The organism is Rhodococcus sp. 05-2255-3B1, from assembly GCF_002258545.1.
GTDB lineage: Bacteria > Actinomycetota > Actinomycetes > Mycobacteriales > Mycobacteriaceae > Rhodococcoides.
On the sequence record NZ_NOZC01000038.1, the window covers coordinates 1 to 56,943 of the forward strand.

The following is a 56,943-nucleotide window of genomic DNA, read 5'->3' on the forward strand; positions in this document are numbered from 1 at the left end:
TTCGGCTGCTGCAGGATCGGGACGCGCACCGTCGCTCGCAGCGGCAGGGCTCGTGCTGTCCTTGCCGCCGGTCTCGTCGTGGATGATCGATGTCGGGTCGGCGGGGTTGTTCACTCCCGGTTTCGCGGCTTTGGAGAACAAGGCTTCGAGGTAGGCGCGTAGCTCGGGGTCCACGCAGAATTTTCCTTCGGACATTCCGTCGGCACCCTGCTCACCGAGGTAGAAGAACGCATCCCGCCGCTTCCGTGGCCTCGGCTTTCCGTCTTCGTCTTCGTCGTGGTCGCCGTCGGGGTTGAGGATCGAGTCCAAATGCGCGACGACCGGCGCGAAGTCGTCGGGCCGGAACTTCTTCGCCTCTGTCACCAATTGCTGTTCGGCGAGATCGCGGGTCTGCGGATCGACACTCGAGGGGAGATGTCTGAAGAATTCGCGGATCATCTGCACATGCTTGGCATCGAGCAACCCCGCCCGCAGTGCTTCGGCAGTTCGCGGCAGCAACGGCGGCAGGACTTCCCCCGAGAACGCAGTCCGGTCACCCAACTCGGCAGCCAGACGCACCCGAGCTCCTGCTGCTCGTGGGGTGATCCGCAGCATCCACGCCACCGACGACGGCACCGATCCCGGATACACATCGAGGCCGTGCTGAGAGATCAGCTCGTTGAGCCAGGTGTACGAGTACGCGGTCAGGGATCTCGTCGCCGTTTCCATCCGTTGGATCACCGCGCGCCGGTCCGCGTTCGACCACGCTACCGACGACTGTTCCGCCAACTCCGCGACCGAGGACTCGACCCGGTCGACCAGTGCCGACAGTTCGGGATCGGACACCTCAGGGGCGGGCGGCACCGTCTCGATGCCGTCCACCCCTGATCCGCCGTCCCCCGAAAGCATGCACTAAATCTATCGCGACCCACCGACACACTTTCGAACACACGTTCTCATGGATTCGGGGCGGAGCGAGATGCAGACGTCAGCGACGCTTCCCGCTGCGTCGGGCGTTCGTCTTCGTCTTGGCAACGGGGCGAGCGGGTTTGGAGGGGTGCGCTTTCTTCTTCTTGACCGGTGCTTCGTCCGACGGTCCGCGTGAACTGCGGGTCGAGCGGCCGCGGACGATACCGATGAATTCCTCGATGCGGTCGTCCTCGCGTTCGGCGACCCAGGCCAGTGCAATCTGTGACTGCTCGACATCGGTCACCGGGCGGTAGACGAGGTCCTTGCGGGCATTGAATCGTGCGACCGAGTGCGGCACGATCGCCACCCCGAGCCCGGCGGCCACGTACTCGAACGTCTCGGCAACGGAATTCATCGGCGGCAGTTCCGGTCGACTCCCGGACACGAGTTCGGTTGCCACCGCTGCCCATTCGGGCACGGTCGCTGGTTCGGCGAGCAGATGCTCGTCGGCGAGATCGGTCGCGGTGACCGAATCGAATGCGGCGACCGCGTGGTCTTTCGGGACCACCACCACCTGCACTTCCTGGTACAGACCGATCGCGTTGAGCCCATCGCGATCGATCGGCGGACGAACGAAGCTCACATCGACCGTTCCGTCGCGCAGGGCCGACACCTGTGTCTGCGGCGTCGTCGCCACCACGGACAGCGTGACGTCGGGGAACCGATCCGCCCAGATGCGTGTCCACTTCGTCAGCGTCACGCCTTCGGCGTATCCGATGGTGAAGGTCGTCGGCTCTGCCGCAGCGACCTGCGCGAGTTCCGAGAGCCGATCGTCCTCGGCGATCTCCACCAGGGCTCGCTCGAGCAGATCGCGGCCTTCCGCGGTGAGCTCGGTGGGGGATGCCCCGGGCACGAACAGGTCGACGCCGAGCTGTTCCTCGAGTTCCACGATCGTCTTGCTCAAGCGGATCCGCGAAATTCCGAGCGACCGAGCAGCGCGCGCGAAATGCAGTTGCTGCGCCACCGCCGCGTACCAGCGCAGTGTCTGCACATCGATGTTCACGATGTCGAGCCTATGGGACGAGGAGGGCAGTGAGGGACGGTGGCGTCGAGAGCGCCGGCGGCCGGATAAGCTGGTCCGGTGAGCCCGGAGAACAAACAGCAGACCATGAAGCCATTGACCGCGGCGAACAAGCTCGGCATCTACCTTCCCGCAGCACCCGAAGAATTCCAGAACTCGATGATCAGCCGGTCCGACCTGGACGCACTGCGCAGCGATCCGCCGCAGTGGTTGACCGACCTGCAGACCAACGGCCCCTTCCCCCGCGACGTCATCGCCAAGAAGCTCGGCGTGTCCATCGCGGGGCTGGCCCGCGGCGGTGTCACCGAAGCGCTGACCACCGAGGCAATCGACGAACTCGTCGCCAGCCCGCCCCAGTGGCTCGTTCGCGAGCGTCGCACCCAGATTCAGGTGCGCAAGGATGCCGAACGCATCAAGGAAAAGCAGGAAGCGCGTCGCACCTCGGGCAACCGACCGACCAAGCTGCGCAACCTCTAACGCGAGACGATCCCGTCGAGGTAGCGCCACCGGCCGTCGATGCGGGCGAAGCGGCTGACCTCACTCATCGAGCCCGCCCCGTCGGGATGCTTGTACCGAGCTCGGAACTCGACCGTTCCCGCGTCGTCGAACATGCCACCGGCGTCGGTTGCGAGAATGTCGAGTCGATACCACCGCTGGTCGGGGTCCAATTCCAGCTCGGCCGGTGCGGTGTCGGGATGCCACGACGCGCGGAGATAGGCCACATCGCCGACGGCGAACGCGGTGAATCGCGATCGCATCAGCTTCTCCGCCGTCGGCGCGCTCGCATCCCCGCGCAGATACGGCTCGCAACAGGCATCGAACGTGTCACCACTCGAACACGGACACCGTCCGCTCACTCGTCGACAACTTCGACGGAATAGGTGCCCAGTTCGTGCTCGTCCCGTTTGCCGACGTCCTGGATCCAGGTGTTGGCCTCCAGAAGCGTGTCGAACAGTCCCAGTGGAATCGGATCGCCGCCGAGGGCATTCTTCATGATCACGCGATATTTTCTCACGGAGTCACCCGCCGGACGGTCGCCAGAAACGTTGCGGCGGCAAAGAACAGCCCGGCGAACGTGCGATTCATCGTCTTCTGTTGACGCTGGGATTTCATCAAGCGCAACACCCGCGACGCCAGCGAGGTGTACCCCGTCATCACGAGCATGTCGACCGCGACCATCGTGGCGGCGATCAGCAGGTACTGGACGACGAGAGGCCGTGTCGGATCGAGGAACTGGGGGAGCACCGCGACCATGAAGACGACAGCTTTCGGGTTGCTGGCGTTGACGAGGAAGCCTCGGGCGAGCATCGTCGTGCCACGGTCGGCTACTGCCGGGGCGTCGGCGACCTCGGTCGGGGCTGCCCGCCACTGTCGAACTCCGAGGTAGACCAGGTATGCGACGCCGAACCATTTGATGACGGAGAAGGCCAGCGTCGAGCTCGCCAAGACGGCTCCCAGTCCGACGGCGACGACGCCGATCTGAATCAGCAGACCGATCTGCAGCCCGAAGATGTTCCAGTATCCGCGGCGCAGGCCGTAGCGGAGCCCGGTGGACATCGACGCGATGGCACCGGCACCGGGGGAGAGACTGATGACGATGCTCGCGCCGAGAAAGGCGAGCCACACTGACCAGGACATGGGTTCATTGAACTACGGCCGTCAACTCCGATTCGGCCCGGTAGGTGTGTCGAACCGGGCGCTGTGGGGTAGACCGCGGACATGGCAGACATCAGAACCATCGACACAGGCCCGCAGCACGTCACCCGTCAGACCGAGGTGCGGGCACCGGCGTCCGAACTGTTCGACATGGTGGCCGATCCGAAGCGGCACGGCGAGCTCGACGGATCCGGCACCGTCAAGGACACTGTGCGCGGCCCCGATCGACTCAGCACCGGTGCGAAATTCTCCGTCGGCATGAAGCAGTACGGCGTGCCCTACAAGATCACCAGCACCGTCACCGAGTTCGTCGACGCCGATCGGCACAAGGTCGTCGAGTGGCAGCATCCGATGGGGCACAGCTGGCGCTGGGAGTTCGAGGAGAAGCAGCCGGGCCTGACCACGGTCACCGAGAGCTTCAAGTACGGCACCGCCAAGGTCCCGAAAATGCTCGAGCTGTTCAAGATGCCGCAGAAGAACGCGCAGGGCATCACGAGCACGCTGCACAACCTCGCTGCTCGCTACGCCTGACCCGAATCTATTCTGACCGGCATGCCGATCGATCCCGATACCAAGAACTGGACCTGGGTACTCGAGCGAGCGTGCCCGGACTGCGGGTTCGACTCGAGCGCCGTCGTGTACGACGACATCCCGGACCTCATCCGCGCCGACGTCGAGCGTTGGGAGGCGGTGCTGCAGCGCGACGACGCAGCACTGCGCCCCGACGACTCGACGTGGTCCGCACTCGAGTACGCCGCGCACGTACGTGACGCGCACCGCATCTTCCGCACCCGGCTGGCGTTGGTGTTGGCCGAAGACGATCCCGAGTTCGCCAACTGGGACCAGGACGCCACGGCGCTGGCCGAGAACTACAACGCCCAGGACCCAGCGAAGGTGGCATCCGAACTCGGTGACGCTGCGCGCGCCCTCGCGGACGATTTCGCTGCCGTTCCGCCGGAGAACCGGCAGCGGACCGGTCGACGAAGTGATGGATCGAACTTCTCGGTCGAGTCACTGGCCGCCTACTACATTCACGACCCCATCCATCATCTGTGGGACGTGCGGGGCTGATCCGAATTCGGTGGAACTATCCTGGGTGTTCGAACCACACTGTTTCGACCGAACCCCGGCACCGAACCGACTTCACGAAGGGGCCCACTATGCCTGCCCGCATCGAGCTCGCCCGCGTCGATCTACGCGGACGAACTCCATCCACCGCCGAACTACGCGGCGCACTTCCCCGAGGCGGAGTGGATGTCGATTCGGTGCTGCATCAGGTTCGCCCTGTCGTCGACGCCGTCCGAGAACGCGGCACCGAGGCTGCGCTCGAGTTCAGCGAGAAGTTCGACGGCGTCCGGCCGGATCGCGTTCGCGTTCCGCAGGAAGAGCTGGTCAAGGCCCTCGCCGAGCTCGATTCGGATGTTCGAGCCGCCCTCGAGGTCGCCATCGAACGAACCCGTCTGGTGCACTCCGATCAGCGCCGAACCGACCACACCACACAGGTGGTGCCCGGCGGCACGGTGACCGAACGCTGGATCCCTGTCGATCGCGTCGGGTTGTACGTGCCCGGCGGTAACGCCGTGTATCCGTCGTCGGTCGTGATGAACGTGGTGCCCGCGCAGATCGCAGGCGTCGGATCTCTGGTGGTGGCGTCGCCGCCGCAGAAGAACTTCGGCGGACTGCCGCACCCGACGATCTTGGCCGCGGCCCAGCTGCTCGGCGTCGACGAGGTCTGGGCGGTCGGCGGCGGCCAGGGTGTCGCGCTGCTCACCTACGGCGGCGTCGACACCGACGGCGGCGAGTTGGCACCGGTCGATCTCATCACCGGTCCCGGCAACATCTACGTCACCGCCGCCAAACGACTGTGCCGCTCGCTCGTCGGAATCGACTCCGAGGCAGGGCCGACCGAGATCGCGATCCTCGCCGACGCCACCGCGGACCCCGTTCACGTGGCAGCTGACCTCATCAGCCAGGCCGAACACGACGTCATGGCGGCCAGCGTGTTGGTCACCGACAGCATCGAACTGGCCGATGCCGTGGACCAGGCCGTCAACGCACAGATGGCATCGACGCGGCACGCCGAGCGGGTGGCCACCGCGCTGAACGGCAGCCAGTCCGGCATCGTGCTGGTCGACGACGTCACGCAGGGATTGGCCGTGGTCAACGCCTACGCCGCCGAGCACCTCGAGATCCAGACGAAGGACGCATCCGACGTCGCAGCCCGGGTGCGCAGCGCCGGTGCCGTGTTCGTCGGAGCGTGGTCGCCGGTGAGCCTCGGCGACTACTGCGCCGGTTCCAATCACGTACTGCCGACGGCAGGATGCGCGCGCCACTCGTCCGGCCTGAGTGTGCAGACGTTCCTTCGCGGTATCCACGTGGTCGACTACAGCGAAGCCGCCCTGAAAGACGTCGCGGCGCATGTCATTGCGCTCGCCAACGCCGAGGATCTACCGGCCCACGGCGAGGCGGTGCGGCTGCGGTTCGAAGGGTTGCGTACCGGTGATGCGTCATGAGTGATGCTTTGGGACGGTCGATCTCGCTGAACGACCTCCCGCTGCGCGAGGCGCTGATCGGCAAATCACCCTACGGCGCGCCGCAGCTCACCGTGCCGGTTCAGTTGAACACCAACGAAAATCCGCACCCGCCGACGCAGGCATTGATCGACGATGTAGCCGACTCCGTTCGACTCGCCGCCGGGCAGCTGCATCGCTACCCCGATCGCGATGCCGAAGCGCTGCGGGCCGACCTGGCTCGATACCTCACCGAGCAGACCGGCTTCGCCGTCGACACCGCCAACGTGTGGGCGGCCAACGGCTCCAACGAGATTCTGCAGCAGTTGCTCCAGGCCTTCGGGGGACCGGATCGCACCGCGCTCGGATTCGTGCCGTCGTACTCGATGCACCCGATCATCTCCTCCGGGACGCAGACCGAATGGATTCCGGCCAAGCGTCGGGCAGATTTCTCTCTGGACGTCGACTACGCCGTCGGTGCGATCGAAGAACGCAGGCCCGACGTCGTGTTCGTCACCAGCCCCAACAATCCGACGGGCCACAGCATCGACGAGGCGGATCTACGCCGAATCCTCGATGCCGCACCGGGAATCGTGGTGGTCGACGAGGCCTACGCGGAATTCTCCTCCGCTCCCAGCGCCATCGGGTTGATCGAGAGCTACCCCGGCAAGATCGTGGTCAGCCGAACCATGAGCAAGGCGTTCGCGTTCGCCGGTGGTCGGTTGGGATATCTGGTGGCTGCCCCGGCCGTCGTCGACGCAATGTTGTTGGTGCGCTTGCCCTATCACCTCTCGGTCGTCACGCAGGCGGCTGCACGAGCGGCGTTGCGGCACGCCTCGGACACTCTCGGGAGCGTGGCCGAGCTCTCCGCCGAACGAGATCGGGTGGCAGCGGCTCTGGGAGACCAGGGTTACGAGGTGGTGCCGTCCGACGCCAACTTCCTGCTCTTCGGCCGGTTCGCCGATGCGGCCGCGACCTGGCAGCGGTACCTGGACGACGGCGTGCTCATCCGGGACGTCGGGATTCCCGGCTATCTGCGCGTCACCATCGGATTGGCGCACGAGAACGACCGATTCCTCACCGTCAGCGCAGCACTCGCATCGACCGAAACAGCAGAGGCACCGAAGTGACCACACCCGCTCCCCGCATCGCCAAGATCGAGCGCACCACCAAGGAATCCGACATCTCGGTGGAGCTGAACCTCGACGGCACCGGCATCGTCGACATCTCCACCGGTGTGCCGTTCTACGACCACATGCTCACCGCGCTCGGAACCCACGCTCGGTTCGACCTGACCGTGCGGGCGAAGGGCGACATCGAGATCGAGGCGCACCACACCGTCGAGGACACCGCGATCGTGCTCGGCCAGGCTCTCGGCCAGGCCCTCGGTGACAAGGCCGGCATCACTCGGTTCGGCGATTCGTTCATCCCGATGGACGAAACACTGGTGCATGCGGCGGTCGACGTGTCCGGTCGTCCGTACTGCGTGCACACCGGTGAGCCCGATTACATGGTGCACTCCGTCATCGGCGGCTACCCGGGCGTTCCGTACTCCACGGTGATCAACAAGCACGTGTTCGAGACGCTGGCGTCGAACGCTCGGATCGCGCTGCACGTGCGGGTGATCTACGGCCGGGATCAGCATCACATCACCGAGGCCGAGTTCAAGGCCGTGGCTCGGGCATTGCGCCAGGCCACCGAGTACGACCCTCGCGTGACCGGTGTGCTGTCCACCAAGGGAAGTCTGTGACCGGTCGATCGGCGCTCGTGCGTTGAACGGCCTGAGCTCCGTCCGTGGTCTTCCGGCCGCGATGGCGATGGGCGCGGCATCGTTCGGCGGCTGGGGATTACTGCTCCCGGTGGTTCCCCTCGCGGTGTCCCAGTCCGGATCATCGGACGCGGTGGCAGCGGCCAGCACCGCGATCTTCATGGCCACGACGGTGATCACTCAGCTGTTCGTGCCGAGCATGTTGATGCGAGTCGGCCACCGCGCGGTTCTGGCCGCCGGGTGTCTGCTTCTCGGGTTGCCCGCCCTGCTGTTCATCGTCTCCGTCGATGCCGTACCGGCGCTGGCGGTGTCCGCGCTGCGGGGCACCGGTTTCGGAATGTTGACGGTTGCCGGCGCGGCCATCGTCGCCGAGCTCGCTCCGACAGCGCTGCTCGGCCGGGCCACGGGTGCGCAGGGGATCGCCGTCGCTCTGGCTCAGATGGTCACGCTGCCACTGGGTCTGGTTATTTTCGCGGCGAGTCCGACGGCCGTGTTCGTACTCGGTGCTCTCGTGCCCGCCGCAGGCCTGATCGGCGTCGCGCTCCTGCCGCCCACCCGACCCGCCCCGCAGCCGCCCAGAATCGAGCGAGTTCGCCTCGACAAGCGCCGATTCCTGGTGCCTTGTCTCGTCGTGGCCTCGGTGTCGGCGGCCTACGGGGGAATCACCAGTCTGTTGCCGATCGCCGAATCGAACCGAGCTGCGATGATCGGACTCGCACTGGCCGTCGTCAGTGCCTCGATGCTCGTCGGGCGTTACGCCGCGGGGTCGGTGGCCGACCGCATCGGAATAGGACGCTCGGTGTTTCCGGCGTTGGTGTCGGCGGCAATCGGTATCGCTCTGTTCGCGATCGCCGCGCTCGGCGGCATGCCCGCTGCGCTGTTCTTCGTCGCAGCCGTCCTGTTCGGAATCGGGTACGGCGCGTGCCAGAACGACAGTCTCGTGATGGCGTTCGACGCAGCCGGTCCGGCCCGATACAGCAGCGCGAGCGCCGTCTGGAACATCAGTTTCGACGCGGGAACCGGGGCGGGCGCACTCGCCCTCGGTGTCCTGGCGACGAGTGTGGGTTACACCGCGGGATTCGCCGCAGCAGCAACGGCGGTGGTCGCAGTCGCGGCGGTGGCGCTCGTCGCGAGACCACGCCCCGATAGACTTCCCGCATGACTTCTGTGGTGTTGCTCGATTACGGCTCGGGCAATCTGCACTCGGCGAAGCGGGCTCTCGCCCGAGTCGGTGCCGATGTGACCGTGACCTCGGACTTCGACGAGGCACTGAATGCAGAAGCGCTGGTCGTTCCCGGTGTCGGTGCATTCGCCGCCTGCATGGAAGGGCTGCTGGCGGTGAAAGGCGAGCGCATCATCGGGCGACGCCTGGCGGGCGGTCGCCCCGTCCTCGGCATCTGTGTCGGAATGCAGATCCTCTTCGACCGCGGGGTCGAGTTCGGGGTCGAGGCCGACGGGTGCGGGGAGTGGCCGGGAACGGTCGAGCGCTTGCAGGCCGAGGTGCTGCCCCACATGGGATGGAACACCGTCGAGGCACCGGAGAAGAGCGTGCTGTTCGACGGCATCGATCCCGACACCCGGTTCTACTTCGTGCACTCCTACGCCGCGCAACAGTGGGAGCTCGAACCCAGCGACACCATCGCCGCCCCGTTGCTCACCTGGGCCGATCACGGCGGCCGGTTCCTCGCCGCGGTCGAGAACGGCGCTCTCTCGGCCACCCAGTTCCACCCGGAGAAGTCCGGCGACGCCGGGGCCGCGCTGCTCGAGAACTGGGTCCGATCGGTGTGAGCGACCGCGAGTTCTCACTGGGTCGCTTGGCGGTTCGCGCACTCGGTGCGGCTGTGGCCGTGCTGGCCATCGCGACGGCACTGATCGCTGTGCTGCAGCCGAGTGCCGGGGTGGGCTTGGTCATCGCATTGGCCGGTGTGGTCGGCGCGATCGCGGCGATGGGTGTGGTGTCCACGCGCATGACGCGCAAGGAACTCCGGTAGGACCACAGGCGACCCGTTTTGAGTTCACGGACGCTCGGCCCGTAGCATAACCGCACGTGAGCCTGGTCTTATTGCCTGCTGTCGATGTCGCAGGCGGCGAAGCTGTCCGTCTCGTTCAAGGAGAAGCCGGAAGCGAAACGAAGTACGGGTCGCCCCGTGACGCGGCCCTCGCGTGGCAGAACGACGGTGCCGAGTGGGTCCATCTGGTGGATCTCGACGCTGCGTTCGGACGCGGATCCAACCGCGAGCTGCTGGCGTCGGTCGTCGGCGAGCTCGACGTCCAGGTGGAGCTGTCCGGCGGAATTCGCGACGACGAGTCGCTGCGCGCGGCGCTGGCGACCGGTTGTGCGCGAGTCAATCTCGGCACCGCAGCGCTCGAGGATCCGCAGTGGTGCTCCCGCGCGATCGGCGAGTTCGGTGATCGCGTCGCCGTCGGTCTGGACGTGCTGATCGTCGACGGCGCACCGCGGTTGCGCGGCCGCGGCTGGGTGAGCGACGGCGGCGATCTGTGGGAGGTTCTGGAGCGGCTCGAGCGCGACGGGTGCTCGCGCTACGTCGTCACCGACGTGACCAAGGACGGCACGTTGACCGGGCCCAACCTCGAACTGCTCGCCGACGTGTGCGCCAAGACCGACAAGCCGGTCATCGCATCGGGCGGCGTGTCCACGATTGCCGACCTGGAAGCGATCGCCGGACTGGTCGACCGCGGTGTCGAAGGTTCCATCGTCGGAAAGGCTCTGTACGCCGGACGTTTCACGCTTCCGGACGCTCTCGCTGCGGTGTCTCGGTAACGCAGGAATGACCCTTCCCGAGGAACCGACTCGTCTGCTCGAGATCGCCGGAGGTCTGCTCGACGGCATCCACGATCGGTTCGTCGCCGGCGTCGGCGCACCGAGTGCAGTGCAGAAGGGCCCCGACGACTTCGCCACCGCAGTGGATCTGGAGCTCGAGCGGCGGCTCGGTGCGGAATTGCACGAAGCCACCGGAATCGCTGTTCACGGTGAGGAGTTCGGGGGACCGGATCTGAACTCGGGACTCGTCTGGGTGCTGGACCCGATCGACGGCACCTTCAACTATTCGTCGGGATTGCCGTCGGCCGGAACGTTGTTGGCGTTGCTCGACGATGGCGAGCCGATCCTCGGGCTCACGTGGCTGCCGTTGGTGGACCAGCGTTTCGCCGCTGTGGCAGGCGGCCCCCTGTTGCTCAACGGTGCCGCACTTCCGGCGCTGCAGCCGAAAGCATTGCGCGAGTCCATGATCGGGTTCGGTGCGTTCAATGTGGCCAGCCGCGGTTCGCTGCCGGGTCGGTTCCGATTCCGCATCCTCGAAGAGCTGTCGATGCATTCCTCGCGACTGCGGATGCACGGTGCCACCGGAGTCGATCTCGCCTACACCGCCAGCGGAGTTCTCGGCGGCGCGGTGGTCTTCGGGCACCGGGCCTGGGACAACGCAGCCGGCGCACTGCTGGTACGCGCGGCAGGCGGAATCGTCACCGACCTCGCGGGCGAACCCTGGACGGTCGACTCGGCGTCGGTGCTCGCAGCCGGACCGGGAGTGCACGAAGAATTGCTGAAGGTGATCACCGAACTCGGTGATCCAGTCGACTACCTGGAAGGACCGGTGCGATGAGCGTCGCGGTCAGAGTGATCCCGTGCCTCGACGTCGACGCCGGACGCGTCGTCAAGGGAGTGAACTTCGAGAACCTCCGCGACGCAGGCGATCCCGTCGAGCTCGCGGCCGCCTACGACGCGCAGGGGGCCGACGAGCTGACCTTCCTCGACGTCACCGCGTCGACGTCGGACCGAGGCACGATGCTCGACGTCGTGAGCCGCACCGCCGAGCAGGTGTTCATCCCGCTCACCGTCGGCGGGGGAGTGCGCACCGTCGCCGACGTGGATCGACTGCTGCGAGCCGGGGCGGACAAGGTCAGTGTCAACACCGCAGCGATCGCGCGACCGGAACTGCTGCGTGAACTGAGCGAACGATTCGGTTCGCAGTGCATCGTGCTCTCGGTCGATGCACGAACCGTTCCCGACGGTCAGCAGGACACCCCGTCGGGCTGGGAGGTCACCACCCACGGCGGCAAACGCGGCACCGGCATCGATGCCGTCGAATGGGCAGTACGGGGAGCGGAATTGGGCGTCGGTGAGATCCTGCTCAATTCGATGGACGCCGACGGAACCAAAGCCGGATTCGATCTGCCGATGATCGCCGCCGTCCGGAGCGCGGTGCACGTGCCGGTGATCGCCAGTGGCGGAGCAGGCGCCGTGGAACACTTTTCGCCGGCAGTGCACGCCGGCGCGGACGCGGTTCTCGCCGCGAGCGTGTTCCATTTCGGTGATCTCACCATCGGCCAGGTCAAGGATGCGATGCGTGCCGAACGCATCGTCGTCCGATAGCGAAGAGGATTTCCGATGACACTCGACCCGAGTCTGTCCGCGCGGCTCAAGCGCAACGAGGCCGGACTGTTCAGCGCCGTCGTGCAGGAACGGTCGACCGGTCAGGTACTCATGGTGGCCTGGATGGACGACGAGGCGCTGGCACGAACCCTCGAAACCCGCAAGGGCACTTACTATTCCAGGTCCAGGCAGCAGTACTGGATCAAGGGTGAGACGTCGGGTCACACGCAGTACGTGCACGAGGTTCGACTCGACTGCGACGGTGACACCGTGCTCCTGGTCGTCGACCAGGTCGGCGCGGCGTGCCACACCGGCACGCACACCTGCTTCGATGCCGACGTCCTGTTGGGCCCAGACCCTCAGGCGTGACCGGTTCCGGCCGCGATTCCCTTGTCCAACTGCGTCAGCAGAGTCGAGCTCAGGGTCGCGAGCTGCTCGACCTCCGCGTCCGAGAGCCCCTCGAACACCAGTGACTGCACCGTGCCGACGTGCCCCGGTGCCGATTCCACGACCTTCGCCATGCCTGCGTCGGTCAGCACCGCATAGGACCCGCGGCTACCCGGGATCGACTCGCGCCGCACCCAACCGGCCTTCTCGAGCTTGGTCACCACGTGCGAGAGGCGCGAGAGCGACGCGTTCGCGTACTCGGCGAGGTCGCGGAGCTGGATCCGTCGCTGCGGATTCTCGCTGACCGTCGCGAGGACGAAGTAGTCGAAGTGGGTCAGCTGCGAATCGCGCTGCAGCTGAGCATCCAACGCTGCTGGAAGTCGAGTGACCAGGGCGACGAGCGACCGCCAGGCCTCCTGTTGACTCTCGGTGAGCCAACGGGGATCCACCGTGTGTTGCGGTGTCGCCGACGTGTCCATCCCAGGGAACCTCTCGATCTCTCGGTCGTTGCTGCAGGCTCCGATGATCTGTCTCGGTCGTTCCTGCAGGCTCCACTCCTATCCGTGGGTCGTTCCTGCAGGCTCCACTCCTGCCCAGATAGTTGTGGTCTGCACATGATGCCTCGAGGTTCCCCCACCCGAGGCATCGCGTCGGACAGTGCTCTAGGTGCGATGTGCCCGCAGGTAGTCGAGAGCCTTGTCTGCGTGGGCCTCGAACCGGACCTCGCTCGAGAAGGTCTCGAGGACCTTCCTGTCGGTGCCGATGACGAACGTCGCACGCTTGACCGGGGAGAGCTTGGCCAGCAGACCACGCTTGACGCCGAACGCGGTGGCGACGGTGCCGTCCTCGTCGGACAGCAGCGGGTAGTCGAAGGACTTGGCGGCGGCGAACTCTGCCTGCTTCGCGACCGCATCGGCGCTGATGCCGACCCGGGTGGCACCGACCTCGGCGAACTCGGACGCCAGGTCCCGGAAATGGCACGCCTCGGCGGTGCAGCCGGGGGTGAAGGCAGCGGGGTAGAAGAACAGCACCACCGGACCGTCCGCCAGCAATTCGGTCAGCGTTCGGGTCTCTCCGGTCTGGTCCGGCAGGGAAAAATCGGGAACGAGCTCGCCTGGTTTCATGCTCGGCAGGTTACCGCGAGCGCCGACGCTCGTGCCGAACCTGGGAGGATGGTGGCATGCACGGCGAGACGACCACCGACCCCAGCCCCACTCCCGACACCGAGAACTCGGACTCGACGACCTCGCGTGAGGTGTTCCGGCATCTCGCCGCCGAGCACCGCGTGGTGCCGGTGACGCGAAAAGTGCTCGCCGACTCCGAGACCCCGCTGTCGGCGTACCGCAAGCTCGGTGCCGACCGACCCGGAACCTTCCTGCTCGAGTCCGCACAGAACGGCAGTTCGTGGTCCAGGTGGTCGTTCATCGGTGCAGGCTCTCCGGCGTCGCTCACCGTCATCGACGGTGAGGCCGCATGGCGCGGCAACGTTCCTGCAGGGGTGCCGAGCGGCGGCGATCCTCTCGAAGTGCTGGCGCGGACTCTGGAGCTGTTGCACTCGGAGCGGCTGCCAGGTCTGCCTCCGTTGACCGGCGGCATGGTCGGTTACCTCGGATACGACTCGGTGCGGCGCATCGAGAAGCTGCCCGAGCATGCGCAGGACGATCTCGGTGTTCCGGAGTTGGTCATGCTGCTCGCGACCGATCTCGCGGCCGTCGACCATCACGAGGGCGCGATCACCTTGATCGCGAACGCGGTCAACTGGAACGGCACCGACGAGCATGTGGACGAGGCGTACGACGACGCGGTGCGCAGATTGGATCGCATGTGCGCAGACCTGTCGAAGCCCGCCGCCTCCACCGTCTCCACCGTGTCCAGGCCGAAGCCGCAGTTCCGGAGGCAGCGCACGTCCGAGGGCTTCGGTGCCGACGTCGCTCGCCTGGTGGAGGAGATCGAAGCAGGTGAGGCGTTCCAGGTGGTTCTCTCCCAACGTTTCGAGATGGACACCGATGCGTCACCGCTGGACGTCTACCGGATGCTGCGGGCCTCGAATCCGAGCCCGTACATGTACCTGATGCACGTACCGGGGGAGAACGACGAGACGGCCTTCTCCATCGTCGGATCGAGCCCCGAGGCATTGGTGACGGTGGTCGACGGTCTCGCCACCACGCATCCGATCGCGGGCACGCGGTGGCGAGGCACCTCCGAGGAGGAGGATGTGCTGCTCGAGAAGGATCTGCTGGCCGACGAGAAGGAGAACGCCGAGCACCTGATGCTCGTCGATCTGGGCCGCAACGATCTCGGGCGAGTCTGCGCTCCCGGCACCGTGCGAGTGAGCGATTACCGCCACATCGAGCGATACAGCCACGTCATGCACCTGGTGTCGACGGTCACCGGACGGTTGGCCGAGGGCAAGCGTGCCCTCGACGCGGTCAAGGCCTGCTTCCCGGCAGGCACCCTGTCCGGGGCACCGAAGGTGCGCGCGATGGAACTGATCGACGAACTGGAGCCGACCCGACGCGGCATCTACGGCGGCATCGTCGGCTACCTCGATTTCGCGGGAGACGCCGACACGGCGATCTCGATTCGCACCGCACTGATCAAGGACGGCACCGCCTACGTTCAGGCCGGGGCAGGCGTCGTGGCCGACTCGGTTGCGGAGTACGAGGACGACGAGGCGCGGAACAAGGCGATGGCGGTGCTGGGAGCCGTCGCCGCTGCGGAGTCGCTCCGTGAGGTCGGCGGCCGATGACCGAGCGATCCAATCGCCGCGGGTCGGCCGCTCTGCCCGTCGCCCTTCTGGTCGTTGCTGCCGTGTGCCTGTGGGGCGCGTCGAGGATGACGTGGGTTCGGGTGACGTCGTTCGACGGGCTGGGGGAGAGCCGAACCGACGACCTGCTCGGCAGCACCTGGGCCGCTGCCACGACCCCCCTGGCACTGGTGTTGGTGGCGGCGATCGCCGCCTCGTTCGCCGTGCGGGGGTGGGCCTCGCGGGTGCTGGCCCTGCTGATCGCCGTGGTGGCCGTGGCGGCCGCGATTCCGGCAGTTCGATTGCTCACTGCCGGGGCGTCCGATTCGGAGTCCGCGGCGCTGGCTGAGCTTCCGGCCCGCGCCCAGGTGTCGATGACGGACGTGTCGGTTCTGCCCGCGATCGTCACCCTCGTCGGTGCACTCTGCGCCTTCGCTGCGGCTGTGGTGTCGATTCGGAAAACGTTTGCCACGCAGGTACTCTCGTCCAAGTACGACGCCCCGGCGGTGCGTCGTGACGAGGTTGCTCGTCGTGCGCGCAGCAGTGCCTCCGGTGCCGGTGTGCAGGACGAGGGCGAGGACCTCACCGAACGCATGATGTGGGACGCGCTCGACGCCGGCGAAGACCCTACCGACGAGTCCGGTACCCGGCGTTCGTCGGATTGAATCGGCCCTCTACGCTAGATCCGACCCCGATGAGATTCCTCACATCGGACGTCGACGCTCAGAAAGGACTGGGGGCACCATGACTGTTCTCGACTCGATTCTCGACGGTGTGCGAGCCGACGTGGCCGCGCGTGAATCGGTGGTCGATTTCGCCGCCGTGAAAGCAGCAGCGAAGGCAGCACCGGCCCCCCTCGACGCGGCAGCTGCCCTCCGTGAGGACGGCATCGGCGTCATCGCCGAGGTGAAACGAGCGAGCCCGTCCAAGGGGGCGTTGGCCGACATCGGTGATCCGGCCGTTCTGGCCCGCGCGTACGAGCAGGGCGGCGCGCGCATCATCAGTGTTCTCACCGAGGAACGTCGCTTCCACGGGTCTCTGGCAGACCTCGATGCCGTGCGTGCCGCGGTGTCGATTCCCGTGCTGCGCAAGGACTTCATCGTCGGCCCCTATCAGATCCACGAGGCTCGGGCCCACGGTGCCGACGTCATCCTGCTGATCGTCGCGGCGCTGGAGCAGGATGCGTTGGCGTCCTTGCTCGACCGCACCGAGTCGCTGGGCATGACGGCGCTGGTCGAGGTGCACACCGAGGCCGAGGCGGACCGCGCCCTCGAGGCCGGTGCCAGCGTGATCGGCATCAATGCCCGCAATCTGAAGACGCTCGAGATCGATCGTGACAGCTTCGGCCGTATCGCTCCCGGGTTGCCCAGCGAGGTCATTCGTATCGCGGAGTCCGGAGTGCGTGGCACGGCGGATCTGCTCGCCTACGCCGGTGCAGGTGCCGACGCGGTACTGGTCGGCGAGGGCTTGGTCACCGCAGGAGATCCGCGTACGGCCGTCTCGGACCTGGTGACGGCGGGCACGCATCCGTCGTGCCCCAAGCCCGCACGCTGACCCTGCACCGCTGACCCGGCACCCGACCCGAACGCGGCGGCGGTCCGCCGTTGGGGCACACTGGACCGGTGAGCACCAGCAATTCTTCTTCCATCACGGACGCCCCGCAGGCAGTCCGTTTCAAGGGCGCTGATCTGCCGCAGAGCAGCATCGGCCTCACCGATCGCAGCGCGCACGAGCCCGATGTGGGCGGCCATTTCGGTGTCTACGGCGGCAGATTCGTGCCCGAGGCACTGATGGGCGTGATCGAGGAAGTCACCGCCGAGTACGAGAAGGTGCGCAGCGACAACGAGTTCCTCGGTGAACTCGACCGACTGCAGCGCGATTACACCGGTCGCCCCTCGCCGGTCTTCGAGGCGACGCGGTTGTCCGAGCACGCAGGCGGCGCTCGGATTCTCCTCAAGCGAGAAGACCTCAACCACACCGGTTCTCACAAGATCAACAACGTGCTCGGACAGGTGCTCCTGGCCAAGCGTATGGGCAAGACACGGATCATCGCCGAGACCGGCGCGGGCCAGCACGGGGTGGCCACCGCCACGGCGTGCGCGCTCCTCGGGCTCGAGTGTGTCGTGTACATGGGCGAGGTCGACACCGAACGGCAGGCCCTCAACGTCGCTCGGATGCGTCTGCTCGGATCCAGTGTCGTGGCCGTGAAGTCCGGATCGCGCACCCTCAAGGACGCCATCAACGAGGCGCTGCGCGACTGGGTCACGAACGCGGACAACACGTACTACTGCTTCGGCACCGTCGCCGGGCCACACCCCTTCCCGGTCATGGTGCGCGATTTCCAGCGCATCATCGGCCTCGAAGCGCGGCAGCAGGTGCTCGCGTCCACGGGTCGGCTGCCCGACGCCATCGCCGCCTGCGTCGGCGGTGGCTCCAACGCAATCGGCATCTTCCACGCCTTCATCGACGACGCCGATGTTCGGCTGATCGGCTTCGAGGCGGCGGGTGACGGTGTCGAGACCGGCCGCCACGCTGCGACGATCAGTGGTGGAACTCCGGGAGCCCTGCACGGTGCGTACTCCTACCTGCTGCAGGACGAGGACGGTCAGACCGTCGAATCTCATTCCATCTCAGCGGGATTGGACTACCCGGGCGTCGGTCCCGAGCACTCGTACCTGCACGACATCGGTCGGGCCGAGTACCGCGGCATCACCGATACCGAAGCCATGAACGCCTTCAAGCTGCTGTGCCGCACCGAAGGCATCATCCCGGCCATCGAGTCCTCGCACGCCATCGCAGGCGCGCTCACCCTCGGCAAGGAGTTGGGCAAGGACGCGATCATCCTGGTCAACCTCTCCGGCCGCGGCGACAAGGACGTCGACACCGCAGCCGAATGGTTCGGTCTGATCGACGGAGACGGCGAAGCGAACGTGGACGACGAAGCAGGTATCAAGCCATGAGCAACAACGACTCCCGCCTCTCGGGGACCTTCGCGCAGTGCCGTGCCGAAGGGCGCGCAGCACTCGTCGGATACCTCCCGGCAGGATTTCCGACGGTGCCGCGATCGGTCGAGGTGTTCAAGACAATGGTCGACGCCGGATGCGACATCGTCGAGGTGGGCATCCCGTACTCCGATCCGGTGATGGACGGCCCCACGATCCAGGCCGCGGCCGATGTCGCGCTGCGAGCCGGGGCCCGAGTCAAGGACGTCTTCGCCGTCACCGAGCAGGTCGCTGCAGCGGGCGGCCGAGCGGTGGTCATGACCTACTGGAACCTGGTCCTCAAGTACGGCATCGAGAACTTCGCGCGCGACCTCGCGAGTGCGGGTGGGCTCGGGATCATCACACCGGATCTCATTCCCGACGAGGCTCAGGAATGGATCGAGGTCTCGAACCGGTACGAACTCGACCGAATCTTCCTCGTCGCCCCGTCGTCCACCGAGGAGCGGCTGGTCAGCACCGTCGAAGCCAGTAGCGGCTTCGTGTACGCGGCCTCGACGATGGGCGTCACCGGTGCCCGCGACGCGGTGTCCTCGATGGCCCCCGCACTCTCGGCACGCATCCGTCAACACTCCGACATTCCCATCGGCGTGGGTCTGGGAGTGCGCTCGGGTGCCCAGGCCGCCGAGATCGCCCGCTACGCCGACGCCGTGATCGTCGGTTCGGCATTGGTCAGTGCCGTCGACAAGGGACTCGACGCCGTGCGCGACCTGACGACGGAACTCGCCGAGGGTGTCCGTTCGGCTAACGTAGCGTCGTGACTTCGACCGCGATCCTGGCCTACATTCCCAGTCCGCCGCAGGGGGTGTGGCACGTCGGACCGCTGGCTCTTCGGGCCTACGCCCTGTTCATCATCATCGGCATCGTCGTTGCCGTCGTGTGGGGTGATCGCCGCTGGGTGGCCAGAGGTGGAACCAAGGGAACAGTCCTCGACGTCGCGGTCTGGGCCGTCCCGTTCGGCCTGCTGGGCGGGCGTCTGTACCACGTGGCAACCGACTGGAAGACGTATTTCGGTCCCGGCGGAAACCCGGTCGAAGCGTTGTACGTCTGGAACGGCGGGCTGGGAATCTGGGGAGCGGTGTTCCTGGGCGGCGTCGGTGCCTGGATCGCGTGCCGTCGACGCGGGATTCCGCTGCCGGCGTTCGGTGACGCAGTCGGTCCTCCGATTCTGCTGGCCCAGGCGATCGGCCGCATCGGCAACTACTTCAATCAGGAACTGTACGGACGCGCCACCACCCAGCCGTGGGGCCTGGAGATCTACGAACGGGTCGACTCCGACGGACGGCTCGATCCACTCAACGGGATCTCGACCGGATTCGTGGAAAAAGTGGTGCACCCGACGTTCCTGTACGAGCTGTTGTGGAGCGTCGCGGTCGTGGTGCTTCTGGTTCTCGTCGACCGCAAGTACACGATCGGCCACGGTCGACTGTTCGCGCTGTACGTGGCCGGATACTGCGCCGGACGGTTCTGGGTGGAACTCATGCGCGACGATTTCGCCACGACGATCGCCGGTATACGCATCAACACCTTCACCTCCGCCATCATCTTCGTTCTGGCGCTCGCGTACTTCGTGATCGCCACCAAGGGCCGTGAAGATCCGGCGACGCTGAAATCGAACGACGACGTGGATCGCGAGACCTCTTCCGAGGACACCGCATCGGATGCAGAAGGTTCGCGTTCGGCACCGATCGACAGCACCACGGACGCAAGCACCGTCGACGCGCAGCCCGGTCCGGCGTCCGACAAGAAAGCCGAGGAAGAAGGCAGTACGCGTGGTTGATTTCGACAAGACCCCTCAGCCCGACCCCGAACCGGATTCCACAGCCGATTCGAGCGACAACGGGTCGAATCCGACCGCGTCGTTCGGTACGCCTTTCGATTACGACGCCACCGCCGAAGCGTCGCTCTCGGAGCCGCCGGGGACGTCGGAGTCCGCGCCCTCGCACGGTCCGACCGGTCCCACGGGCCCGGGGTGGGACACGTACTCGGGTATCGGAAACGGCCCCGGTTGGTCCAGCACGCCGAGCTACCCGGCACCGAGCCCGGACGGCAGTACCGACAACCCGCTCGGTGGATTTCCGGCACCCCCCGGCTACCCGCAGCAGGGGTACGGCCAGCAGCAGAGTTACGGTCAGCAGGGCTACCAGCAGCAGAATCACGGCCATCAGGGCTATCCGCAACCGAATTACGGGCAGCAGGGTTACCCGCAGCAGGGCTATCCGCAGCCGAACTACGGGCAGCAGGGTTACCAACAGCAGGGCTACCCGCAGCCGAATTACGCGCAGCAGGGCTACCAACAGCAGGGATACGGCCAGCAGGGATATGGCGTACCCGTCGGCTATCCGGGTGGATCCGCATTCGGCGTCGGCCCGGATGCACCGTACGGGCGCGATCCGGTGACCGGCGTGCCGCTGTCGGACAAGTCGAAGATCGTCGGCGGATTGCTGCAGCTGTTTCTCGGTTGGTTGGGAGTCGGCCGCTTCTACATCGGAAGTATCGGGATCGGCGTCGCGCAGTTGCTCTTGTTCTTCTTCGGATTTCTCCTCACGGCGGTGTTCGGCCTCGGAGTGATTCTGCTTCTGGGGCTCTTCGTATGGCACGTGGTCGACGGCGTCCTGATACTGGTGGGCAATGTGACCGATGCTCAGGGGCGAAAACTGAGAGACTGATGCCCTTGCTGGTAGTGCATCGGGAGTAAGGGAGTTCGACGTGAGTGAATCGGGTACATCGTCATCGGACGGATCCCCGGGCGACGGATCCACTCCGTCGGAGCCGACCATCTCGTTCGAGAAGGGCTCTCCCGCAGGTTCGGGTCCCGTATACGGGGCTCCCGACCCGAACTACAGCGCTCCGAACTACAGCGCTCCGAGCCACGGCACTCCCGATGCCGACGATCGGGGGCAGTTCGGACCTCCCCCCGGTGCCGGTTACCCACCACCATCGGATGGTTCCGGTCAGTACGGTGCGCCGCCGCCCCCGCCGTATGAGGGCGGGCAGTACGGCGCTCCCCAATACGGTGGTCCCCAATACGGCGCTCCCCAATACGGTGGTCCCCAGTACGCAGGCGGGCCCGGATACATGGACCCGATGGCTCCGTACGGTCGGCACCCGGTCACCGGTGAGCCGTTCTCCGACAAGCAGAAGCTGACGGCCGGTCTGCTCGGCATTCTGTTGGGCGCGTTCGGAGCCGGGCGCTTCTATCTCAACCAGCCGGGCATGGCGGTTGCGCAGATCGCCGTCACGTGGCTCACCTGCGGTATCGGCGGAATCTGGCCGTTGATCGACGGCATCATGATGCTCACCGGCAGCGTCCGTGATCAGCACGGTCGGCCGTTGCGCGACTGACCATCACATTCGTCGCAGCCGGCATTCGCGATTGCATCGATGCGAATGACAGCTGCTACGATTTCGCCATCCGGGAGAGATCCCGGTTTCTTTCGCGGGCCAGAGCTGTCCCGGTGAGTTCCCGACAGGCAGTTCAATTCGGCTCTTCCGACCGTTCCGGTCGACTCGAGCCGACCAGCCGGCGGGGTTGCCGAGACTTCCGGTGCAGCGTCGAACACACTGCACCGCCCTTCACGCACCCCACCGGCCTACGTGGAGGTGATCGTGGTGCTGTTTTCTCGGATGCCTGCGGAGCAAGGTCTGTACGACCCGAGCGCGGAGAAGGATTCCTGTGGCGTGGCGATGATCGCCGACATCGCCGGTCGCCGCTCCCACGCGATCGTCGCCGACGGGGTTCTGGCACTGGAGAATCTGGAACATCGCGGAGCTGCCGGTGCCGAGCCCAACAGTGGTGACGGCGCGGGAATTCTGATTCAGCTGCCGGTCGAACTCCTCGCCTCCCTTGCGCCGTTCGATCTGCCCGCGGCCGGTGCCGACGGCGACAACACGTTCGCGGCCGGAGTGTGTTTTCTGCCGCAGGGCATCCGTGAGCGAGCGATGGCCGTCGAGCGCGTCGAATCCGTTGCGGCCGAAGAAGGTCTGGACATCCTGGGCTGGGTTCCGGTCGAGGTCGATCCCGATCGAGCAGACGTCGGCCTCACCGCCCTCGGCTGCATGCCGTACATGAGCTACCTCTTCGTCACCACCCCCGAGGTCGACGGCACGCGTCCGGCCGGTCTCGCTCTCGACCGTCTCGTCTACGGGCTCCGCAAGCGTTCCGAGCGGGTCACCCCCGAGATCGAGGCCGAAGGCTCGGGGCTGTTCTTTCCGTCGCTGTCCTCGCGCACCATCGTCTACAAGGGCATGCTCACCACGATGCAGCTGCCGCTCTACTTTCCGGAACTTCGTAATCCTTTGTGCACGAGCGCCATTGCCATCGTGCACAGTCGCTTCTCGACCAATACGTTCCCGTCGTGGCCGCTGGCACACCCGCATCGTTACGTTGCGCACAACGGCGAGATCAACACCGTCAAGGGCAACCGAAACCGGATGCGGGCTCGCGAAGCGCTGCTGTCGAGTGACCTGATCCCCGGGGACCTCGAGCGTCTGTTCCCGATCTGCAATCCCGATGCCTCGGACTCGGTGTCCCTGGACGAGGTGCTCGAACTACTGCACCTCGGCGGCCGCAGCGTGCCGCACGTGGTGATGATGATGGTGCCCGAGCCGTGGGAGAACCACCGCACGATGGATCCGCGGGTGCGAGCGTTCTACCAGTTCCACTCGTCGATGATGGAGGCCTGGGACGGTCCGGCCTGCGTGACGTTCACCGACGGCAGCTACGTCGGAGCCGTGCTGGACCGCAACGGTCTTCGCCCCGGCCGCTGGTGGCAGACGGCGGACGGCCGAGTCATCCTCGCCAGCGAGGCAGGCGTGCTCGACGTGCCGCAATCCGAGGTCGTCGCCAAAGGTCGCCTCGAGCCCGGAAAGATGTTCCTGATCGACACCGTCGCCGGACGTCTGGTGCCGGACGAGGAGATCAAACTCCAACTGGCAACCGAACATCCGTACCAGGAGTGGCTGCATGCGGGCCTGCTCGAGATCAAGAGCCTGCCCGAGCGTGCTCACATCCAGTACAACCACGACTCGGTGGTGCGCAGGCAGGTCGCCTTCGGCTACACCGAAGAGGATCTACGCGTGGTGCTGACGCCGATGGCCGCGTCCGGGGGCGAGCCGCTCGGTTCGATGGGTACCGACACCCCGGCCGCAGTGATGTCGCAGCGGTCGCGTCAGCTCTACGACTACTTCATCGAACTGTTCGCCCAGGTCACCAACCCGCCGCTGGATTCGATCCGCGAGGAGATCGTGACCTCGCTCGCGCGGGTGATGGGTCCGGAGCAGAACCTGCTCGAGCCCACGGCGGCGTCGTGCAGGCAGATCGTGTTGCCGTGGCCGGTGCTCGACAACGACGAGCTCAACAAGATCATTCACATCAACGACGACGGTGATCATCCGGGACTGTCGGCCACGGTGTTGCGTGGGCTGTACGAGGTCGAGCGCGGCGGCGAGGGTCTCGCCGAGGCCATCGAGGAGTTGCGTGCCCGGGCGTCGGAGGCGATCGCTGCGGGGTACACCACGCTGATCATCTCGGACCGCGACTCCGACCACACGCGTGCGCCGATTCCGTCGCTGCTCGCGACGTCCGCGGTGCATCATCACCTGGTGCGCACCAAGGAGCGCACCAAGGTCGCGCTCGTGGTCGAGTCCGGCGACGCACGCGAGGTGCACCACCTCGCGCTGCTCATCGGCTTCGGTGCCGCAGCGGTCAACCCGTATCTGGCGATGGAGTCGATCGAGGATCTGGTCGGCGAGGGCGAGCTGACCGGAGTCGAACCGACGATCGCGGTACGGAACTATCTGTACGGGCTCGGCAAGGGCGTGCTCAAGGTGATGTCGAAGATGGGCATCTCGACCGTCGGGTCCTACACCGGCGCACAGGTTTTCGAGGCCGTCGGTCTCGATCGCGAGGTGGTACGCGAGTACTTCAAGGGCACGGTCAGCAAGCTCGGCGGCGTCGGTCTCGACGTGCTCGCCGAGGAGGTCAAGCTGCGCCATCGTCGGGCGTACCCCGAGAATCCGACCGACCGCGTCCATCGCCGGTTGGAGATCGGCGGCGAATACCAGTTCCGCCGCGAAGGCGAGCTGCACCTCTTCACCCCCGAGACGGTGTTCCTGCTGCAGCACGCAACGCGTACCGGCCGATGCGACGTGTTCCAGAAGTACACCGACGAGGTGGACCGGCTCGCTCGCGAAGGGGGCGCACTGCGCGGTCTCTTCGAGTTCAAGGACGGTGTGCGGCCGCCGGTTCCGCTCGACGAGGTGGAATCGGTCGAGTCGATCGTCACGCGGTTCAACACCGGAGCGATGAGCTACGGATCCATCTCTGCCGAGGCGCACGAGACGATGGCCGTCGCGATGAACAATCTCGGTGGACGGTCCAACTCCGGTGAGGGCGGCGAGGACGTCGACCGGCTCTACGACCCGACGCGGCGCAGTGCCGTCAAGCAGGTCGCCAGCGGTCGGTTCGGTGTCACCAGCGACTACCTGGTGAACGCCACCGACATTCAGATCAAGATGGCTCAAGGTGCCAAGCCGGGTGAGGGCGGTCAGCTGCCCGGGTACAAGGTGTATCCGTGGGTGGCCAAGACCCGACATTCGACGCCGGGCGTCGGCCTCATCTCGCCGCCCCCGCACCACGACATCTACTCGATCGAGGATCTCGCGCAGCTGATCCACGATCTCAAGAACGCCAACGAGAAGGCGCGCGTACACGTCAAGCTCGTCAGTTCCGTCGGCGTCGGCACGGTGGCGACGGGCGTGAGCAAGGCGCACGCCGATGTCGTCCTCATCTCCGGATACGACGGCGGAACCGGAGCTGCGCCGTTGACCTCGCTCAAGCATGCAGGCGCTCCGTGGGAGATCGGGCTCGCCGACGCCCAGCAGACGCTGGTGCTCAACGGCCTGCGTGATCGCATCACCGTGCAGTGCGACGGCGGTATGCGCACCGGGCGCGACGTCATCGTCGCGGCACTGCTCGGCGCGGAGGAGTTCGGGTTCTCGACGGCCCCGCTGATCGTGGCGGGGTGCATCATGATGCGCGTGTGCCACCTCGACACCTGCCCGGTCGGTGTCGCTACGCAGAACCCGGAGCTGCGCAAGCGGTTCACCGGAAAGCCCGAGTTCCTCGAGGACTTCTTCAAGTTCATCGCCGAGGACGTGCGAAAGTACCTCGCGCAGCTCGGTTTCCGGAGTATCGACGAGGCCGTCGGTCGCGCCGATGTGCTCGAGACGGCACCCGGAGTGGCGCACTGGAAGAGCAAGGGACTCGATCTCGCGCCGATCTTCGCGATGCCCGTCGACCGCCACGGAGCCCCGATGACGCAGCGTCGACGCCTTCGCGCGCAGGACCACGGTCTCGATCTCGCGCTGGATCGGACTCTGATCCAGTTGGCCGAGGGAGCGCTGGAGGACGCCCACCCGGTCACGTTGGAGTTGCCGGTACGCAACGTCAATCGCACGGTGGGAACGCTTCTGGGATCCGAGGTCACCCGTCGCTACGGCGCGGTCGGGTTGCCGGACGACACCATTCGCATCGCTTTCACCGGATCGGCCGGTCAGTCTCTCGGGGCCTTCCTGCCGCCGGGCATCACCATCGACCTGGTCGGTGACGCGAACGACTATGTCGGCAAGGGATTGTCGGGCGGCCGAATAGTCGTGCGACCGGCCGAGGATGCGCCGTTCGTCGCAGAGGACAACGTGATCGCAGGAAACACGATTCTCTACGGTGCCACCTCGGGCGAGGTGTATCTGCGTGGTAAAGCAGGGGAGCGGTTCGCGGTGCGCAACTCGGGAGCGATCGCTGTGAACGAGGGCGTGGGCGACCACGCGTTCGAGTACATGACCGGCGGTCGTGTCGTGGTTCTCGGGCCGACCGGTCGCAATCTGGCTGCGGGTATGTCCGGTGGCATCGCGTTCGTCCTCGGTCTCGATCCCGCGGACGTGAACCCGGCGATGGTCGAATTGCAGGCACCCGACCCGGACGATCTGGTGTGGCTACGCGAGACCGTCGAGAATCATCGGCGCTGGACCGGTTCCACCGTCGCGACCTCGTTGCTGGCCGACTGGCCCCGCCGGTCTGCGCTGTTCACCAAAGTCATGCCCGTCGACTACCAGCGAGTGCTGGAAGCGACAAGAATGGCGCGCGCCGAAGGGCGCGACGTCGATGCTGCGATCATGGAGGCTGCACGTGGCTGATCCACAGGGATTTCTGAAAGTCGTCAAGCGTGAGGCCGCCAAGCGTCCGATCGGCGAGCGCGTCAAGGACTGGAACGAGGTGTACTCGCACCAGCCGACGAGCGAGCGTGCCGCCGAGGTCTCCGATCAGGCGCGTCGCTGCATGGACTGCGGTATCCCGTTCTGCCACTCGGGAACTGCGGGTTGCCCGCTGGGAAATCTGATTCCCGAGTGGAACGACCTGGTGCGCCGTGGCCGCTGGGACGCGGCCAGTGACCGACTGCATGCGACCAACAATTTTCCGGAATTCACCGGGCGGGTGTGCCCGGCCCCGTGTGAATCGGCGTGTGTGCTGTCGATCTCCGAGGCGGCCACCGGCGGAAGCGTGACGATCAAGCGGGTCGAGCAGACCATTGCGGATCTGGCGTGGGAGGAAGGCAGCGTCGTTCCGCAGCCGCCGACGATCACCACCGGCAAGCGAGTCGCCGTCGTCGGATCCGGTCCCGCGGGACTGGCTGCGGCGCAACAGCTCACCCGCGCCGGACACGACGTCACCGTCTACGAGCGCGACGATCGTCTCGGCGGACTGCTCCGCTACGGCATCCCCGAATTCAAACTCGAGAAGTCTGTCCTCGATCAGCGCCTCACGCAGATGCGGGCCGAGGGAACGCATTTCGTCACCGAATGCGAGGTCGGCATCGACTTCACCGTCGAGCAACTACGCGAATCCTTCGACGCGGTGGTCCTCGCCGTCGGGGCTCTGCGGGCCCGAGATAACACCGAGGTGATCGGTCGTGAACTCGACGGCATCCACCTTGCGATGGAACACCTGGTGCCGTCGAACAAGGAGTGCGAGGGCGACGGTCCCACGTCGATCTCGGCCGCCGACAAGCATGTGGTGATCATCGGTGGCGGCGACACCGGAGCCGACTGCTTGGGTACGGCCCACCGACAGGGTGCTGCGTCGGTGACGCAGCTCGACTACAACCCCGCTCTGCCCGGAGCCCGCGACGACAGCCTCTCGCCCTGGCCGTCGTGGCCGCTGGTACTGCGGACCTCACCCGCACACGCCGAGGGTGGGGTCGTCCGTCATCAGGTCGCGGTCCAGCGATTCCTCGGTGACGAGCGCGGGCACGTTCGCGCGATGGTGCTCGCCGAGGTGGAGGTGCAGCGCGACGCGGACGGTCGTCGCATCGTCACGCCCATCGGTGAAGAAGTCGAACTGCCGTGCGATCTGGCGTTGTTCGCCATCGGTTTCGAGGGTGTGGAGCATGGTCCGTTGCTCGACGAGTACGGCCTGACGCTGACCAAGCGCGGTGCGCTCTCGTGTGGTCCGGATTGGCAGACCACCGCACCCGGGGTGTTCGTGTGTGGCGATGCGCACCGTGGTGCGTCGTTGGTCGTGTGGGCGATCGCGGAGGGTCGTTCGGCGGCTCACGGAGTCGACGCCTTCCTCACCGGACACTCGGAATTGCCGTCGCCGGTACACCCGACTGCACTGCCTCTCGCCGTCGTGTGACGCCCGTCTCTGAACCGGTACAGACCGTCTCAGCAGCAAGGTAGCGCGGCTACCGATCGGTAGTATTCGAGTGGACTCGTCTGCGATAGAGAACGCGACGTCCAGCGGCTAGGCTCGCCTTCGTGAGCCGACGTACGAAGATTGTCTGCACCCTTGGACCCGCAACCGCAACCACAGAGCGCATCCGCGAACTCGTCGAGAGTGGAATGGATGTCGCGCGACTGAACTTCAGCCATGGTGATCACCCCGATCATCAGGCCAACTACGAGAGGGTTCGAGCAGCATCGGACGCCACCGGCAAAGCCGTGGGCATTCTGGCCGACCTGCAGGGACCGAAGATTCGTCTCGGCCGTTTCGCCGAGGGCTCGACCACCTGGGCGGCCGGCGAGCTGATTCGCATCACCGTCGAGGAGTGCGAGGGCACTCACGACCGGGTGTCGACCACCTACAAGGAGCTGGCCCAGGACGCCAAAGAAGGCGACCGCCTGCTCGTCGACGACGGCAAGGTCGGCCTCGTGGTCACCGGTGTCGAAGGCAACGACGTGTTGTGCCGCGTCACCGAAGGTGGACCGGTCAGCAACAACAAGGGCGTGTCCCTGCCCGGCATGGATGTGTCCGTTCCCGCCATGAGCGAGAAGGACATCGCCGACCTCGAGTTCGCCCTCGCCCTCGGTGTCGATTTCATCGCCCTGTCGTTCGTGCGTTCTCCCGCCGACGTCGAACTCGTGCACGCTGTGATGGACCGCGTCGGCCGCCGAGTTCCGGTCATCGCCAAGCTCGAGAAGCCCGAAGCCGTCGACAACCTCGAAGCCATCGTGCTCGCGTTCGACGCGATCATGGTCGCCCGCGGTGACCTCGGCGTCGAGCTGCCCCTCGAGCAGGTGCCGCTGGTGCAGAAGCGCGCCATCCAGATCGCTCGCGCCAACGCCAAGCCCGTCATCGTTGCGACCCAGATGCTCGAATCGATGATCGAGAACTCCCGGCCGACGCGCGCCGAGGCGTCAGACGTCGCCAACGCAGTGCTCGACGGCACCGACGCGGTCATGCTCTCCGGTGAGACCTCGGTCGGCAAGTACGTGATGGAGACCGTGCGGACCATGGCCCGCATCGTCGAGACCGTCGAGACCGAGGGCGACAGTGTTCCTCCGTTGACACACGTCCCGCGCACCAAGCGTGGCGTCATCTCGTACGCCGCCCGTGACATCGGCGAGCGGCTCGACGCGAAGGCGCTCGTCGCGTTCACCCAGTCGGGTGACACCGTTCGACGGTTGGCTCGCCTGCACACCAAGCTGCCGTTGCTCGCCTTCACCTCGATCTCCGAGGTCCGTAGCCAGCTGTCGCTGAGCTGGGGCACCGAGACGTTCCTGGTCCCCGATGTGGGCTCGACGGACGCGATGGTGAAAGAGGTCGACAAGGCTCTGCTCGAACTCGGTCGGTACAACAAGGGCGATCAGGTCGTGATCGTGGCCGGTGCCCCTCCCGGCACAGTAGGCTCGACCAACTTGATCCATGTGCACCGAATCGGAGAAGAGGACCGGTAAGTGGTCGAAGCGGGGGGAACCGGCGTCAGCGAAAGCGCGCCGAGCACTACAGCTGTACGCAAGACCGATCTCGAGACGCTCCTCGATCTCCTCGCACTGGAGGAGATCGAGGAGGACGTGTTCGTCGGCGTTCACCCCGAGCAGGTGGGTAGCCGAACGTTCGGGGGGCAACTCGTGGCTCAGGGGTTGATCGCGGCCGGCCGCACCGTCTCGGGCACCTCGCGGGACGTGCACGCGATCAATGCGCACTTCATTCGCGGCGGCGACGTCAAGAAGCCCATCGAGTACCGGGTATCACGGCAGCGTGACGGTCGCGCCTTCGCCAACCGTCAGGTGACCGCCGTCCAGGACGGCAACGAGCTGTTCGTCATGCTCGCCGCCTTCCAGGATTTCGGCAAGGGACTCGAGCACAGCGTGGAGGTGCCCGAGGTTCCGTACCCCGATGCATTGCCTCCGCTCGGCGACCACTTCGTCGGGTACGAGGACCGGCTGCAGATGTTCGTCGACGCCCTCAAGCCGATCGACATGCGTTACGCGAACGATCCGGCGTGGATCATGCACGGCACCGGCGAGAAGCTCAACCACAATCGGGTCTGGATGAAGGCCGACGGCGATCTGCCCGACGACTCGATCTTTCACGCCGCGACCATGGGCTACGCGTCGGACACGACTGTGCTCGACTCGATCATCACCACCCACGGTCTGTCGTGGGGGCTCGATCGCATCGTCGCGGCGACGGTCAACCATTCCATCTGGTTTCACCGCCCGTTCCGGTTCGACGAGTGGGCTCTCTACGCCACCGAATCGCCGGTAGCGGCCGGGTCCCGTGGGCTGGCCACCGGACGCTTCTTCTCGATGGACGGCCAATTGTTGGCCACTGTCGTGCAGGAGGGTCTCATCCGGCACTTCCCGAAGCGGGAGCGGGCCTGAGGGCATTCGACCACTCCAGCGTTTTCGCGGCGAGATCGAGCGTGGCGAGCGCAGGGCTGGTCGACGGCAGTCGGGTGAATCTCACGTGGGGCGTCACCGTCCTCACGTGGCGACGGTAGCTCTCGGCCGCTTTCGCTCCGTTGAAGAACACCCTGTCGATGCCAGGGTTCTCGGCGAACAGATTCCCGAAATCGTTTGCCTCGATCGAGGATTCGACGATCGCCGAGTCCAGGCTTCCCTCTCGCGTGCACAGCTTCAGCACATCCCACACGGCGACGCCATGGCCGCGCAGACGCTCGGTGCGTTCGTCGTAGGGTAGCTCGGAGCCCGCACCGAACAGCGTTCCCATGATCGGCCAGAACGCATTTCGCGGATGCGCGTAATACTGCTGCGCGGCCAGCGACGCGACGCCGGGCATCGACCCCAGGATCAGGATGGTTGCGCCCGGTCCGACGATCGGCTCGAAACTGTGCACGACGTTCATTGCGCGATTACAGCAAATCCCCGCGGGGGCAGCGGACGGGGACCACAATGGAGGTCATGTTGGATCCACGCGTACTCGACAACAACGAACTCGAAGCCGAACTCGCCGCACTGCGTCGGGGGCGTGACGCCGCGATGGACGAAGGCGCGCGGGATGTCTCCACCGCCGACACCGACCACCTCATCGCGCGGTTCGAGGAAGAAATCCGCAGGAGACATCAGGATTCGGTGTCCGATCAGCCCAGTGCCGATCTGCCCTGACCCACGATCAGGACAGCGCAGGCGGCAGTCGCCGCAATCGTCCTCACGTTGTTCCATCGCGTCCACGTGTCGGTGAAGTTCTGCCACACCTGAGCGCCGGCAGCACTGCCGGGATCCACGCCGGCCAACGTGTCGTTGAGGGGGACGTTCAGAACGGCCGTGATCGCGACGCAGCCGAGAATGTAGAGAACGGCACCGCTCACGACGAGCAGGGGTGACCCCCGACCGGCCGACACGGCGAGAATCGCTGCGAGAGTGCATGATACGGCTGTTCCGAAGAAGAGGCCGAGAAACACCGGACCGAGAATCGCCGCATTGAATCTCTGCATCGCGGCGATCGCGTCGGGTACCGGCAGTGTCGCCAGGCCGGGCAGCACGCTGACGGAGAACGCGAGCAGCACTCCTGCCATCGATCCGCATCCGACGGCGGATACGGTGGTGGCGACCGAGGACGCCCGCTCGATCACGACGGGTCTGTTCGGTGGATGTTCACGGTCGGTGGTCCTTTCGTCGAGAATTGCTCTGTCGTCCACTGTTGCTCGGAACGGCAGGATGAACAATGCTCGAAACGCCGGATTCGATGTCCGATCGTCCATGTCGTGGGACAATCGATCGATGCGTGGACTCGACCCCTGGAAATCGCCCGATCCGCTCGGTGAGGCCCTGCACTTTCTACGGATGACCGGATCGTTCTACGTACGATCGGAGATGAGCGGTTCGTGGGGTCTCGACCTGCCCGCCATGGAGGATGCGCTGTGGTTTCACACGGTGGTGGACGGTCGGTGCCTGCTGGCGGTTCCCGATGAGCCGACGCGGGAGTTGGTGCCAGGCGATTTCGCGTTGGTCCCTCATGGGCGCGGTCATGTTCTCGCCGCCGACGCGGATGCGGCGACACGAGCGGTGAGTGTGTACGACCTCCCGCACGAGTACGTCAGCGACCGCTATGCGGTGATCACTCACGGTGAAGGAGCAGGACCGCCTGCCACTCTGGTGTGCGGGGCGGTGCGGCTGGATCACCCTGCGGCGCAACAGCTCGTCCGTCTGCTTCCTGCCGTGGTGTTCGTCGATGCGGAGCCAGGACCGCAGCAAACGAGGATGCAGAACGTCCTGGCGATGGTGGCGGACGAAGCCCGAGTTCTCGAGCCCGGGGGAGAAGCGGTCATCACCCGGCTGTCCGACATTCTGGTGATCCTGGCGCTGCGGTCGTGGATCGGCGGCACTGCGCGAGCGCAGTCGGGGTGGCTCGGAGCGTTGCAGGACGATCGAATCGGCGCTGCTCTGGCCCTGATTCATCGACATCCTCACCAGCGGTGGACCGTTGCGGCTCTGGCGTCGAGCGCGAACATGTCGCGTTCGGCGTTCTCGGCGCGTTTCACCGAGCTGGTCGGTCGATCCGTGATGAGCTACCTGGCCACGTGGCGAATGCAGGTCGCATATCAGACCCTGCGTTCCGAGGACGTCGCGCTGGCCGAATTGGCCCGGCGCAGTGGGTATCTCTCGGAGGCGGCGTTCGGGAAAGCGTTCAAGCGGGCGATGGGGGTCTCGCCTGGAAGTGTGCGTCGCCGTCCCGAGGTGTCGATGGCCGCGGTTCAGTCGAGCAGATGACGGAGATAGCTGTTCGGGTCTTCGAGGTAGCGACGCCAATGCTGGACCAATTCGAGTTCGTCCCAGGTGCTTCGGCGCAGACCATGTTCGCCGACTTCGACGATGTCGGCACCGGGGGTCGACGCCAGAATCGGTGAATGGGTGGCGCAGACGATCTGCGCGCCCTCGTCGCCCAGCTCGGACATCAGTGCAACGAGCTGCAGGCTCGCGGTGAACGACAAGGCAGATTCCGGCTCGTCCAGGACGTAGAAGCCGGGTTCGGCCAACATTGCACCGAACATGGTCAGGAACCCTTCGCCGTGGCTCATCTCGGCGGTGTTCTCGTCCCAGAATCCCGGCATCCCGCTGAGGTTTTCGGCCATTTCGAACGCGGTCTCGGCGCGCAGAAAGAAGCCACGCTTCTGCTGTCGCGGACCACGAAGCATGCGAGAACCCCGCGGTGTGGTCTCGAGCTCGAGTACCTCACCGAGAGCGCTCGTCACCTCGTCGAGTCGACGCGACTGCTGCGCCGCCCGACCGCCGCGGGCATCGATTCCGAAACCCTCGGCGATCGCCTCGACCAGGGTGGATTTACCGGAACCGTTGTCGCCGACCAGAATTGTGACCGGAGCCAGGAATTCGAGTCCGTCACGGGCGAGGTCGGCGACTGCGGGCACGGTGAAGGGCCAATCCGCTCCGACGTTGTCGGTGTGGACGTACGCGCGCTCTACGAACATGGTTCAGGCAGTGACCAGGCGGTCGACGTAACCGGTCTCGTGGGCGGAGTCCGCGCTGCAGGTGTAGAAGACCCACTGCGCCGACAGGTCCGCCGAATCCCCGAACCGATGGTCGACCTTCGCTGCGCACAAACTGCCCGCACTGGTGTCGTGGCAACGAAGACTGCCGGGTATGTACATCACCCCACTGTAGGCGCGATCGACGAAGACGATCACCGACGTCGCGAACGGGGATGTATCCACGTGGTGCCCTCGGTGAGACTCGAACTCACACTGGACGGGTTTTGAATCCGTTTCCTCTGCCAATTGGGATACGAGGGCTGGCGTCTTTCAAGCAACGATTGACGAGTTTAGAAGATGCGCTTTCGGGGTCGCGCACCGGTACCCTTCAGATGCTCGACGGCCCCGATGGGCGATGACTGTCAAAGGAGACCGATACAGATGAACGCTCCTGGTGCGCACGGTACTGGCAAGCCCCCGCTTCGCGTGGTGGTGGCAGAGGACGAATCCCTGATCCGGCTCGACCTCGTGGAGATGCTCCGCGAAGAGGGCTACGACGTCGTCGGTGAAGCGGCCGACGGTCAGCAGGCGGTGGAGTTGGCCGTCGAACTGCGTCCCGATCTGGTCATCATGGACGTGAAGATGCCGCGTCGGGACGGAATCGATGCGGCGTCGGAGATCGCCGAGAAGCGCATCGCGCCCGTCGTCATTCTCACCGCGTTCAGTCAGCGCGAGCTCGTGGAGAAGGCACGCGATGCCGGAGCGATGGCGTATCTGTTCAAGCCGTTCACCAAAGCCGACCTGATGCCTGCGGTGGAGTTGGCCGCCAGTCGTTTCGGTGAGATCTCCGCGCTCGAATCCGAGATCGTGGATCTTCAGGACCGGCTCGAGACGCGCAAGCTCATCGAGAAGGCCAAGGGCATCCTGATGGAATCGCAATCTCTCACAGAACCGCAGGCGTTCAAGTGGATTCAGCGCGCCGCCATGGATCGCAGGACGACGATGAAGGCCGTCGCGGAGGTCGTGATCGACACGCTCGGTACCCCTGCGAACAAGCCTGTGGCAGAGAGCTGATCGGCCCTCGAAAGCTACGGCCACGTAAAACTTCGACTCCCTAGGTCACAGTCAGGTCACGAGCGTCGTTCTAGGCCTTGCGAATCAGCTCCGAGCATTAGCGTCTGACCCACACGTGAGCGACATGTAACTCAGGTGCGCTTCATCGACGAGCAATTTCAAGGAGAACCTAGATGGCAATTCGGACCTATGTCCGCACGGCTGCGGTGCTGAGCGTTACCTCGCTCGCACTGTTCGGCTGTTCGTCGAGCGAGGACTCGGGCTCGACCGACTCCACCAGTGCCAGCGGCGGCACTGCAGCCGCGGAAACGACCGTCTCCACCGACTGCACGCCCGAGCAGGCCACTGCCGGGGCAACCCCGGATACGGCACCGCTGGTGGTGGGCACCCTTCTCCCCGAGACCGGAACCCTGGCCTTCCTCGGCCCGCCCGAAGTTGCCGGCGTCCAGTTGGCCGTCAACGACGTCAACGCCGCCGGTGGCGTCCTCGAGCAGCCCGTCACGCTCATCCCCGGTGATTCGGGCGACACGACGACCGATACCGCCAACACCACGGTCGACCGTCTGCTCGCCGGCGGTGCCGACGTCATCGTCGGTGCGGCGTCGTCCTCGGTCTCGCTCAAGGTCATCGACAAGATCGCCAGCGCAGGCGTCGTGCAGTTCTCGCCGGCCAACACGTCCGACCAGTTCGTCTGCTACCCGGACAAGGGTCAGTACTTCCGTACCGCACCCACCGACGTGCTGCAGGCACAGGCCTTGTCCCAGCTGATCGCCCAGGACGGTGCGCAGCGCGTCGCCATCCTCGCGCTCAACGACCCGTACGGTACGGGCCTGGCCGCGAACACCGCGGACAACCTCGAAGAGGCCGGCATCGCGGCGGACCAGATCCAGACCACGATCTACGACCCGAACGCACAGTCGTTCAACGCAGAGGTCGACGGCGTGAAGAACTTCAACCCGGACGCCGTGGCCATCATCGGCTTCGAGGAGTCCGCGAAGATCATCACCCGTATGCACGAGATCGGCATCGGACCGTCCGACGGCACGCTGGTCTACGGAGTCGACGGCAACATGGGTAACGCCCTCGGAGAGTCGGTGGCAGCAGGTCTGCTGGACACGATGCGTGGCACCACCCCGTTGACCGACGTCGGCACCGGATTCCAGGATCGTCTCAAGAGCGTGGATCCGGCCCTGGTGGACTTCAACTACGCAGGCGAGTCCTACGACGCGGTGGTCATCTCGGCACTCGCGGCCGAGCAGGCCAAGTCGACGGCAGGCACCGACATCGCTGCCAACATCAACAGCGTCACCAAGGACGGCACCAAGTGCACCAGCTACGCCGAGTGCCTTCCGCTCGTCAAGGCCGGAACCGACATCGACTACGACGGAATCACCGGCGCGCTGAATTTCAGTGACGCAGGAGAGCCCGCCACCGGTTCCTACGGCAACCTGGTCTTCGGACCGGACAACACCCTGACGACGGACGGTTACATCGTCGTCGGTGAGTGATCTGTAACTGTCACACAGCCTCTGGGCCCGAGTCCTCGATCAGGACTCGGGCCCAGTGGCTTGCGTATGTGCCGCACGTTCGACGGCAGCGAGAAGGCCCCGGTTCGATGCCGATCGAACCGGGGCCTTCGTCGTTGCGAGGAGCTACTTCTTCTCCTTGCTTCCTGCCAGCGTGCCGAGGTACAGCTCGATCACCTTCGGGTCGTTCATCAACGCCGGACCGGTGTCGGTGTAGGCATTACGGCCCTGATCGAGAACGTAGCCGCGGTCGCAGATCTGGAGGCAACGACGGGCGTTCTGCTCGACCATGATGATCGACACGCCCGCTGCATTGATCTTCTTGCAGCGGATGAACACCTCGTCCTGGAACATCGGTGACAGTCCGGCCGACGGTTCGTCGAGCAGCAGTACCGACGGCTCCATCATCAGTGCGCGTCCCATGGCGACCATCTGTCGCTCGCCGCCGGACAGTGCGCCCGCCTTGACCTTCTTGCGCTCACCGAGCAGCGGGAACAGTTCGCTGACGAACTCGAATCGCTCGCCGAACTTCTTGGGACGCAAATAGATTCCCATTTCGAGGTTCTCTTCGATGGTCAGCGACGGAAAGACGTTCTGTGTCTGCGGAACGTAGCCGACTCCCTTGGTGACCAGGACGTGCGCTTCGGCGGAGGTGATGTTGTCACCTCGCAGTTTGACGCTGCCCTCACGGACGGCAACCAGCCCGAACAGGGTCTTGAGGAGGGTCGACTTCCCGGCTCCGTTGGGTCCGATGATGCCGACGATCTCCCCGTCGTTGAGGAAGAAGTTGCATTCACTGAGGATGTTGACGCCCGGGATGTACCCGGCCACCAAGCCATCGGCGCGCAGCAATGCACCTTCGGCGAGGCGGGCGTGCTCCTCGGGTGTCGCGGCGAACTCTGCCGGCGTCAATGTCTGTTCGCTCATCGTTCGTCCTCCTCGGCCCGGTGCGAGCCGCCTTCGGTCACGTCGGTTACCACCGGGCGTACGAACTCCGGCTCCGAGAGGTCGCCTCCCGCTTCGAGTTCCTCGGCCTCGGCCTTCTTCAGTGCCTCTGCGAGCTCCGCAGTGGCACCGACCGGATTGCCGTCGGCATCGAATTCCAGAGCCTGATCGTGATGGCTACCGAGATACGCATCGACGACGGCTCCGTTGTTGGAGAGCTCCTCCGGGGTGGACTCGGCAATGATGCTGCCCTGTGCCATCACCACCACCCAGTCACTGATGTCGCGGATGACGTCCATGTCGTGCTCGACGAACACCACCGTCATACCGTCGTCGCGAAGCGACTTGATGTGCCCCAGAAGCGATTGCGTCAGAGCAGGATTGACCCCGGCCATCGGCTCGTCGAGCATGACCACCGACGGATCGGTCATCAGCGCGCGCGCCATCTCGAGCAGCTTGCGTTGGCCGCCGGACAACGAGCCGGCCAGGTCGTCTGCCTTGGCGTCGAGCTTGAAGCGCCCCAACAGCTCGTAGGCGCGTTCGGTGATCTGACGTTCCTGGGCCTTCCACGTCCACGGCATGAACGTGTTGATCATGCGCTCGCCGCGCTGACCGGTTGCGCCCAGCCGAACATTGTCCAGCACAGTCAGTTTCGACAGCGCCTTGGTCAACTGGAACGTACGGACGACACCTTTGCGTGCCACCTGGTGCGGATGCATCCGACCCAGTTCCTGGCCGTCCATCGACCAGGTGCCGGTGTCGGGTCGATCGAATCCCGTGAGCAGATTGAACAGGGTGGTCTTGCCTGCGCCGTTGGGCCCGATGAGTCCGGTGATGCACCCACGCTGGATCTCCAGGTGCGCGACGTCGACGGCTTTCAGACCGCCGAAGGTGCGAGAGACGCCGTCGACCACCAGGGTGGCGTCGGGCTTGGGGGATCCGGGCTCGTTGGCGACACCGGCGAACAACGCCGACCGCTGATCACTCGACAATGCTTTGGCAGCACGTGATTCGAGGGTGCTTGCTTTCTTGCTCGGTGCCGCTGTTGCGGCGGCATCCTTGCTCGGGTCAGGCATTGAGTTGAACCTCTCGCTTGTTGCCGAGAATGCCCTGAGGTCTGAACACCATCAAGACGGCGATCAGAATTCCCAGGAGCACGAACCGCGTGGCACCGACCTGCGCGCCGGTGAGGTTGAGCACCGGGTCGTCGCCGGAGATCAGCTGTCGCAGAATGGCATCGGGAATGGACAGCAGGAACCAGAAGAGCATCGCGCCCAGGACGGGGCCGAACACCGTTGCGGCACCACCGAGAATCAGGGCACCGAAGGCGAAGAACGTCTGCGCCGTCGAGTAGAAGTCCGGGTTGATGGACTGGGTTTGCAGTGCGTTGAACACGCCGCCCATGCCGCCGATGACACCACCGAGAACCAGCGCCTGCATCTTGTAGACGAACACGTTCTTACCCAGCGAGCGGGCCGCGTCCTCGTCTTCACGAACGGCCTTGAGCACACGTCCCCAGGGGCTGTGCGTCAGGAGGTAGACCACCCCGCACAGCAGCAGGACCAGCGTCCAGCCGACGAGCATGGCCCACAGGTCGTTACCCAGGAATCGCACGCCGAGGAAGCTGTACGTCTTGCCACCCTCGAACGGACTCATGCTGGTGAACGGGCCGGCGAAGCCGGTGATGCCGTTGGTCGACTTGGTCACCGAATCCGTTGCGGTGGAACGAAACACGAGTCGCAGAATTTCCGACGCGGCGATGGTGACGATCGCGAGGTAGTCGGCTCGCAGTCGCAGAGTCGGGATGCCGAGCACCAGGGCGAGCAGTCCTGCCGCGGCGAGACCGACCAGAATGCCGAGCCAGAGCGGCTGTTCGTAGGTGATCGTCGTGATGCCGACGCCGTAGCCGCCGAGCAGTGCGAAGCCGATCTGGCCGAAGTTGAGCAGTCCGGCGTAGCCGAAGTGCAGGTTCAGGCCGATGGCGAGCAGAGCGTAGAAGATGGCGGACGGGCCGACCAGCTGAGCGAGTGAGATCTGAAGTGCGCCGATGATATCCATGTGAAGGTCACCCGATCCTTTGTCGCGAGCCGAGGATGCCCTGTGGACGGACGACGAGGATGAGAATCAAGACGAGCAACCCTCCGATGTATTTGAGATCGGGATTGATGACCAGCGTCGACCACTGCACGAGCAGACCGACGATGACGCAACCGAGGAATGCGCCGTAGGCCGTTCCCAGGCCACCCAGTGTGATGCCGGCGAACATGAGCAACAGAAGTTTGAAGCCCATCTCCCACTGGACGCGACCGCCGAGTTCGGAGAGCCCGAACAACACGCCGCCGAGGGCAGCCAGGCCGCCGCCGAGGCACCAGACGAACGTGACCACGCGCTCGACGTTGATGCCGGAGGACGCGGCCAGATCCCGGTTGTCGGCCACCGCACGCATGGCCTTGCCGATCTTGGTGCGCTGCAGCATCAGCGCGACGCCGACCAGGACGACGATGCTGATGACGATGCAGGCGAGGTTGACGTTGGTGATCGACAACGGACCCCAGTCGTTCTCGGTCTGCGCCTGGTAATCGTCGAAGGGCTCGGAGCGATCCGAGAAGAAGATCAGGATGAGATAACGCAGTGCGATCGCCAGGCCGATGGTGACCACCAGCTGAGCGATGAGGCCGGTTCGCCGTTTGCGCAACGGCCGCCAGATCAGGGCATCGTTGAGCCAGCCGATCGCGACTCCGACGACTATCGCGAGCAGCGTGGCCGGGATCAGTTGTATGCCGACACTGACGTTGAAGAACCACGCCGCGACGGCACCGAGTGTGACGAGTTCTCCGTGTGCGAAGTTCGTCAGACCAGTGGTGCCGAAGATCAGACTCAGCCCGACCGCGGCGAGCGCGATGACGAGGCCGAAACGGAAGCCGTCGACGGTGGTGCGAACGAACTTCTCGTAGAACGGAATGGTGGTGGCGGTTCTGGCCTCACCGAACGAGAAGATGACGGTGTTGGAACGCCCGGCCTGCACATCGCGCTGGACCTCGCCCTGGACGCTGACGCCGTCGGGGAGCGTTTCCTGAACCACCTGGAACGTGTAGGTGCCGGGAGACAGTTCGAGGGTCCACCGGCCCCCGGTTTCACTGGTGGTACGGGCGACTTCGGAGCCGGACGCGTCGAGCGCCGCGACGTCGACGCCGACGAGTCGTTCGCCACCGTTGTTCAGGGATCCGGCGACGCTGACCGCGTCCGCCGGTGGTGCCTGTTCGGCACTGGTCCCCGGCGCTGCCGGGGGAGTGGGGGTAGGTTCCTGGGCCAATGCCGGCGCACTGAACAGCAGCGCGGCAATGGAACTCAGAACGGCGAGTAGGAGTGTTCGCTGAAGGAGCCGAACGGCAGATCTTGCGCGCAACCTCGGCGGTTGCACCTTTCTGGTCCATCGAACATTTGGAGCCACGCACGTCCTCCGGACGGTTGTCGTTGTGCCACGGGTATGTGGGTTTCCTGCAATTGTCGGACTCTATCCGCTGAAACGACGCAAAATCGGCGACTGAGATTTCCGGAAAGTATCGGTTGTGTTTCGCGGTGCGCGGCGTGCGCATCGAGTGCGATCGCGTCGTGGCGCGTGCATCCGGCTACGAGTTGTCGGACTGTCTCCCTAGACTGGTCAACCGTGAGCCCAGTAACGGAGAAAAGTGCAGCGCCCGCAGCCGAGACCGATGCGAAAGCGGGCGGAGAGCGGCCCACGTTGCTGCTCATCGACGGCCACTCGATGGCGTTCCGTGCCTTCTTCGCGTTGCCCGCGGACAACTTCAAGACCACGAGCGGTCAGTCCACCAATGCGGTGTACGGGTTCACCTCGATGTTGATCAACCTGCTGCGGGACGAGAAACCGACGCACATCGCGGCGGCGTTCGACGTCTCGCGGCAGACCTTTCGCGCCGAGCGGTACCCCGAGTACAAGGCCAACCGCAGCAAGACGCCCGACGAGTTCGCCGGTCAGGTCGACATCACCAAGGACGTACTCGGGGCCATGGGTATCCCGGTGATGGCCGAGGCGGGCTTCGAGGCCGACGACATCATCGCCACTCTGGTGACCCAGGCAGAGGCACTGGGGTACCGCGTTCTGGTGGTCACCGGCGATCGCGATGCGCTGCAGTTGGTGACGGACAACGTCACGGTGTTGTATCCGCGCAAGGGCGTGTCGGATCTGACTCGGTTCACCCCCGCCGAGGTCGCCACCAAGTACGGTTTGACGCCATCGCAGTACCCGGACTTCGCGGCCCTGCGCGGAGACCCGAGCGACAACCTCCCCGGCATTCCCGGGGTCGGCGAGAAGACGGCGACCAAGTGGATCATCGAATACGGTTCCCTCACCGCTCTTGTCGACAACGTGGACAAGGTCAAGGGCAAAGTGGGAGATGCACTGCGGGCCAACCTGTCGAGTGTGGTGCTCAACCGCGAGCTCACCGAGATGGTCCGCGATGTGCCGTTGCCCTACACCCCCGATCAGCTCGAACTGGCTCCGTGGGATCGCGAGAAGATCCACGCCTTGTTCGACGACCTGGAGTTCCGCATTCTGCGGGACCGATTGTTCGAGACGCTCGCGTCGGTCGAACCCGAAGCAGAAGAAGGTTTCGACGTCCGCGGCGGCATTGTCGCGCCCGGCGATCTGGCCGCATGGCTGGGAGAACACGCGGCCGACGGCCGACGGAGCGGGCTGTCCATCCTCGGCCCGCGTCGGCCTTTCGACAGCGACGCGACGTCGGTGGCGATCGCTGCGGCCGACGGGGAAGGCGCGTTCGTCACGACGACCGCTCTGGACGAATCCGACGAGCAGGCACTTGCCGCCTGGCTCGCCGATCCGGCGCAGCCGAAGGCTCTGCACGAGGCCAAGTGGGCTCTGCATGCAGTTCGTGGCCGCGGCTGGACCCTCGGTGGGTTGACCACCGACACAGCCCTTGCGGCGTACCTGGTGCGGCCCGGGCAGCGGTCGTTCAACCTCGACGACCTGTCGTTGCGCTACCTCAAACGCGAACTCCGGGTGGAGGATGCGGGTGAAGGCCAGATGTCGTTGCTCGATGCCGAGGACACCGCCGATGCGGCGTTCGCGGAGGGCGAGATTCTCAAGGCGCGGGCCGTCATCGACCTGGCCGATGCGTTGGACGCCGAGCTCGCCGCCATCGAGTCGACCACCCTGCTCTCCGAGATGGAGCTGCCGCTGCTGACGGTGTTGGCCGATGTCGAGGCAACGGGTATCGCCGTGAACGGTGATCACCTCCGCGCATTGCAGTCCGGATTCGCTGCGCAGGTGGACGAGGCTGCGAACTCCGCCTACGGCGTGATCGACAAGCAGATCAACCTCGGGTCACCGAAGCAGTTGCAGGTGGTGCTGTTCGAGGAACTCGACATGCCCAAGACCAAGAAGACCAAGACCGGCTACACCACCGACGCCGATGCGCTGCAAGGGTTGTTCGAGAAGACCGAGCATCCGTTCCTGAAGTTCCTGCTCGATCATCGGGACGCGACGCGGATGAAGGTGACGGTCGACGGCCTGCTGAAATCCGTCGCCGACGACGGACGCATTCACACCACGTTCAATCAGACGGTCGCGGCAACCGGGCGACTGTCGTCCACCGAGCCGAACCTGCAGAACATTCCGGTGCGCAACGAGGCGGGACGCCACATCCGTGACGGCTTCGTCGTCGGGGCCGGATACGACACGCTTCTCACCGCCGACTACAGCCAGATCGAAATGCGCATCATGGCGCACGTCTCCGGCGACGAAGGGCTGATCGAGGCATTCAACACCGGCGAGGACCTGCACAGTTTCGTCGGTGCCAGGGCCTTCGGAGTGCCGATCGAGGAGGTCACGCCCGAACTGCGTCGCCGCGTCAAGGCCATGTCGTACGGACTGGCCTACGGATTGAGCGCCTTCGGTCTCGCCGCGCAGCTCAAGATCTCCACCGACGAGGCGAAGCAGCAGATGGAGGCGTACTTCGCGCGGTTCGGGGGCGTCCGTGACTACCTGCGCAACGCCGTCGAGGAAGCGCGCAAAGTGGGATACACCTCCACGCTGTACGGCAGGCGCCGCTACTTGCCCGACCTCAACAGTGACAATCGTCAGCGCCGCGAGGTCGCCGAGCGGGCCGCTCTCAATGCGCCCATCCAGGGCACCGCCGCAGACATCATCAAGGTCGCGATGATCGACGTGCACCGATCGCTGGCGGAGTCGACGCTGAAGTCGCGGATGCTCTTGCAGGTGCACGACGAATTGGTACTCGAAGTCGTCGACTCCGAGCGCGAGGAAGTCGAGGCACTGGTACGCGACAAGATGTCCTCGGCCATCGAACTGTCGGTGCCCCTGGAAGTCTCGGTCGGCACCGGTCGCAGCTGGGACGCCGCTGCACACTGATTCGACCCATGGCCAGGCGAAGGGCCGCTCACCGAATTCGGTGAGCGGCCCTTCGCTCGATGTACGGCTGCGGCGAACTACTCCGCCGCGGGAGCCTGCTCGGCGATCTGCTGGCGTACGACGTCCATGTCGAGTGCCTTGATCTGAACGACAAGGTCTTCCAGCGCCGGTGCAGGCAGTGCGCCGGGCTGTGCGTAGACGAGAATTCCTTCGCGGAACGCCATGATCGTCGGGATCGACTGGATCTGCGCTGCCGCAGCAAGACCCTGCTCGGCCTCGGTGTCGACCTTGGCGTGCACGACGTCGGGGTGCGCGTCGGACGACTTCTCGAAGGTGGGTGCGAACTGGCGGCACGGTCCGCACCAGGACGCCCAGAAATCGACCAACACCACGTCGTTGCTCGTCACGATCTCGTCGAAATTCTGCTGGGTCAAAGTCTGAGTGGCCACGCGGTCCCTTTCGTTTGATTGCGCTTCTGCTGTGTCTCAACGCAGGTACTCGCCGGAATCATCCCGGCCGTGGCGGAGCGCGGGGGGTCAGGCTGGTTGGGGTGCTGCGCGGAACGTGCGGCGGTAGGAGTTCGGTGTGGTGCATCGCAACCGCACGAAGTGTTGCCGCAGAGCCGCGGCATTTCCGAAGCCGACCACCTCGGCGATCGAATCCATCGGAAGATCGGAGTTCTCCAACAGTTGCTGCGCTGCCAGTACTCGCTGGTCGTTGAGCCAGCGTGCCGGCGTCGTTCCGGTTTCGGCCGCGAACTTGCGGGCGAAGGTTCGCGCAGACATGTTCACCCGCGCCGCCAGTCGACCGATGGTGAGCTCGGAGTCGAGATTCTCGGTCATCCAATCCAGCAGCGGAGCCAGTGTCTCGGTGCGTGTGGCGGGCAGCGGACTGGTGACGAATTGGGCCTGCCCGCCGTCGCGATGCGGAGGAACGACCATCCGGCGGGCGATCCCGTTGGCCACGACGCTGCCCTGGTACTTGCGCACGATGTGCAGGCACAGGTCGATGCCGGCTGCCGTGCCTGCGCTGGTGAGCACGTTGCCGGCATCCACGTAGAGGACGTTCGGATCCACCTGTGCCAGGGGATATTTCGCGGCCAACGAGTCGGAGTGCCGCCAATGCGTCGTGCAGGGTCTGCCGTCGAGAAGACCCGCTTTGCCGAGTACGAAGGCACCGTTGCACAGGCTCGCGACCATCGCGCCTCGTTCCACCGCCGCGCGCAGTTTGGCCAGCAGGGGTTCGATCGATGCGTCGTATTCGGTGCCGCACACGAAGCTGCCGTCGACCGCCGCCTCGGTGCCTCCCGCCGGAATGATGATCAGATCGGCGCTGTCGAGGCTGTCGAGATCGTGTGGCACGTCGATGGTGTAGCCGACGCGGGTGCGGATCGGTTGTGGGACACCTGCGATCAGGGAGAAGTCGTAGGTGGGCAGTCCCTCGTCCGAGCGATCGAATCCGAACACCTCGCAGGCGACGCCCAACTCGAACTGTTCTGTCAACGGCATCAGCGCGACGACCACTCGTTTCAGCATGCACAGAAGTATGGCAGAAAGTCGTCGATATATGGCGTTACTGCCACTCGTGCACCGTCTCCGCAGGTTGGAAGCTAGCGACATGACAATTGTATTGGTAGTTGTGCTGCTGTTCCTGGCCCTCGACGCCCTCGTGGTCGGAGGTGTCGCTCCCGATACCCACGCGGAGGTGACTCAGTTCGGCGATTACCGGTTCTAGGGTGCCCAGGTCAGCCGATCCGCCATTCGCGCTTGCCCTCGCCGTCCCATCGGCGCAGCGCAACCGCAGCTCCGACCAGATCGTCGACGTCTACCGAGAGCAGGCGCACCGCCGCTCCTGCCTCCTCGGGCGTCAACCGTCGGGCCACCGTGACGTGCGGTGTCCATCGGCCGGGTTCGAGGTGATCGAGCGAACGTTCGCCCACGGCCTCGTACAGCCGGGCGTGCAGATCGAGCAACTCGCTCGACGGAACCACCAGTCTCGCCAGGCTGATCGATCGACCACCGAACACAACGAGCCCGCCGAGACGCACGTCGAACGGATCGAAGCGGACCGCATCGCCGTCGTCCACTGCGTCCGGCATCGACGCTGCCACGGCAACGGTGATGTGCGGACGATTCGATTCACCGCGGTGCCGGTTCTGGCTCGGCAGTCCGGCGTCGGACAGTGCTGCCCACTCGCGGCGAACCGCAGCATCGAGGCCGGGGTCGAGGAGAAGTTCTGCGGACTGCACCATGGAGGCCATGATGTCGCAGACGAACGGTCGCAATGCAACGGCACTACGGATCGGGGCCATGACCGGCGACGGGATAGGCCACGAGATCGTGCCTGCAACCATCCGGGTGGTCGATGCGGCCCTCGCAGCGGCCGGTGGACCGGCTGCCGACTGGGTGCACCTGCCGCTGGGGCTCGGTGCCATGGACGAGCACGGAACGCCGATGCCCGAGTCCACACTGGCGGAGTTGGGCGAGCTCGAATGCTGGATTCTCGGTCCGCACGACAGCGCCTCCTACCCGCAGCCGTTCCGGTCTCAGCTGACCCCGGGCGGACGGATTCGTAAGAACTTCGGTCTGTTCGCCAACATTCGGCCGGCGAAGGCACTGCCCGGCGTACGTGCAGTGTCCCCGCGAATGGATCTGGTGGTCGTGCGGGAGAACACCGAGGGGTTCTACGCCGATCGCAACATGTTCGTCGGCAGCGGGGAGTTCATGCCCACTCCCGATGTGGCTCTCGCGGTCGGAGTGTTCACCCGCGCGGCCTGCGAACGCATTGCACGCGAAGCGTTCTCGTTGGCCGAGCGACGCAATCGACAACTGACGATCGTGCACAAGACCAACGTGCTGTCGATGACGACGGGGTTGTTCCGCGATGCGTGCCGTGCAGTGGGAGAACAGTTTCCGCACGTCGAGGTCACCGAGGAGCACGTCGACGCCCTTGCCGCGCACCTGGTTCGACGCGGCGAGGACTACGACGTCATCGTGGCCGAGAACATGTTCGGCGACATTCTCTCGGATCTGACGGGTGAGCTGTCCGGGTCGCTGGGCACCGCGCCGTCGATCAACTCCTCGGAAACCCAGGCGATGGCGCAGGCCTCGCACGGATCGGCCCCGGACATCGCGGGCAAGAACCGAGCCAATCCGACCGCGCTCTTCCTGTCGGCCGCGATGCTGCTCGAATGGCTTGCCCCGCGGCATCGGGACGAACGGTTGGCCGCAGCCGCCGGCAGGATCCGACACGCCGTCGACGCCACGGTCGAATCCGGGGTCGCGACAGCCGACCTCGGTGGACAGGCGTCGACCGGTGCCTTCACCGAGGCCGTCGAAGCCACAGCGCACCGGCGTTGAGCACTGCGGTGTCTATCGGAGCGGTTTGCGGCTGCTGAAGATCGCGGTGCCGGGAAAGAGTTGCCCGCGCAATGGGCTCCACTGACCCCACTCGCGGTCGAGCCACTCCGGCCAGTCGGGTTCGACGATGTCGCGTACCTCGAGGCCTGCGGCGACCAGTTCGCGCACCCGATCGCCGATCGTGCGGTGATGCTCGACGTAGTTGGGGGTTCCGTCCGCGTCGTACTCGACGTACGGAGTTCGGTCGAAGTACGGAATCGTCGCGGTCAGGCCGGCCACGCCGGGATCGTCGGGGAACACCCAACGCATCGGATGATTGACGGCGAACACCCAGATGCCACCCGGCCGAAGAACCCGCGCCACTTCCTTCATCACATTGGCGGAGTCCGCAACGAACGGCACCGCACCGAATGCCGAGCAGACGATGTCGAAGCGCTCGTCGGCGAACGGCAAGGACTCGGCACTGGCCTGTACCAGCGGAACCGTCGACCCGCCCGCGGTCATGGCGTCGACGCCGCGCTGCAACATGCCCATCGAGATGTCGAGACCGATCGCGCGCGCACCCTGGGTTCCGAGCCAGCGGGCGCACGGTGCGCTGCCGCAGCCCACCTCGAGCACGTCCTTGCCCACGACGTCGCCCAGCAGATGCACGTCGCCCTCGTGCAGTCCCTCCGGGCACCAGACGAACTCCCCGGATTCGGCCGTCACCCCCAGGAACGCGCCATGGGTACGGTGGTAGGCCTCGGCGTCGGAATCCCACCAGAGGCGACTCGCGCGGTCGCTCGCGACCGAGTCGATTCGGCCGCGGCCGGGAGTGGACGACGGTGGGGAAAGATCGGTCACACGCCGACTCTAACGGGGTTTGTGCTGGTACTGCGGCATCGCGTACCCTGTTCAACGCGAGTGTGTTCATGCTGCGCCCAGGTCGGGTCCGCCCGGCGTCGGCGCATGCGGATCCGGCAACGGTTCCGCCGAATGTGCTCGTGTTGCACACGTTTCACCAAGTCCGACCGAACATCCATCAACCGATACCCAACCCGTCCGGAGCAACTCAACACATGCCCTCAACCACAACCTCACCGCAGGTAGCCGTCAACGATATCGGCTCCGCAGAGGATTTTCTCGCCGCCATCGACGCCACGATCAAGTACTTCAACGATGGTGACATCGTCGAGGGCACCATCGTCAAGGTCGATCGTGACGAGGTTCTACTCGACATCGGTTACAAGACCGAAGGCGTCATCCCCTCCCGCGAGCTCTCCATCAAGCACGACGTCGACCCCAACGAGGTCGTCTCCGTGGGAGATGAGATCGAAGCACTCGTCCTCACCAAGGAGGACAAGGAAGGCCGTCTGATCCTGTCCAAGAAGCGAGCTCAGTACGAGCGCGCTTGGGGCACGATCGAGGAGCTCAAGGAGAAGGACGAGGCCGTCAAGGGCACCGTCATCGAGGTCGTCAAGGGTGGACTCATCCTCGACATCGGTCTTCGTGGCTTCCTCCCCGCTTCGCTCGTCGAGATGCGTCGCGTCCGCGATCTCCAGCCGTACGTCGGCAAGGAGATCGAGGCCAAGATCATCGAGCTCGACAAGAACCGCAACAACGTGGTCCTGTCGCGCCGCGCATGGCTCGAGCAGACCCAGTCCGAGGTCCGCAGCGAATTCCTGCACCAGCTCCAGAAGGGCCAGGTCCGTAAGGGCGTCGTGTCCTCCATCGTCAACTTCGGTGCCTTCGTGGACCTGGGTGGCGTCGACGGACTCGTGCACGTCTCCGAGCTGTCCTGGAAGCACATCGATCACCCGTCCGAGGTTGTCGAGGTCGGCACCGAGGTCACCGTCGAGGTTCTCGACGTCGACCTGGACCGCGAGCGTGTTTCCCTGTCGCTCAAGGCAACTCAGGAAGATCCGTGGCGCCAGTTCGCTCGCACCCACGCGATCGGCCAGATCGTGCCCGGCAAGGTCACCAAGCTGGTTCCCTTCGGTGCATTCGTGCGCGTCGAAGAGGGCATCGAGGGCCTCGTGCACATCTCCGAGCTGGCCGAGCGCCACGTGGAGGTTCCGGACCAGGTCGTGGGTGTCGGCGACGACGCACTCGTCAAGGTCATCGACATCGATCTCGAGCGTCGCCGGATTTCGTTGAGCCTCAAGCAGGCCAACGAGGACTACGCAGAAGAGTTCGATCCGTCCAAGTACGGCATGGCCGACTCGTACGACGAGGGTGGCAACTACATCTTCCCCGAGGGCTTCGACTCCGAGACCAACGAATGGCTCGAAGGTTACGAGAAGCAGCGTGAAGAGTGGGAAGGTCGCTACGCCGAGGCGGAGCGTCGCCACAAGATGCACACCGCTCAGATGGAGAAGACGGCCAAGGACGAAGCTGCCGAAGCCGCCAACACCAACTACTCCTCCGAGTCGGGTCAGGCTCCCGCCGATGCAGAAGGCGACGCTCCCGCAGCGTCGGCTCCGGCCTCGACCGGTGGATCGCTGGCCAGCGATGCGCAGCTCGCTGCACTTCGCGAGAAGCTGTCGGGCAACGCCTGATAGATGTGGTCCACCCGTGAGGGTGTGACGCCGAGCCCCGGTTCTCTCCACGAGAACCGGGGCTTTCTCGTTCGAATCAGGTGACCGAAAACTCTGCGGAAACGACGATGGACCCGGTTCGGATGAACCGGGCCCATGGTGGAGGGGGAGTGCGAACTACGCGGCGGTGGCTGGACTCCACTGGCCGACGCTCTCCGTGCGCTTGCGCATGGTCGCGAAGCTGTGGCGGGCGGGGGTCAGGAGGTTGGTGAACCAGTTGCGCCGATGGTCGGCCAACGCCGAGGCTACTTCCGGGATCAGAATGCAATGAACGCCAGCATCCATGCCAAGGCGGTGCCGACCCGGTTGGATCTGATTGCTTCGCATGGGTGTCCTTTTCAATAGCTGTGGGTCGGCACATCGAGGTCGCGCTCGTCGAAGATAACCGACGGATCTGTGAAACCGGTGCATTTGAGGCTGGTGTGCTTCGGCGTGTTCGAGTGTCAGACTGGGTGCATGCTGAGACTGGGACTGACCGGTGGAATAGGTGCCGGAAAATCGACCGTTGCGAAGGTGCTGACCGAACTCGGGGGAGTGCTCGTCGACTCCGACGTGCTTGCCCGTGAAGTCGTGGAGCCGGGAACACCTGGGCTGCAACAACTGACCGATACCTTCGGAACCGACATTCTCGCACCCGATGGCTCGCTCGACCGTCCGGCATTGGCGGCCAAGGCATTCGGCGACGAGGAATCCCGCAAGAAGCTCAACGCCATCGTTCACCCGTTGGTCGGTGCGCGTACTGCCGAGATCATCGACGGAGCAGCGTCGGATGCCGTAGTGGTGCAGGACATTCCGCTCCTCGTCGAAGGATCGATGGGCCAGTTCTTTCACCTCGTGGTCATCGTGTGGGTCGACGCCGAGGAACGGGTGCGTCGTCTGACGGGACAGCGAGGCATGCCCGAGGCCGACGCCCGGGCGCGGATCGCAGCGCAGGCAACCGATGATGCGCGCCGAGCCGCGGCCGACGTGTGGATCGACAACACCGGTGCGCCGGGAAGCGTCGACGACGACGTCCGAGCCCTGTGGAACGACCGACTGATTCCCTTCGAGCGCAACATCAGGGAGGGGGTCATCGCGCGTGTTCATCCGGAACAGGTGACGGCCGACCCCGCGTGGGAATTGCAGGCCCGACGGATCGTCTCGCGTCTGGCTCTTGCCTGTTCCGACAAGGCGGTCCGTATCGATCACATCGGATCCACCGCAGTGCCCGGCCTCGACGCCAAGGACGTCATAGACATCCAGATCACCGTGCGCGGGCTCGACGACGCCGATTCCGTAGCCGAACAGTTGCGCGTGGCAGGGTTCCCGCGGCGAGAGGACGCCGACTTCGACCATCCCAAGCCCGCGTACGGAATCGGCGGCGAAGCCGATCCGGCCGTGTGGTCCAAGCGTTTTCACGGCAGTGCAGACCCCGGCCGACCGGCGAACGTCCACATCCGGGTGGACGGCTGGCCCAATCAGAGGTTCGCGCTGCTGTTCCGGGACTGGTTGCGGGCGGACGACAGCATCAGGACCGAGTATTCCGGAATCAAGCGACGCGCCTCCGAGGCCGCTGCCGGAATCACGGACTTCGCATCGGCGATCGAGGCCTACGAGAACGCAAAAGCACCGTGGTTCGATGTGGCATACCGCCGGGCATGGCAGTGGGCCGAGGAGACGAACTGGACTGCGTGAATCGGGTCGGGTTGATCCTGGACCCTGAGAACCCGGGTCGGTGGATCAGGACGGTTTACCGTTCCACTCGGTCGGCATTCCGACCGACGCGAGCCACGCGTTCAGGTCGTAATCGTGTCGCGTCAGACCTTCGATGGCCGTGATCGACCTGGCCAGTGCCAGCTCGGCCGTCGGGGTGTCGACGTGTTGCGCCACCCGAGCGTCGAACAACTCGTCGACGTCGAGCAGGTCGTAATCGCGGCCGGTACGGACACTGAGGTCGAGATAGTGGTCGACGGATGTCCAACGGGTGGTGCCGGCGGTGTACTCGCCGATGTCGACGTAGTAGTCCTGATCGCGGGCGTGTGCAGGCAGGTAGTGGAACACCGAGGCTCGGAGCCCGAGAGCGGGCAGCAACCAGGACTCCAGGTAGTCGAAATGGGCGTGATCCGACGGGCGGGCCATGTACAGCCCCCACGGCTCGACGCGGTATTCGTCGACGACACGGACGAACCCCTTGGGATCCACGTTCGTCTTGGCGACGAGGTCGAACGTCTCGTGCTTGGGGGCATGAACGACGGCGTGCGCACCGGCTGACGTGTGAGCGACCATGCCTGTAGAAGCTACCGGGAACCAGCGTGTGGGTCTGTCCGACGGAACTTGTCGGTGGTCGCGTCTACGCTTGTGAAATGGCGTTTGCATCCGAACATCCCGTTGTCGCGCACTCCGAACACCGTCCGGTGGGCGCAATCGAGCGCACCGGACCGGCGTTCGAGGTCGTCAGCGAACACGTACCGGCAGGCGATCAGCCGACCGCCATCGCCGAGCTCGAACGGCGGATCAAGGCGGACGAGAAGGACGTCGTCCTGCTCGGTGCCACCGGTACCGGCAAATCGGCCACCACCGCCTGGCTCATCGAGAAGCTGCAGCGCCCGACCCTGGTGATGGCACCGAACAAGACGCTGGCGGCGCAGTTGGCGAACGAGCTGCGAGACATGTTGCCCAACAACGCAGTCGAGTACTTCGTCTCGTACTACGACTACTACCAGCCCGAGGCGTACATCGCGCAGACCGACACCTACATCGAGAAGGACTCGTCCATCAACGACGATGTCGAACGTCTGCGGCACTCGGCGACGGCATCGCTGCTCTCGCGCCGAGACGTGGTCGTGGTGGCGTCGGTGTCGTGCATCTACGGTCTCGGCACCCCGCAGTCGTACGTCGATCGGTCGATCGAGCTGGAGGTCAACGTCGAAGTGCAGCGTGACGCGCTGCTCCGGCTGCTGGTGGACGTGCAGTACACCCGCAACGACATGGCCTTCACCCGCGGATCGTTCCGGGTCCGCGGCGACACCGTCGAGATCATTCCGTCCTACGAGGAACTCGCGATTCGAATCGAGTTCTTCGGTGACGAGATCGAAGCGCTGTACTACCTGCATCCGCTCACCGGCGACATCGTTCGGCAGGTGGATTCGGTGCGCATCTTCCCGGCCACGCACTACGTCGCCGGTCCGGAGCGAATGGAACGAGCCGTCAAGGACATCGAGGCCGAACTCGAAGATCGGCTCGCCGAGCTGGAGAGCAAAGGAAAACTGCTCGAGGCTCAGCGGCTGCGGATGCGGACGCAATACGACCTGGAGATGATCAAGCAGGTCGGGTTCTGCTCTGGTATCGAGAACTACTCGCGGCACATCGACGGCCGTGGTGCAGGCACCGCGCCCGCGACACTGATCGACTACTTTCCCGAGGACTTCCTACTGGTCATCGACGAGTCCCACGTGACGGTGCCGCAGATCGGAGCCATGTACGAGGGCGATATGTCGCGCAAGCGCAATCTCGTCGACTTCGGGTTCCGCTTGCCGTCCGCGACCGACAACCGACCGTTGACGTGGGAGGAGTTCACCCAGCGCATCGGTCAGACGGTCTACCTCTCGGCAACTCCGGGAAAGTACGAGCTGGGCCAGACCGGGGGAGAGTTCGTCGAGCAGGTGATTCGTCCCACCGGACTCGTCGACCCCAAGGTCGTCATCAAACCGACCAAGGGGCAGATCGACGACCTGGTCCATCAGATCCGGGAACGCGCGGAGAAGGACGAGCGTGTGCTGGTGACCACGCTGACCAAGAAGATGTCGGAGGATCTGACCGACTACTTGCTCGAGCTGGGCATTCGTGTCCGCTACCTGCACTCCGACATCGACACGCTGCGCCGCGTCGAACTGCTTCGGCAACTCAGGTTGGGCGAGTACGACGTACTGGTGGGCATCAACCTGCTCCGTGAGGGTCTCGACCTACCCGAAGTCTCGTTGGTGGCAATTCTCGACGCCGACAAGGAAGGCTTCCTTCGCAGCGGCACCAGTCTCATTCAGACCATCGGCCGTGCCGCGCGAAACGTCTCCGGTGAAGTCCATATGTACGCCGACAAGATGACCGATTCGATGACCTACGCCATCGAGGAAACCGAGCGTCGACGCGAGAAGCAGATCGCGTACAACAAGGAGCGAGGCGTCGATCCGCAGCCGCTGCGCAAGAAGATCGCCGACATTCTCGACCAGGTGTACCAGGAGGCCGAGGACACCGAGTCCGTCGTCGAGGTCGGTGGATCCGGTCGCAACGCCAGCCGCGGACGGCGAGCACAGGGCGAGGCGGGTAGGTCGGTCAGCACCGGTGTGTACGAGGGTCAGGACGTGTCGTCGATGCCCCGCGCCGAGCTGGCCGATCTGATCAAGAACATGACCGATCAGATGATGAACGCGGCACGTGAGCTCAAGTTCGAGCTCGCCGGCCGGCTGCGCGACGAGATCCAGGATCTGAAGAAGGAGCTCCGAGGCATGGACGCGGCCGGCCTCAAGTAGGTCGGGCGGGTGGCGCGAGTGAAGCCTGCGGAATGAGCCAGGGGGGGCCAGCGGAATGAGCCAGGGGGGCGCGAGTGGAGCCAGCGGAATGAGCCAGGTGACGCGAGTGGAGCCTGCGGAGTGGTTCGAGATGGTTCGGTTACGGTTCAGTGATGGACGCAACCACCGCCGGCCGCACCTCTCGCGCGCTCGAATTGATCCACTCGATGACCTATTTCCTTCCGGAGACGCAGGATGCTCTGGTCGCAACCGGGTTGGCGCCGCGGGCCTGCTATTTCGCGGGTCGAGCTGCACCACTGGGGCGCGTCGGCGCGGGCGTCGTGACCGCCACGTTCTACAACTTCAATCGGGAGCTTGTGGCACCGCTCATCCCGGCGGCCTGGGACGTCACGTCACCCGACGAGATCATGGCCATCCGTTACGCCACTCTCGATGCCGCCTTCGGTCGACTGCTGGGCCCCGAGGTTCTCGAATCCGCGGACATGGCCGAGGCCGCGGACCTGGCATCGATCGCGGCCCGGGGGATTCCCGGTGACGACGGTCGACCCCTGTACGCGGCGTATGCAGAGCTCGACTGGCCGACAGCACCGCATCTGGTGCTCTGGCACGCACTGACACTGATCCGCGAATACCGCGGCGACGGGCATATCGCAGCGCTGCAGACCGCGGGTCTGAGCGGTTTGGAAGCGTTGATCACCCACACGGCCACCGGATACGGCTTCGAGAAGGAGTTCGCCCGCAAGCGTCGAGGGTGGTCGACCGAGCAGTGGGACGCGGCGGTCGCGTCTCTGGCCGATCGAGAGCTGCTCTCGTCCGACGGTGCACTGACCCAGGACGGCAAGGATCTCCGAACGTTGGTCGAGGACATCACCAACGACCTCGCTGTTGCGCCCTGGGCCGCCCTCGGCGAGGACGGTGCTGCTCGGCTGGTCTCGATCGCGACGCCGTGGCGCGAGTCGATCGTCGGCCAGGGCGTCATTCCCGCCGGCGTCTTCGGGCCCGCGCTCACGAAGAAGTGATCCGCCTCAGCTGGTGATGTCCTTGGTGCCGAAACGTCGCCACGCGATCAACCCGAACACTGCCGCGTACGTGATGGCGGAGAACGATCCGACCACCATGTCGTTCCAGTCGATGCTCGTTCCGAAAGCGTCGATCCACGAGTTCGCGTAGTGCCCGGGAAGGTAGTTGCGGAGCGATCCCAGCGCCGTGATCTGATCGAGGATCTGCATCAGAATCGACGTCATCACGGCACCACCGACGGCCCCGAGCGGGGCGTCGGTGAGTACCGACAGCAGCATCGCCAGGCCGGCCACCCACAGCAGGTTGATGCCGATGTACGCGACTGCGATCAGCAGCCGCACCAGCGAGGTGCCGTAGGGCAGTCCCTCACCCAGCGGGGTGATGAGTGATTCGGCTCCGTAGAGCACGGTTCCGATCAACAGCGACACCCCGACGAGCACGGCGATAGCCACGCCGGACAGCGTCGCCGACACCAGAGCCTTCTGCGTCAGCAGTCGACTCCTTGGCACGGGAATGGCCAGCAGGTACCGCAGACTCGACCACGACGCTTCGCTTGCCACCGAGTCGCCGAAGAACAGGGCCACCACCACGATCAGCAGAAATCCGACCGACATGAACAGAGCGAAGACCGTGAAGTTCATACCGCCGCGAGTGCCGAGCTCGATGAGCCCGTCGGCATCGGAATCCGCATTCGAGCTGCCGACGGTGAAGGCGATGGCCAGGATCACCGGAAGCAGGGCCAGAAAGCCGATGGCCAGCTGAGTGCGGCGACGTCCCAGTTGCCTGCGCAACTCGGTACGGAACGGCAAGGTGCTGCCGCCGGTGTACCCGGCAGCGCGCCCGTCGGCGTGTGTGGTGCTCATGCGCGATCCTTGCTGGTGTCGGACCCTGGGTTGTCTCGGTGGACGAGGTCGAGGAAGACGTCTTCGAGGCGCGTCGACTGCGAGAATCCGCGCACCGAGACCCCCGAGGTGACGAGTTCTCTGATGACGACTGCGGCATCCGCATCGGTCAGGTCTACGGTCACAGTGCCGTCGTCGACGATCACCGCGCCGTCGTGGCCGGAGGCGTCGAGCACCGACTGCGCGCGGGTGGCGTCGTCGACCCTGATCTCCGTCTGTCCGCCGGCCGCGGTCAGTTCGCGGACGGTACCGGAACTGATCACCGATCCGCGATTCATGACGACCACGTGGGTGCAGGTCTGCTCCACCTCGGCGAGCAGATGGCTCGACACCAACACGGTTCGACCGGTTTTCGCGTAGTTGATCAGCACATCGCGCATCGTCCTGATCTGTGGTGGGTCGAGTCCGTTGGTCGGTTCGTCGAGGACCATCAGATCCGGCAGCCCCAACATGGCCTGGGCGATCGCGAGCCGCTGCCGCATACCTTGGCTGTAGGACTTGACCTTGCGTTCGATCGCGGTGCCGAGGTCGGCGATCTCGAGAGCTTCCTCGAGGTGAGCGTCCTCGATCGGGCGACCGGTCGCTTCCCAGTACAGCCGCAGATTCTGTGTTCCGGTCAGGTGCGGCAGGAAGCCGGATCCCTCGACGAAGGAGCCCAACCGGGACAGCACCGGGGCTCCGGGGGTCACCTTGTGGCCGAAGACTCGAATGTCGCCGCCGGTGGGCGTGATCAGGCCCATCAGCATGCGCAGGGTGGTGGTCTTTCCTGCGCCGTTCGGCCCGAGCAGACCCAGAACCTGGCCCTGCTTCACCTCGAAGCTGACGCCGTCGACGGCGCGGAAGCCGTTGGAATACGTTTTGGCCAGATCGGTGATCACCAGGGGAGTGTCGATGAGATCCTCGTCCACTTCAGCGACTGCGCGACGTCTGGTCCGCACGATTCCGGCGACGATCGCACCGGCGACCGCCAGC

58 protein-coding genes and 1 tRNA gene (1 of these 59 only partly in view) are annotated in these 56,943 nt (G+C 65.2%); 35 read left to right on the forward strand and 24 right to left on the reverse strand.

What is annotated here, in order from left to right; genetic code table 11:
- Together CH249_RS24990 and CH249_RS24995 are read right to left on the reverse strand one after the other, a co-directional pair.
- The coding region (locus CH249_RS24990) for a DUF222 domain-containing protein (protein WP_143544578.1) at window positions 1-888 on the reverse strand (888 nt) is incomplete at its 3' end.
- 79 nt (window positions 889-967) lie between these two features.
- On the reverse strand, window positions 968-1,951 hold the full coding sequence (locus tag CH249_RS24995) for a LysR family transcriptional regulator (protein ID WP_094629241.1): 984 nt from the start codon (window positions 1,949-1,951) through the stop codon (window positions 968-970).
- Window positions 1,952-2,029: 78 nt separating this feature from the next.
- Here CH249_RS24995 and CH249_RS25000 point away from each other — a divergent pair, with 78 nt between their 5' ends.
- On the forward strand, window positions 2,030-2,446 hold the full coding sequence (locus tag CH249_RS25000; protein WP_032394347.1) for a DUF5997 family protein: 417 nt from the start codon (window positions 2,030-2,032) through the stop codon (window positions 2,444-2,446).
- Here CH249_RS25000 and CH249_RS25005 read toward each other — a convergent pair.
- Genes CH249_RS25005 through rhtB form a run of 3 tightly spaced genes read right to left on the reverse strand, consistent with a single transcriptional unit; the run spans window position 2,443 to window position 3,607 of the window.
- The gene (locus tag CH249_RS25005; RefSeq protein WP_045194964.1) at window positions 2,443-2,826 is read right to left on the reverse strand and encodes a YchJ family protein; all 384 of its coding nucleotides are present in this window, start codon (window positions 2,824-2,826) and stop codon (window positions 2,443-2,445) included. The two genes, CH249_RS25000 and CH249_RS25005, sit on opposite strands and share 4 nt — an antisense overlap.
- Window positions 2,823-2,984, reverse strand: a complete 162-nt coding sequence (locus CH249_RS28105) for a hypothetical protein (RefSeq protein ID WP_179274311.1) — start codon at window positions 2,982-2,984, stop codon at window positions 2,823-2,825. Before CH249_RS28105 ends, CH249_RS25005 begins: the two co-directional genes overlap by 4 nt.
- Window positions 2,981-3,607 (reverse strand): homoserine/homoserine lactone efflux protein, encoded by a 627-nt coding sequence (gene rhtB, locus CH249_RS25010; RefSeq protein WP_032394345.1) that lies wholly within the window; start codon window positions 3,605-3,607, stop codon window positions 2,981-2,983. The genes CH249_RS28105 and rhtB overlap by 4 nt, the downstream gene beginning before the upstream one ends.
- Before the next feature lie 81 nt (window positions 3,608-3,688).
- Here rhtB and CH249_RS25015 point away from each other — a divergent pair, with 81 nt between their 5' ends.
- The 12 genes from CH249_RS25015 (at window position 3,689) to hisI (ending at window position 12,662) form a co-directional block, all read left to right on the forward strand.
- Entirely contained in the window at window positions 3,689-4,156 is a 468-nt protein-coding gene (locus tag CH249_RS25015; RefSeq protein WP_032394344.1) for an SRPBCC family protein, read from the forward strand.
- A 21-nt stretch (window positions 4,157-4,177) separates the two neighbouring features.
- Window positions 4,178-4,696 carry a DinB family protein gene (locus CH249_RS25020; RefSeq protein ID WP_094682332.1) on the forward strand — a complete coding sequence of 173 codons (519 nt, stop codon included), beginning with the start codon at window positions 4,178-4,180 and terminating at the stop codon, window positions 4,694-4,696.
- Between the two features lie 89 nt (window positions 4,697-4,785).
- Window positions 4,786-6,138 carry a histidinol dehydrogenase gene (gene hisD / locus CH249_RS25025; protein ID WP_094647753.1) on the forward strand — a complete coding sequence of 451 codons (1,353 nt, stop codon included), beginning with the start codon at window positions 4,786-4,788 and terminating at the stop codon, window positions 6,136-6,138.
- A complete protein-coding gene (locus tag CH249_RS25030) occupies window positions 6,135-7,265 on the forward strand; it encodes a histidinol-phosphate transaminase (RefSeq protein ID WP_094682333.1) in 1,131 nt (376 codons plus the stop codon). The genes hisD and CH249_RS25030 overlap by 4 nt, the downstream gene beginning before the upstream one ends.
- On the forward strand, window positions 7,262-7,885 hold the full coding sequence (hisB, locus tag CH249_RS25035; protein WP_032394340.1) for an imidazoleglycerol-phosphate dehydratase HisB: 624 nt from the start codon (window positions 7,262-7,264) through the stop codon (window positions 7,883-7,885). Before CH249_RS25030 ends, hisB begins: the two co-directional genes overlap by 4 nt.
- Before the next feature lie 61 nt (window positions 7,886-7,946).
- A complete protein-coding gene (locus CH249_RS25040) occupies window positions 7,947-9,065 on the forward strand; it encodes an MFS transporter (RefSeq protein ID WP_094682349.1) in 1,119 nt (372 codons plus the stop codon).
- The gene (hisH, locus tag CH249_RS25045) at window positions 9,062-9,691 is read left to right on the forward strand and encodes an imidazole glycerol phosphate synthase subunit HisH (protein ID WP_094629248.1); all 630 of its coding nucleotides are present in this window, start codon (window positions 9,062-9,064) and stop codon (window positions 9,689-9,691) included. Before CH249_RS25040 ends, hisH begins: the two co-directional genes overlap by 4 nt.
- On the forward strand, window positions 9,688-9,894 hold the full coding sequence (locus tag CH249_RS25050) for a hypothetical protein (RefSeq protein ID WP_032394338.1): 207 nt from the start codon (window positions 9,688-9,690) through the stop codon (window positions 9,892-9,894). The genes hisH and CH249_RS25050 overlap by 4 nt, the downstream gene beginning before the upstream one ends.
- A gap of 56 nt (window positions 9,895-9,950) precedes the next feature.
- On the forward strand, window positions 9,951-10,685 hold the full coding sequence (gene priA / locus CH249_RS25055; RefSeq protein ID WP_032394337.1) for a bifunctional 1-(5-phosphoribosyl)-5-((5-phosphoribosylamino)methylideneamino)imidazole-4-carboxamide isomerase/phosphoribosylanthranilate isomerase PriA: 735 nt from the start codon (window positions 9,951-9,953) through the stop codon (window positions 10,683-10,685).
- Between the two features lie 7 nt (window positions 10,686-10,692).
- On the forward strand, window positions 10,693-11,523 hold the full coding sequence (locus CH249_RS25060) for an inositol monophosphatase family protein (RefSeq protein ID WP_032394336.1): 831 nt from the start codon (window positions 10,693-10,695) through the stop codon (window positions 11,521-11,523).
- Window positions 11,520-12,293, forward strand: coding sequence for an imidazole glycerol phosphate synthase subunit HisF (gene hisF, locus CH249_RS25065; RefSeq protein ID WP_032394335.1), 774 nt, complete (start codon window positions 11,520-11,522; stop codon window positions 12,291-12,293). The genes CH249_RS25060 and hisF overlap by 4 nt, the downstream gene beginning before the upstream one ends.
- 15 nt (window positions 12,294-12,308) lie before the next feature.
- Window positions 12,309-12,662 carry a phosphoribosyl-AMP cyclohydrolase gene (gene hisI, locus CH249_RS25070; protein WP_094629249.1) on the forward strand — a complete coding sequence of 118 codons (354 nt, stop codon included), beginning with the start codon at window positions 12,309-12,311 and terminating at the stop codon, window positions 12,660-12,662.
- Here hisI and CH249_RS25075 read toward each other — a convergent pair.
- The gene (locus CH249_RS25075) at window positions 12,653-13,159 is read right to left on the reverse strand and encodes a MarR family winged helix-turn-helix transcriptional regulator (RefSeq protein WP_094629250.1); all 507 of its coding nucleotides are present in this window, start codon (window positions 13,157-13,159) and stop codon (window positions 12,653-12,655) included. The two genes, hisI and CH249_RS25075, sit on opposite strands and share 10 nt — an antisense overlap.
- Window positions 13,160-13,342: 183 nt before the next feature.
- Complete coding sequence (locus CH249_RS25080; protein ID WP_094629251.1) at window positions 13,343-13,804, reverse strand: peroxiredoxin; 462 nt, start codon at window positions 13,802-13,804, stop codon at window positions 13,343-13,345.
- Between the two features lie 56 nt (window positions 13,805-13,860).
- Between CH249_RS25080 and CH249_RS25085 the strand changes: the two genes are divergently transcribed.
- From CH249_RS25085 to CH249_RS25140, 12 genes are all read left to right on the forward strand, one after another.
- Window positions 13,861-15,429: an anthranilate synthase component I gene (locus CH249_RS25085; protein WP_045194974.1), complete on the forward strand. Its 1,569-nt coding sequence runs from the start codon at window positions 13,861-13,863 to the stop codon at window positions 15,427-15,429.
- Window positions 15,426-16,091, forward strand: coding sequence for a TIGR02234 family membrane protein (locus CH249_RS25090; RefSeq protein WP_094629252.1), 666 nt, complete (start codon window positions 15,426-15,428; stop codon window positions 16,089-16,091). Before CH249_RS25085 ends, CH249_RS25090 begins: the two co-directional genes overlap by 4 nt.
- A gap of 79 nt (window positions 16,092-16,170) precedes the next feature.
- Window positions 16,171-16,980, forward strand: a complete 810-nt coding sequence (gene trpC, locus CH249_RS25095; RefSeq protein WP_032394329.1) for an indole-3-glycerol phosphate synthase TrpC — start codon at window positions 16,171-16,173, stop codon at window positions 16,978-16,980.
- 134 nt (window positions 16,981-17,114) lie between these two features.
- Window positions 17,115-18,386, forward strand: a complete 1,272-nt coding sequence (gene trpB, locus CH249_RS25100) for a tryptophan synthase subunit beta (protein WP_045199662.1) — start codon at window positions 17,115-17,117, stop codon at window positions 18,384-18,386.
- Entirely contained in the window at window positions 18,383-19,186 is an 804-nt protein-coding gene (gene trpA, locus CH249_RS25105) for a tryptophan synthase subunit alpha (RefSeq protein WP_032394328.1), read from the forward strand. Before trpB ends, trpA begins: the two co-directional genes overlap by 4 nt.
- Window positions 19,183-20,205, forward strand: coding sequence for a prolipoprotein diacylglyceryl transferase (lgt, locus tag CH249_RS25110; RefSeq protein WP_094629253.1), 1,023 nt, complete (start codon window positions 19,183-19,185; stop codon window positions 20,203-20,205). The genes trpA and lgt overlap by 4 nt, the downstream gene beginning before the upstream one ends.
- Window positions 20,198-21,094 carry a TM2 domain-containing protein gene (locus CH249_RS25115; protein ID WP_032394326.1) on the forward strand — a complete coding sequence of 299 codons (897 nt, stop codon included), beginning with the start codon at window positions 20,198-20,200 and terminating at the stop codon, window positions 21,092-21,094. Before lgt ends, CH249_RS25115 begins: the two co-directional genes overlap by 8 nt.
- A 40-nt stretch (window positions 21,095-21,134) precedes the next feature.
- Complete coding sequence (locus tag CH249_RS28785; RefSeq protein WP_052683711.1) at window positions 21,135-21,770, forward strand: NINE protein; 636 nt, start codon at window positions 21,135-21,137, stop codon at window positions 21,768-21,770.
- Window positions 21,771-22,037: 267 nt separating this feature from the next.
- Complete coding sequence (gltB, locus tag CH249_RS25125; protein ID WP_094682350.1) at window positions 22,038-26,621, forward strand: glutamate synthase large subunit; 4,584 nt, start codon at window positions 22,038-22,040, stop codon at window positions 26,619-26,621.
- Entirely contained in the window at window positions 26,614-28,119 is a 1,506-nt protein-coding gene (locus CH249_RS25130; protein ID WP_094699033.1) for a glutamate synthase subunit beta, read from the forward strand. The genes gltB and CH249_RS25130 overlap by 8 nt, the downstream gene beginning before the upstream one ends.
- Window positions 28,120-28,241: 122 nt before the next feature.
- The gene (pyk, locus tag CH249_RS25135; protein WP_082073683.1) at window positions 28,242-29,660 is read left to right on the forward strand and encodes a pyruvate kinase; all 1,419 of its coding nucleotides are present in this window, start codon (window positions 28,242-28,244) and stop codon (window positions 29,658-29,660) included.
- The gene (locus CH249_RS25140) at window positions 29,661-30,590 is read left to right on the forward strand and encodes an acyl-CoA thioesterase II (protein WP_094647833.1); all 930 of its coding nucleotides are present in this window, start codon (window positions 29,661-29,663) and stop codon (window positions 30,588-30,590) included.
- Here the strand turns inward: CH249_RS25140 and CH249_RS25145 are convergent.
- Entirely contained in the window at window positions 30,556-31,074 is a 519-nt protein-coding gene (locus CH249_RS25145; RefSeq protein ID WP_045194985.1) for a DNA-deoxyinosine glycosylase, read from the reverse strand. The two genes, CH249_RS25140 and CH249_RS25145, sit on opposite strands and share 35 nt — an antisense overlap.
- 56 nt (window positions 31,075-31,130) lie before the next feature.
- Between CH249_RS25145 and CH249_RS25150 the strand changes: the two genes are divergently transcribed.
- Window positions 31,131-31,334 (forward strand): hypothetical protein, encoded by a 204-nt coding sequence (locus tag CH249_RS25150; RefSeq protein ID WP_141214795.1) that lies wholly within the window; start codon window positions 31,131-31,133, stop codon window positions 31,332-31,334.
- On the opposite strand, the gene CH249_RS25155 is transcribed toward CH249_RS25150, so the two are convergent.
- Window positions 31,310-31,930, reverse strand: coding sequence for a DUF1772 domain-containing protein (locus CH249_RS25155; protein ID WP_256981223.1), 621 nt, complete (start codon window positions 31,928-31,930; stop codon window positions 31,310-31,312). The two genes, CH249_RS25150 and CH249_RS25155, sit on opposite strands and share 25 nt — an antisense overlap.
- 19 nt (window positions 31,931-31,949) lie before the next feature.
- Here CH249_RS25155 and CH249_RS25160 point away from each other — a divergent pair, with 19 nt between their 5' ends.
- Window positions 31,950-32,939 (forward strand): AraC family transcriptional regulator, encoded by a 990-nt coding sequence (locus CH249_RS25160; RefSeq protein WP_094629267.1) that lies wholly within the window; start codon window positions 31,950-31,952, stop codon window positions 32,937-32,939.
- Here the strand turns inward: CH249_RS25160 and CH249_RS25165 are convergent.
- The 3 genes from CH249_RS25165 to CH249_RS25175 all read right to left on the reverse strand — a co-directional run bounded on the left by CH249_RS25165 (window position 32,924) and on the right by CH249_RS25175 (window position 33,976).
- Complete coding sequence (locus CH249_RS25165) at window positions 32,924-33,655, reverse strand: AAA family ATPase (protein WP_094647834.1); 732 nt, start codon at window positions 33,653-33,655, stop codon at window positions 32,924-32,926. The two genes, CH249_RS25160 and CH249_RS25165, sit on opposite strands and share 16 nt — an antisense overlap.
- A gap of 3 nt (window positions 33,656-33,658) precedes the next feature.
- Window positions 33,659-33,898, reverse strand: a complete 240-nt coding sequence (locus tag CH249_RS25170) for a hypothetical protein (RefSeq protein WP_094682334.1) — start codon at window positions 33,896-33,898, stop codon at window positions 33,659-33,661.
- Window position 33,899: 1 nt separating this feature from the next.
- A tRNA-Leu gene (locus CH249_RS25175) sits at window positions 33,900-33,976 on the reverse strand.
- Between the two features lie 120 nt (window positions 33,977-34,096).
- On the opposite strand from CH249_RS25175, the gene CH249_RS25180 reads away from it, so the two are divergent.
- On the forward strand, window positions 34,097-34,729 hold the full coding sequence (locus CH249_RS25180) for an ANTAR domain-containing response regulator (protein WP_094682335.1): 633 nt from the start codon (window positions 34,097-34,099) through the stop codon (window positions 34,727-34,729).
- Window positions 34,730-34,902: 173 nt separating this feature from the next.
- Window positions 34,903-36,237, forward strand: coding sequence for an ABC transporter substrate-binding protein (locus CH249_RS25185; protein WP_094682336.1), 1,335 nt, complete (start codon window positions 34,903-34,905; stop codon window positions 36,235-36,237).
- Window positions 36,238-36,381: 144 nt separating this feature from the next.
- Here CH249_RS25185 and CH249_RS25190 read toward each other — a convergent pair whose 3' ends face one another.
- From CH249_RS25190 to CH249_RS25205, 4 genes are read right to left on the reverse strand one after another with little or no spacing between them, the layout of a single operon-like run.
- A complete protein-coding gene (locus tag CH249_RS25190; protein WP_032394315.1) occupies window positions 36,382-37,182 on the reverse strand; it encodes an ABC transporter ATP-binding protein in 801 nt (266 codons plus the stop codon).
- A complete protein-coding gene (locus CH249_RS25195; protein WP_094629258.1) occupies window positions 37,179-38,276 on the reverse strand; it encodes an ABC transporter ATP-binding protein in 1,098 nt (365 codons plus the stop codon). Before CH249_RS25195 ends, CH249_RS25190 begins: the two co-directional genes overlap by 4 nt.
- Window positions 38,269-39,258, reverse strand: coding sequence for a branched-chain amino acid ABC transporter permease (locus tag CH249_RS25200; RefSeq protein WP_045194991.1), 990 nt, complete (start codon window positions 39,256-39,258; stop codon window positions 38,269-38,271). The genes CH249_RS25195 and CH249_RS25200 overlap by 8 nt, the downstream gene beginning before the upstream one ends.
- 7 nt (window positions 39,259-39,265) lie before the next feature.
- Window positions 39,266-40,606, reverse strand: a complete 1,341-nt coding sequence (locus CH249_RS25205) for a branched-chain amino acid ABC transporter permease (protein ID WP_094682351.1) — start codon at window positions 40,604-40,606, stop codon at window positions 39,266-39,268.
- Between the two features lie 261 nt (window positions 40,607-40,867).
- Here CH249_RS25205 and polA point away from each other — a divergent pair, with 261 nt between their 5' ends.
- Entirely contained in the window at window positions 40,868-43,609 is a 2,742-nt protein-coding gene (polA, locus tag CH249_RS25210; RefSeq protein WP_032394312.1) for a DNA polymerase I, read from the forward strand.
- 77 nt (window positions 43,610-43,686) lie between these two features.
- Here polA and trxA read toward each other — a convergent pair whose 3' ends face one another.
- The 3 genes from trxA to CH249_RS25225 all read right to left on the reverse strand — a co-directional run bounded on the left by trxA (window position 43,687) and on the right by CH249_RS25225 (window position 45,860).
- Entirely contained in the window at window positions 43,687-44,058 is a 372-nt protein-coding gene (trxA, locus tag CH249_RS25215) for a thioredoxin (protein WP_094682337.1), read from the reverse strand.
- 87 nt (window positions 44,059-44,145) lie between these two features.
- Entirely contained in the window at window positions 44,146-45,144 is a 999-nt protein-coding gene (locus tag CH249_RS25220; RefSeq protein ID WP_094682338.1) for a helix-turn-helix domain-containing protein, read from the reverse strand.
- Window positions 45,145-45,353: 209 nt separating this feature from the next.
- The gene (locus CH249_RS25225; RefSeq protein ID WP_094682339.1) at window positions 45,354-45,860 is read right to left on the reverse strand and encodes a 2'-5' RNA ligase family protein; all 507 of its coding nucleotides are present in this window, start codon (window positions 45,858-45,860) and stop codon (window positions 45,354-45,356) included.
- A 10-nt stretch (window positions 45,861-45,870) separates the two neighbouring features.
- Between CH249_RS25225 and CH249_RS25230 the strand changes: the two genes are divergently transcribed.
- Window positions 45,871-46,968: an isocitrate/isopropylmalate dehydrogenase family protein gene (locus CH249_RS25230; protein ID WP_094682352.1), complete on the forward strand. Its 1,098-nt coding sequence runs from the start codon at window positions 45,871-45,873 to the stop codon at window positions 46,966-46,968.
- 12 nt (window positions 46,969-46,980) lie between these two features.
- Here CH249_RS25230 and CH249_RS25235 read toward each other — a convergent pair whose 3' ends face one another.
- A complete protein-coding gene (locus CH249_RS25235; protein WP_094682340.1) occupies window positions 46,981-47,811 on the reverse strand; it encodes a class I SAM-dependent methyltransferase in 831 nt (276 codons plus the stop codon).
- A gap of 215 nt (window positions 47,812-48,026) precedes the next feature.
- Between CH249_RS25235 and rpsA the strand changes: the two genes are divergently transcribed.
- The gene (gene rpsA / locus CH249_RS25240) at window positions 48,027-49,505 is read left to right on the forward strand and encodes a 30S ribosomal protein S1 (RefSeq protein WP_027497255.1); all 1,479 of its coding nucleotides are present in this window, start codon (window positions 48,027-48,029) and stop codon (window positions 49,503-49,505) included.
- A gap of 156 nt (window positions 49,506-49,661) precedes the next feature.
- Here rpsA and CH249_RS25245 read toward each other — a convergent pair whose 3' ends face one another.
- Window positions 49,662-49,871, reverse strand: a complete 210-nt coding sequence (locus tag CH249_RS25245) for a hypothetical protein (protein ID WP_032394307.1) — start codon at window positions 49,869-49,871, stop codon at window positions 49,662-49,664.
- Window positions 49,872-50,000: 129 nt separating this feature from the next.
- Here CH249_RS25245 and coaE point away from each other — a divergent pair, with 129 nt between their 5' ends.
- Entirely contained in the window at window positions 50,001-51,218 is a 1,218-nt protein-coding gene (coaE, locus tag CH249_RS25250) for a dephospho-CoA kinase (protein ID WP_094682341.1), read from the forward strand.
- A gap of 45 nt (window positions 51,219-51,263) precedes the next feature.
- On the opposite strand, the gene CH249_RS25255 is transcribed toward coaE, so the two are convergent.
- On the reverse strand, window positions 51,264-51,809 hold the full coding sequence (locus tag CH249_RS25255) for a DUF402 domain-containing protein (protein WP_032394305.1): 546 nt from the start codon (window positions 51,807-51,809) through the stop codon (window positions 51,264-51,266).
- A gap of 77 nt (window positions 51,810-51,886) precedes the next feature.
- Here CH249_RS25255 and uvrB point away from each other — a divergent pair, with 77 nt between their 5' ends.
- Entirely contained in the window at window positions 51,887-54,049 is a 2,163-nt protein-coding gene (uvrB, locus tag CH249_RS25260; protein WP_032394304.1) for an excinuclease ABC subunit UvrB, read from the forward strand.
- 152 nt (window positions 54,050-54,201) lie between these two features.
- Entirely contained in the window at window positions 54,202-55,068 is an 867-nt protein-coding gene (locus CH249_RS25265) for a hypothetical protein (protein WP_032394303.1), read from the forward strand.
- Between the two features lie 6 nt (window positions 55,069-55,074).
- Here CH249_RS25265 and CH249_RS25270 read toward each other — a convergent pair whose 3' ends face one another.
- Entirely contained in the window at window positions 55,075-55,932 is an 858-nt protein-coding gene (locus tag CH249_RS25270; protein WP_032394302.1) for an ABC transporter permease, read from the reverse strand.
- Window positions 55,929-56,943, reverse strand: the 3' end of a protein-coding gene (locus tag CH249_RS25275; RefSeq protein WP_094682342.1) for an alpha/beta fold hydrolase. It continues 1,841 nt past the right edge of the window; the window shows 1,015 of its 2,856 coding nt (coding positions 1,842-2,856); the start codon falls outside the window, past its right edge; it ends in the stop codon at window positions 55,929-55,931. Before CH249_RS25275 ends, CH249_RS25270 begins: the two co-directional genes overlap by 4 nt.

Coding starts and splice junctions, on each gene's coding strand:
- CH249_RS25040 (WP_094682349.1), top strand. CDS start 7,947: ATGGCGATGGGCGCGGCATCGTTCGGCGGCTGGGGATTACTGCTCCCG.
- trpC (WP_032394329.1), top strand. CDS start 16,171: ATGACTGTTCTCGACTCGATTCTCGACGGTGTGCGAGCCGACGTGGCC.
- hisI (WP_094629249.1), top strand. CDS start 12,309: ATGACACTCGACCCGAGTCTGTCCGCGCGGCTCAAGCGCAACGAGGCC.
- rpsA (WP_027497255.1), top strand. CDS start 48,027: ATGCCCTCAACCACAACCTCACCGCAGGTAGCCGTCAACGATATCGGC.
- trpA (WP_032394328.1), top strand. CDS start 18,383: ATGAGCAACAACGACTCCCGCCTCTCGGGGACCTTCGCGCAGTGCCGT.
- CH249_RS25195 (WP_094629258.1), bottom strand. CDS start 38,276: ATGCCTGACCCGAGCAAGGATGCCGCCGCAACAGCGGCACCGAGCAAG.
- CH249_RS25060 (WP_032394336.1), top strand. CDS start 10,693: ATGACCCTTCCCGAGGAACCGACTCGTCTGCTCGAGATCGCCGGAGGT.
- CH249_RS25225 (WP_094682339.1), bottom strand. CDS start 45,860: ATGGTGCAGTCCGCAGAACTTCTCCTCGACCCCGGCCTCGATGCTGCG.
- hisH (WP_094629248.1), top strand. CDS start 9,062: ATGACTTCTGTGGTGTTGCTCGATTACGGCTCGGGCAATCTGCACTCG.
- coaE (WP_094682341.1), top strand. CDS start 50,001: ATGCTGAGACTGGGACTGACCGGTGGAATAGGTGCCGGAAAATCGACC.
- CH249_RS25160 (WP_094629267.1), top strand. CDS start 31,950: ATGCGTGGACTCGACCCCTGGAAATCGCCCGATCCGCTCGGTGAGGCC.
- CH249_RS25165 (WP_094647834.1), bottom strand. CDS start 33,655: ATGTTCGTAGAGCGCGCGTACGTCCACACCGACAACGTCGGAGCGGAT.
- CH249_RS25020 (WP_094682332.1), top strand. CDS start 4,178: ATGCCGATCGATCCCGATACCAAGAACTGGACCTGGGTACTCGAGCGA.
- CH249_RS25180 (WP_094682335.1), top strand. CDS start 34,097: ATGAACGCTCCTGGTGCGCACGGTACTGGCAAGCCCCCGCTTCGCGTG.
- CH249_RS25155 (WP_256981223.1), bottom strand. CDS start 31,930: ATGGACGATCGGACATCGAATCCGGCGTTTCGAGCATTGTTCATCCTG.
- CH249_RS25245 (WP_032394307.1), bottom strand. CDS start 49,871: ATGCGAAGCAATCAGATCCAACCGGGTCGGCACCGCCTTGGCATGGAT.
- CH249_RS25230 (WP_094682352.1), top strand. CDS start 45,871: ATGTCGCAGACGAACGGTCGCAATGCAACGGCACTACGGATCGGGGCC.
- CH249_RS25145 (WP_045194985.1), bottom strand. CDS start 31,074: ATGAACGTCGTGCACAGTTTCGAGCCGATCGTCGGACCGGGCGCAACC.
- CH249_RS25190 (WP_032394315.1), bottom strand. CDS start 37,182: ATGAGCGAACAGACATTGACGCCGGCAGAGTTCGCCGCGACACCCGAG.
- hisD (WP_094647753.1), top strand. CDS start 4,786: ATGCCTGCCCGCATCGAGCTCGCCCGCGTCGATCTACGCGGACGAACT.
- CH249_RS25185 (WP_094682336.1), top strand. CDS start 34,903: ATGGCAATTCGGACCTATGTCCGCACGGCTGCGGTGCTGAGCGTTACC.
- CH249_RS25150 (WP_141214795.1), top strand. CDS start 31,131: ATGTTGGATCCACGCGTACTCGACAACAACGAACTCGAAGCCGAACTC.
- CH249_RS25270 (WP_032394302.1), bottom strand. CDS start 55,932: ATGAGCACCACACACGCCGACGGGCGCGCTGCCGGGTACACCGGCGGC.
- CH249_RS25255 (WP_032394305.1), bottom strand. CDS start 51,809: ATGGTCGCTCACACGTCAGCCGGTGCGCACGCCGTCGTTCATGCCCCC.
- CH249_RS25085 (WP_045194974.1), top strand. CDS start 13,861: ATGCACGGCGAGACGACCACCGACCCCAGCCCCACTCCCGACACCGAG.
- CH249_RS25090 (WP_094629252.1), top strand. CDS start 15,426: ATGACCGAGCGATCCAATCGCCGCGGGTCGGCCGCTCTGCCCGTCGCC.
- CH249_RS25075 (WP_094629250.1), bottom strand. CDS start 13,159: ATGGACACGTCGGCGACACCGCAACACACGGTGGATCCCCGTTGGCTC.
- hisF (WP_032394335.1), top strand. CDS start 11,520: ATGAGCGTCGCGGTCAGAGTGATCCCGTGCCTCGACGTCGACGCCGGA.
- CH249_RS25200 (WP_045194991.1), bottom strand. CDS start 39,258: ATGGATATCATCGGCGCACTTCAGATCTCACTCGCTCAGCTGGTCGGC.
- CH249_RS25030 (WP_094682333.1), top strand. CDS start 6,135: ATGAGTGATGCTTTGGGACGGTCGATCTCGCTGAACGACCTCCCGCTG.
- rhtB (WP_032394345.1), bottom strand. CDS start 3,607: ATGTCCTGGTCAGTGTGGCTCGCCTTTCTCGGCGCGAGCATCGTCATC.
- CH249_RS25265 (WP_032394303.1), top strand. CDS start 54,202: ATGGACGCAACCACCGCCGGCCGCACCTCTCGCGCGCTCGAATTGATC.
- uvrB (WP_032394304.1), top strand. CDS start 51,887: ATGGCGTTTGCATCCGAACATCCCGTTGTCGCGCACTCCGAACACCGT.
- CH249_RS25080 (WP_094629251.1), bottom strand. CDS start 13,804: ATGAAACCAGGCGAGCTCGTTCCCGATTTTTCCCTGCCGGACCAGACC.
- CH249_RS25015 (WP_032394344.1), top strand. CDS start 3,689: ATGGCAGACATCAGAACCATCGACACAGGCCCGCAGCACGTCACCCGT.
- CH249_RS25220 (WP_094682338.1), bottom strand. CDS start 45,144: ATGCTGAAACGAGTGGTCGTCGCGCTGATGCCGTTGACAGAACAGTTC.